Here is a 56,723-nt window from a genome sequence, read left to right as displayed (position 1 = left end):
GGGGCTCCGCTTGCCGCAGCAAAGGCTGGGTCCGACAATTCCTACCACGCAAGTGGAGTTCTTTATGCGCTCGCTTCTTCCGTATGCTTCGGTGTTGGCTTTTGGATACAAGGAAAGTTTGCGGTTCCTGAGCTTGGTGCAGCATTGTCATTGTGGCTGTTTTTTGCGATCGGTGTTCCTGTCTTGCTGCTAATAATGACCGTTAAACGGGAGAATATTCTGCCTCCACGTGCAGCATTGCCTATTCTGAGCTGCCGGAGCTTTTGCACTCTTATTGGATATGGGGGCTTTGCTATAGGCGTGTCATACGGTTCCGTTGCTGTAGTCACGGTTTTGAGTACATTTGCGGCGGCTGTCGCTGCGGTGCTTGGATTGACATTCGGAAAAGAGCGCCTGAATTCCATCCAATGGATTGGCCTTATATCCATCATTCTCGGCGTGGTATTGCTGAGAATTCCATAGGGGAATTTTTGGACTGCACGTTCATGAATAATTTTTTTATGAAAGCACTCTGAATCGGATACGCTGAAGCATATTTTATGGTCTTGGGAACATTGTTGATAATTCCGCACTTGCAAAGTCCACAAAGACGCGAAGTTTTGGCGATAAATGCCGACTTGTTGGCCACATGATACTGACCTTGGTTCGAGTTTGAAGATAAGATTCCAGTACGCTGATGAGAGAGCCTGTTTCTAATTGTCGGGCTACTGCAACGTCTGGAACGCAAGCGATTCCAATGCCGTTCTCTGCAAGGCAGATTTGGGGTTCGAGCGTATTCATCAGTACACTGTTGGTCAGTTCGAGATGAATCGGCGTGCCATTGCGGGACAAGGGCCAACGGTCGAGCTTACCCGTTGTGGCGAAGCGATAGATTAGGCAGGGATGCCCGACAAGATCTTCGGGGCTGACTGGGATTCCAACACCTGTAAAGAAATCCGGCGAGCCCACGATGGCTCTGCGATAGTAGCCGAGTGATCGTGTCATCAACCGGGAATCCGCATGATCGCCAGTGCGGATGACGGCATCGAAGCCCTCATCAATCACGTCGACCAGTCGATCGCTGATATCCAACTCCAGTTCGATCTGTGGATGGAGACGCATAAATGCCGCGATCTTTGGCATGAACAGTGTCCCTATCGATGGCATGCTGACGCGTAGCTTGCCCTGAGGGGCAGCCTGCGTCTGCGACAGTTCAGTTTCGGCTGCTTCGAATTCGCACAGTATGCGTCTGCACCGCTCAAGAAACATCGCCCCTTCAGGAGTTAGCGTGATGCTGCGCGTGGAGCGGTGAAACAGCCGGGTGCCGAGGCGGTCTTCAAGCCGCTGTACTGCCTTGCTGACCGCAGAAGCCGAGACTCCGAGCTTGCGACTCGCTTCGGTGAAACCATTGGCATCTGCTGCCTGAACGAAGGCGTGGAGCGATCCGAGACTGTCCATATTGGGGGTTCCTTATGCACGACATAAATGTCCAAAGTGTTATGAACTATAGCCTATTTTTCGCCCATGTGGAAACGGATACCTTCACCGTCGATTTGGTTGCCGTATCGTCACGTCCTTTTCTGGAAGTGGCAGTCCCTTGGCTGCCGCATATCCGAACGACCTAAGGAGGCACTACCCCGATGACTATATTTAACAATGCGACGTCGGATATGCCGGCCAAGGAGAAGCTACCTCTTGGTGGGCTACTGGCACTGGCATTGGCGGGCTTTGTCACGCTCATGACAGAAGTGATGCCTGCGGGGCTGCTGCCGCAAATCAGTATGAGCCTCAGCATCGCCGAAAGCATGGCGGGGCAGCTTGTCACGGCTTACGCGGCAGGTTCGCTCATTACCGCTATCCCCTTGATGACCCTTACACAGACGATGCAGCGGCGCGGCCTTTTGCTGATTGCTCTGGGTGGTTTTGCAATCGTCAACACGGTGACGGCGGTTTCCGATTACTATTGGCTTACACTGACGGCGCGTTTCTTTGCGGGGATGTTCGGCGGAATCGTCTGGGCATTGATCGTTGGGTACGCTGCGCGCATGGTGCCGCCCCATCTTGCTGGCCGCGCCATTGCTATCACAGGGATCGGTGGACCACTCGCTTTCACGATTGGCGTCCCGGCAGGCACTTGGCTTGGCGTCCTGCTCGGTTGGCGGGTATCATTCGGACTAATGAGCGCGCTTGCTCTGATCCTGATCGCATGGAGCCTTCTAAGGTTGCCTGATTTTGCAGGTCAACTGCGCGGACAGCAATATTTGATCCGTCGGGTTCTGACCTTGCCGGGATTGATGCCCATTCTGTTCGTCATGCTTGCCTTCGTTGTCGCACACAACATTCTCTACACGTACATCGCGCCATTCCTCGCTCCATCTGGCCTCGCGGATCGGGTCGATCTTGTGCTTCTGATCTTTGGTGCCGCTGGTGTCCTGGGTCTTTGGATCGTTGGTACGCTGATCGACAGACACCTCCGTCGTCTGGTGCTGGTGAGCTTATTGGCTTTCGGCTGCATCGCACTTGCTTTTGGTTTTGCGAGTACATCACCGGCTATCGTCTTGGTTAGTGTGGTGGTCTGGGGCGTCGTCATGGGGGGCGCACCAACGCTGTTTCAAACAGCGGAAGCAAAGGCCGCTGGCGATGCAACTGATGTTGCTCAGGCTATGTTCGTTACGGTCTGGAATACAGGGGTTGCGGGTGGCGGGCTTCTTGGCGGAATACTTTTGGATGGCTTTGGTGTTACGTCGTTCCCTTGGACACTTTTCGCGCTGACAATCCCGGCACTGCTCGTCTCTTGGCTTGCATCAGGACACGGGTTTCCGCCCGTAACCAATGTCCGACGAATGGCACCTTAAGCGGATTACATCAGATGCGTAGGCGGCCATCTCAGCATTTGCATCCCATAACGCCTACTTCATTGCTGTGCCGTCGCATTCCGATGGCCGCACTAATCCAGACGCTAACGGTTGCCGAATATCTCAGCTTTTCCCACGCGGCACAGGCACTTCGCACCAGTCAGTCGAGTGTAAGCACCCGTATCAAAGCATTGGAGACCGATCTTGGGGTCGTCCTCTTTGACCGTAATACGCGTGGTGTTCGTCTGACGGAAGCCGGGCGCAGGTTCATCGAACAGGTCAATAATGCAATGGGCATTCTCGATCATGCGGTCAAGACGGCCGGGATGCGGGCACGCGGCGAGGACGGTGAGCTTTGGATCGGCGTTCATGGCCTTGTCGCGGGTGGATTTCTTGATCGGTTACTGGAACGCTTCCACGGGAGATATCCTAATGTCCGCCTGCATATCACTGAAGGCACAGCACGAGACGCTCAACTCATGCTGCGCGAGGGTAAGCTCGACCTGATCTTCATTGCCGGGATGCACGACATCTGCGATCTCAATTCCCGGATCATCTGGCATGACCGGCTGATGGTGGCGCTGTCGATCAAGCATCCGTTGGCAGCTCAATCGGACGTGGAGTGGCGTCAGCTTGCAGAGGAAACTTTTCTTGTCCGATATGGTGGCACGGGTCCGCAGGTTCATGATCTGATTATCATGCGTGCAGCAGGTCGCTGGCCTGTTCCTGCTATTCAACGTTATGATGTTGGCCGGGATACGCTTCTGTCGATGATAGCTGCCGGACAGGGCATTTCGCTTTTCGCCAAGGAAAATCTATCGCTTGCACCATCGGGCATCGTTGTTCGTGAAATCACAGATGAGCCGGAAGCCGTGGCCTTCTCTGCGGTCTGGTCACCGAACAATCGCAGTCAGATATTGCGTAATTTTCTTGGTCTTGCGGAAAGGATGCAAAAGGAACTGGATCGGTAATCAGTGCCTTGGCTTTTCTGCTTGAACGATGAGGCCGGAGCGGCGCCATTCCGTCAAGGCCAAGCCGCTTCGCGGTGGCGCTATCACGCCAGCCTTGACCGAATGGCACCGCCCCCGACAGAGGCTGGGGAAGCAGATAAGGCGAGGGGTGAGCGCGAGCACTCCCCTTTTGACGGCAACGCCGGAGACGACAATGAATTGCAAACTATCCGATTTGCCGCCGATCCTTCGCTATAGCCGCATGGCGTTCGAAATCGTTTCAGATTTCACGCCGGGTGTTGCTTCATACCTGTTCGGTTCCAATAGAAAACAGGTTGAAGTATGGAAGACGAAACAAAACCGTCACCGGATGAAGGCTGGAAGCCGACCAATGACAATCATCCGCCCAAACAGCAAGGTGACGACAGCGATATTGCACCATGGCAGAAGCTGGACAAGGTTGTGCTGTCCATTGCCCGCCTGATTGGCAGGCAGATGGCACGAGACGATTTTGAGCGGCTTCACGCTGCCACCGCCAACGATAATGACGAGCCTCGCAGCATCAAAAACGACGAGGGCGAGGCAGACGAGGATTGATCGAACGGAGAACCGCCCTATGACCCGTGCAGCCCTTTATGCCCGCTATTCATCCGACAACCAGCGGGAGGCATCGATTGAAGACCAGTTCCGGCTTTGCGAGGAATATGCAGCACGCGAACGCTGGCAGGTGACGGGTAGCTATCAGGACGCGGCCATATCCGGTTCCAGCACTATTCTCCGTTCCGGCATCCAACATCTTGTGCGGGATGCGCAGCGCGGTATGTTCACGGTTGTTCTGGCCGAGGCGCTGGACCGTATCAGCCGCGATCAGGCAGACGTTGCCACGCTCTATAAGCATTTGAAGTTTGCGGGCGTTACTATCGTCACCTTGGCTGAGGGGGAAATCTCCGAGCTTCATGTCGGCCTGAAGGGCACGATGAATGCGCTATTCCTGAAAGACCTTGCCATGAAGACGCATCGTGGCCTTCGGGGCAGGGTGGAGAAGGGCAAGGCGGGTGGTGGTTTGTGCTATGGATATAAGGTGGTCAAGAAATTCGATGCCAACGGCGAGCCGATCCGGGGCGACCGGGAGATCATTCCCGACGAAGCCGACACTATCCACCGCATCTTCAAGGAGTTCGCTTCCGGTAAAAGCCCGAAGGCGATTGCAGTTGACCTGAACCGGGAAGGCGTTCCCGGTCCGCTTGGTCGCGCATGGGGTGACACCAGTATTCGCGGGCATGTCAGCCGGGGAACCGGTATCATTAATAACGAGCTATATGCAGGCGTTCTTGTCTGGAACCGCCTGCGGTACATCAAAGACCCGTCCACCGGCAGGCGCGTATCGCGCATCAACCCGGAAAGCCAATGGATCAGGACCGATGTTCCGCATCTGCGTATCGTGGACGATGAGCTTTGGAACGCCACCCGTGCACGCCAGAAGCAGATATCGGAAATCTTCGGGCCAAACCCAGCAAACACGCTCGAAGGTCGAATGAAACGCGTCCATCTGGCAAACAGGCCGGTTCATCTGCTTTCCGGCCTTCTGACCTGCGGATGCTGCGGTGGTAAGATCGGCATCATCACGCCGAACCGTTATGCTTGCCTCAACCACCATCGGCGCGGCACGTGCGACAATCGCCGCTCCATCACCCGCCAGAACATAGAAGCCCGTGTCCTGACAGGCTTGAAAGAGCGGCTTGTTTCCAGCGAAACAGTTGCGGAAGCCGTAAAGGCCTATGCAGAGGAAATGAACCGCCTCAACCGCGACCGTCGTGTACAGGTGCAGACCGACCAGAAAGCACTTGCGAGGATCGAGAAGGCAATTGCCGGGATTATCGCGGCTATTGAGGACGGCATGTATCAGCCGAGCATGAAGGCCCGCATGGACGAGCTTGAGCGGCAGAAGGCCGAGATTACCGCCCGTATGGCGCAATCCCCGGCTGACATTCCGGACATCCATCCGAATGTCGCCAATCTCTACCGCCTTCGTGTGGAACGCCTGACCGAAGCCCTCAGCGACCCGGACGGCGGCAGGCAAGCAGCGGAAGCCCTTCGCTCCCTTATCGGGGAAATCATTCTCATGCCCGGCGACAAGCGCGGCGAGGTTCATGCCGAGCTACGCGGCGAGTTGTTCGGCATTCTCGACTTTATCAAGGCGGAAGACAGCGGTAGGCTGGCCGGTTTTATGTCCACAGCCAATGCCTGCCCCCGCAACCAAAAAAAACCCGCCGTAAGGCGGTTTTTTTGTTGCCAGCGAGGCCTAAATCTCATGATAATTAAAAAAGCCCCAGCTTATAAGCTGGGGCTTTTGCCGTTCCAGGACAAGAAAACATCGCGAGTGGCAATTACTTGGAAAAATATATCCCAACATCGTGATTGCAAGAAATATTGTCGCAGCTCCAGAAACTGATAGAAGCGCTGTGAAACACGTCCCACGGAGATGGCAATGAAGCTCTATTATAAACCCGGCGCATGTTCTTTGGCCCCGCATATTGTTCTTAGCGAAGCTGGGTTTGCCTATGATCTGGAAGTCGTTGATCTGAAGGAAAAGAAGACGGCAAGCGGTGCTGACTATCTGAAGATCAATCCGCGTGGTGCCGTGCCAGCAATAGAAATTGAATCGGGTGTGGTGATTACCCAGAACGCGGCTATTTTGCAGTACATTGGCGATCATTCGGATGTAGTAGCATTCAAGCCAGCTTATGGCACGATTGAACGCGCACGTTTGCAAGAAGCACTGGGCTTTTGTGGTGACCTGCACGTCGCGTTTGGTGGCCTATTTGCGCCTAATCCAACGGAAGAAGCCAGGGCTACGGTGATCGCTTCGGTTAATCGCCGTATGGGGCAACTTGAGGCTATACTGGAAGACGGTCGCGCATACTGGCTCGGTGCAGAATTTACACAGGCGGATGCCTATGCCTCAGTTATTCTGGGATGGGGGCTGGTTATGAAGGTGGATCTCACGGCTTATCCAAAAGCTCTCGCCTTACGTGAGCGCGTGATGTCGCGGCCTGCTGTGCAGAAGGCACTCAAAGAAGAAGGCCTTATCTGAACTTATAAGCCGAAGGCGGAAATGCCTTCGGCTTATATGATTGCGGGTTGAGCGTCTTAACGTTGCTGCGGAGATGAGCATCGCCAGCCATTCAAGCATCGCTTTAGCTATTCTCCGGCACATGTGGCGGATTAGGCGTCATCGCATTGGATGAGGGTGCGGCTTCTGCCGTCTGTGAAGTTGCGGCGGCAGTGCCTTCCAGTTCGAATTTATCGACGCGCATTGATTGATTTTTGCGCCAGCCGCCGCGAAGATATAGCGCTCCCGCCATGAGCATTGTGGACAGCATAGCCACCGGAAAGCTGAGCCAAAGCGCGTCCGGGCCGAGCCAGTCTCGCATGCCTACCGCAACGCCCAGGCGAACCGGATACATCGACACAAAAAGGATGATGAGCGGCCAGATGACCTGCCCGTTTGCCCGAACGGTTCCAAACAGAACCATCGAAACGCCAAAGGCGATAAAGCCCCAGGTGGCGATCTTTCCAATATGTTGACCGATTGCAATAGCAGGACTTTCAGCGCCCAGGAAAATCTGCATGGCCTGTCTGTCCGCGATGAGCAGCACAACAACGAGAACGCCGGTCATCAGGATTGCATAGAGAACTCCGATGCGGGTGATACTGTTCACGCGATCCCACTTACCCGCGCCAATATTCTGCGCGGCCATGGCGCTGACGGCGGCACCCAAAGCCATCGCCGGCATTTGCACATAGGTCCATAATTGTTGCGTTGCGCCAAAGGCTGCAGTCGTGTTGACGCCTTCCTGATTGACCAGACGCATCATGGTGAGCATGGCGCTGGATACCACGATCATCTGGATACCCATAGGAAGCCCTTTGCTGAAAATCAGCTTCAAGACCTTGAGATCGGGCACCAAAAGCCAAAGCTCTTGTCCTTTGAGGCGCAGTGGCAGGTCCTTGCGGTAAACATAGATCAGCATCGCCGCGAGGCTGATGTAATTTGCAATGGCCGTAGCCAATGCAGAACCGGATATGCCTAAAGCGGGTATCGGACCGATGCCCAGAATGAATAGCGGATTAAGTGCGATATCGAGAACGACGGCCAGCCCCATGAATATGAGCGGCGTTATGGAATCACCGCTACCGCGAAGCGCCATCATCAAAATGGTCTGCATAAGAATGGCAGGCATGGCGACGAACGTTACCTGAAGAAATGCACGCGCCAATGGCTCGATAGTTTCTGGCGTCCCCAGTAGCCCCAGCACGGTGGGTGCAAGAAACCAGCCAATTATTGCGATGATAATGCTGACCGGAATGAAAGCGCCCAGCGTTGTGCCTGCTATCGCGCGCGCTGTTTCTATATCGCGCCGTCCGAAAGACTGACCAATGAGAATTGTAGAGGCCATGCCGAAGCCAAAGACGAATGCCGTTAGCAGAAACATCACCAGATTGCCGTTGGTGGTTGCGGCTAACGCATCTGTACCGAGTAACTGTCCGATCCAGATTGTGTCGATGGAGCCATTTGCGGATTGCAGGATCGAAGATCCGAGTGTGGGCAGGGCAAAGAGCAACAACGCTTGATTGATGGGTGCGGTTGTCAGATCAATGGTTTTCTTCATCCTGCCTCAATGTTGTTCACCTGTGTTGCCAATCATCGATCTTGGATAATGCTTCCAAGTCTCAAATAATTCAAATCGCTACCTCGAACGATCGAGTTGAATTGTAATCAAGAGAAAATAAAAACAATGTTTTGGCTTTAATATAGACGTTTGACTGCTATCTTGTCCCGGAATCAGGCCGGGCCTCTTTGTTCAGATGATCAGCTTTGCCTGCAAGAACGTCGATTTTGGAATGGTTTGGTATGATCTCTCGTCTTCTCACGGCTGGCATGACATTGGCATTCGCAACCTCTGCGAATGCTCAGGCACACACTGCCCCATCAGTTCAACTGGATAAGTTCATCCCTGTTTCGCAGGTCAGTGGGGTCGATATTGTGCGCCTTACAGAACTGCCGAAAGCTCCGAAAAAGAATGAAGAGACGGAATCCTGTGTTAACCGGGCCAGCAAGACGCCAAGTGCCGAGGCGCGTGCAGTTGAAGAGCATGGCTGGACGTTAACCGGTGAAGCGAAACTTGGTTCTCTGCAGGTCGTCAGTTTCGTTGCCGACACCGAAGAAGGTACGAGCGGATCATGCCTGCTGAAAGATGGTAACATTGCCTTTTATGACGACGGTAAACTCGTCGCACTCGCCTATGCATCCAAAAAGACCGCTTTGAGCCTGGGCCGTGTTGAAGAACACGGTGACGTTCTGCGCCTTTGGGATGGTGATCTGGTTCAGCAGCCGGTTGCCGATGTGAAGCTTGTCGGAGGGAAGGGTATCGTCATTACCGCGTTGCCAAATGAAGAGAAGTTCTGCGCAGGGCAGGTAACAGTTCCCAATGTTCGTCATGTACCGATCATTCTGGCACGCATGATGCTCAAGGAATATGGCTGGCAGCCAGAGCAGAGCAAGCAGGAACCCGATAGCACGTCGCAGGACCTGCTGGATATGGGGATCAACGAGGTCGATGGCTGTGCGGGAACGGGCTTTGGCTTCTGTGGCTTTGAGTACAAGAATGCTGGCAACAGTCTTTCCGTTGCAACGGTGGGGGACTCACCTGATACACCATCCGTCATTTCTTATGACGTGAAGTGCTCGAATTAAAGGATAGCCCGAAAAGTGTGAAATGGCTTTCGTAGGTTAAGCCGTCACAATTTTTGCTTTAACGAAGACGTCGTAGCGGGTGCTTTTGCCCAGTATTTGATGGGAGGGCTTGCGTAGCCCAGCCATCGGTTCTGCACGCAATGGCCATTTGAGCACGACACGATTTTGCGCATGCTCCAGTGCGACCAGCATCAGCTTTTCGGAATCCGGGTCGGTGCCGACGATTTCCCGGATCTGGCGCATTTCCTTTTTGACCAGTGCTGAATTGCCTCGTGGTGGATGCATGGGATCAACCAGAACCACTTGTGGCTTGAGGTCGGGGAGTAGCTGGCAGGAATCGCCATGCAGCAAGGTCATTCGTGATACAGTCTCGGCATATTGTCCGCCCTCAGCCGCCGCACGTGCCAATCCTTCAGCGAGCAGATCATGCATTTTTTGCGAGCGCTCTATGAGTGTCACCCTGGCACCCAGTGAAGCGAGCAGGAAGGCATCCCGCCCAAGTCCCGCTGTCGCGTCCACTATGTCGGGCGTGACACCGCCGGTTAATCCCGCAGCCTTGGCGAGTGCTTGCCCCCGGCCTTCACCTGAGCGGAACCTGTGACCAACTGCGCCACCGACAAAATCAACAATAAGCTCGGATGCTTCTGCTTTTTGCGACATGGTTGCTCTTAGAACGGACAGGGGACGGTGAATTTAACATCGCGTCCATCCGGATGACGAAAAGCGACTTCTTCTGCATGCAATAGCAAGCGGTCTGCGGCTGTGAGTGCAGCTCCTTCCGCGTAAAACTCATCCCCAAGGATGACATGACCTATTGCTTTCATATGGACGCGTAACTGATGAGTGCGTCCGGTCAACGGAAACAGGCGGAGCCGCGTCGTGTCTTCGCCACGCTCCAGAACCGTCCAATGCGTCTGAGCGGACTTGCCGTTTTCACGGTCTACCCGATGGCGAGGTTTGTTATCCTGATCGATCGCTAAGGGCAGATCAATCATCCCCTCATCATTTTCCACGCGTCCCCATACTTCTGCTACATAGGATTTCTGGGTTGTACGCGCCTCAAATTGCGCGGCAATTGCGGCATGCGCTTTGCGATTGAGCGACATCAACACCAGACCAGACGTATCCTTGTCGAGACGGTTGATCATCAGTGCATTTGGAAACTGTTTTTGTACACGTGTCGCAAGACTATCCGACAAGGCAGGATGACGCCCCGGCACAGACAATAACCCGCTTGGCTTGTCCAGCACCAGAATGTCCGCATCACGATGAATGATCGAAATATATGGCTCCAGCGGTGGAGTATAAATGGGAAACTCAGAAGATAGCACACTCATATTGGTGATCTAGCATGGTTTGGCTCTCTTCGAGAAGTGCGGAGACAGTGTAATTGAATATGCTTGGCTGGTGCAGTTATGCCGTAAGTGAGCTATTCTGAAACTTATAAGTGCCCGATAGCCGATAGGATAATGACGGAGAGGGTGGAGTTTCCGGGTCGTTGAGCATGACGTGCATATAGGTTATCTTAATAAGCAGTAGCTTAATAAGAAAATCCTTTGGGATATGAAGGTGTGACTGTCATTGTTGCTGCAACAGTAGAGAGTGTTAATGCCCATCAAAGATGACGCCGTGCTGAGCCAGTTGCGAGATGAGCTGAAGTGTCTGCGACTTGAATTAGAAAGCAAAGAAAAACTCATCAATGAGCAGGCACAAACGCTTTCACATTTCAAAAAAATATACGGGCAATCTTCTATTGTCGCTCAAATCGGTATCTGGGAGTGCACGTTACCCGAAGAGGAGTTAACCTGGTCGGACTATGTGTATGATATTTTTGAGCTTCCACGGGGTGCACCGCTTAATCGGTCTGAGACACTGGCTTGCTATACTGAGAATTCCCGGCAGGAACTACAAAAGCGCAGATCGGGTGCTATTGCAGAGTGTAGCGGCTTCACCCTGGAGGCCGAAATAAGGACATTCCGCGGTAACAAGCGCTGGATACGCATCACGGCTTCTATCGAATGTCAGGATGATATACCGGTTCGAATTTTTGGTATGAAGCAGGATATTACTGATCAGAAAGCTTTATTTGATCGGATAGTTTATCTTGCTGAATATGATCAAATGACGGGACTGGCTAATAAAAGCCAGTTCCATTTAAAGCTGACTTCGGCGCTGGAATATGCCGACATTGACAGCAAATCAGGGTTTCTTCTGCTCATTGATCTGGATGGGTTCAAAAGTATAAATGACGATTATGGTCACCTCGCCGGTGATGAGTGTATTAAGGTGATGGGAGAGCGTCTCAATACAATAAATCAAATAGGAAATAGTATTTTCAGAATAGGTGGAGACGAGTTCGCCGTTATTACATCGAACTATTATGATAAAGAAACAACCGAGAAACTTGCGCAAAACATAATTGACCGTCTCTGTGAAGATGTGATTTTTGATAATCAGAAATTAAGGCTCGGAGCATCTGTGGGAATAGCGCAGATATCCGGAAACTCTGCATCGAGTGTATTTATCAATGCGGATGCGGCACTTTATTCTGCCAAGGCTGATGGGAAGACGACATTTCGTTGCTATCGGCCAGGTATGGAAAGCCGCCCATCCAGAATTGAGTTTTGATCAGATTTGAGTTTTTGCTTCCAATTGTTGCGTGCTGTCTTAGCTTATAGGGTGTGGGGGTTCGGAAACGGCTCGTGTTGCTGCAACAAAGGAGATAGCGGATGTCACAGTTGAATGTAGCTGTTCTGGTTGGAAGCCTGAGAAAAGATTCGTTTAATCGCAAGGTGGCTGTGGGGCTGAGCGCTGTTGTGCCCGATGGTATGACTTTAACGACAATCGAGATCGGCGATTTGCCGCTTTATAATCCGGATCTGGATACGGACGTACCACCGGCAGCATGGACGCGGTTTCGATCGGAAGTGAGCAAGACAAATGCCGTTCTGTTTGTGACGCCCGAATATAACCGATCCGTGCCAGCTGCTTTGAAGAACGCACTTGATGTGGGTTCGCGCCCATATGGTCAAAGCGTGTGGAGTGGAAAACCAGCTGCTATCATAAGCGGTTCACCGGGCAATATCTCTGGCTTTGGTGCCAATCATCATCTGCGGCAATCGCTGGTATTCCTCGATATGCCGACCTTGCAACAGCCCGAGGCTTATCTCGCATATGTTGATAGGCTCGTCGACGAAAGCGGCAAGCTGGTGCCTGACACCGCCAAGTTCCTTGGCGATTTCCTCACGGCATTTGACAGATTTGCTCAGAAGAACCTTTAAAACTTCATGCTGCTTGCAAACATTGGCGCGCTTTCGGAATGAGAGCCGCCTCTGAGCTTCCGGATCGCAGTCAATAAATAGCCGAGCGATACGCGCGAAGCCGGTTTGGTGTCTGTTGACAGGGGGGATGGGCAGCCCTACTTTATATGCGAATATTCTAAAATACTTTTTAGTTTCATGGTGATAGGATGATGACACGCCGTCAAACCTTGTTGGGTGCTGCCGCCGCTGCCGTCGGTCTGTCGATGCACGCGCGCCGAGGGCAAGCGGAAGGTCAATCGGCTCGTTCTGCCGGTTTTTGGTATCCGGAAGAAACAGAGCCGCATGAACGCACTTTCATGCAATGGCCGGTGAATCCGGCTGTGTATGACGATCCTGATTTTCTTGATGATATTCAGAAAACGATCGCGAAAATAGCCAATACTATCGCGGAATTCGAGCCGGTTGTGATGCTGGCTGCAGCAAAACACCATCCTGCTGTTCGCAAGCTGGTGTCGCGCAATGTGGAATTATGGGACATTCCAACCGACGATTTGTGGTGTCGCGATTCCGGTCCCTCCTTTGTTGTTGATGGCAAGGGTGGTCTCGCCATCACGCAGTTCAATTTCAACGGTTGGGGCAACAAGCAGACCCACCGCGCAGACGGGAAGATCGCGGCGCGGATAGCCGAACGGATGGGATTGCAGGTTTTCGACGCAGGTCTTGTGGGTGAGGCGGGAGGAGTTGAAACCGACGGCCAGGGCACGCTGATCGCTCATGAAAGCACCTTCATCAATGTCAACCGAAACCGGGGCAGCAAAGCTGAAATTGAGAAGATGCTGCTGGACACGATGGGTGCACGCAAGATGATCTGGGCGCCCGGGATCATCGGTGCCGATATCACCGATTATCATATCGACGCGCTTGCCCGTTTTGTTAAGCCCGGACAGTTGCTGATCCAGATGGGAGATAAGATCGATCCCGACGACCCCTGGTCGGCTGCCGCCTTCGAAACACATGACATACTGGCTGCAGCCACCGATGCGGAGGGACGCAAGCTGGATATGGTCATTTTGCCGGAACCTTATGACATACGTTCGAGCAACAGCGATTTCGTGTCTTCCTATGTCAATTACTATGTTTGTAACGGCGCGGTGATAGCCGCCGAGTTCGGGGATCGTAAAGCCGATGAACGGGCTGCGGCTATTCTTGGCAAACTCTATCCCGGTCGGGAGATTGTTACATTGAATATCGATCCGGTGGGTGAGGTTGGCGGCGGTATCCATTGTGCCACCCATGAGCAACCCAAGGTCTGAACATGTGGAACTGGTTACGGCGCAATACTGAACAATTGGCCGCTCTGGGCGGGATAGCGACGGCCTTTGCCGCGCTCTCGGCGCTGATTATCATTCCTTATCAAGTCAGTCAGGCCGATCTCATTCAGCGCGACCAGACTGCGCGCGAAATATATCGCGAGTTCCTCAATTTGACGGTGCAAAAACCCGAACTGGCGCAGGCCGATTATTGCTCGCTAAGAGGCACGACCGAGCTCACCGCCTATGGGGCATATGTCGAGTATCTGCTTTATACGTCTGAACAGATGATCGAAACCTCACCGGACTGGCGTGCGCCGATGGCTGGATACTTGAGTGATCACATGGAATATCTGTGCGATGCCGAGGGGTTGGGCGCGCGTGACGGTGTGGCAGATCTGCTGGCACAGACCGGACTGGTCTGCAAGCCCGAAAATACTTGTCAGGAAAACACGCGACCTTGAAGTGATATGGCGGAGAGGGTGGGATTCGAACCCACGGTGGAGTTACCCCCACGCCGCATTTCGAGTGCGGTACTTTCGACCACTCAGCCACCTCTCCGCATTGTGCACTACGGTAAAACGATCTAGGAAAATCGCGCCGTCGGTAAGCATCTAAAGCGAATGCTAAGTGTGTAGCGGCTCAATAACGGGCCAAACACAATTAGACAAGACCTAATTTGCATTCTAGGAGGAAAATTCTTGACTTTTCCGCTACCTCATATCTATAAGCACCTGACTTTATGTGTGGGGTAGCCCGCGCTTATTGTTTTGATTGGAGATTTCCGGTTTTCGGGGCTCTGGTCAGGAGGCTGAAAAGCTTCCAAAATCAATCGACTGATAAAAAGACGGCCCGTGCCTGAGGCGCTTGCGTTGCAGGGATGAGAGCTGGACCGAACGACCCGAAAGGAAAACAAATGTTCGCAGTCATTAAGACTGGTGGCAAGCAGTACCGCGTTGCCGCAAACGACCTGATCAAGGTTGAAAAGGTTGCTGGCGAAGCTGGTGACATCGTAGAATTTGCAGAAGTTCTGATGGTCGGCACGACCATTGGCGCGCCAGTTGTTGAAGGCGCTCTGGTAACGGCCGAAGTCGTTGAACAGGGCCGCGCTCGCAAGGTTATCGCGTTCAAGAAGCGTCGCCGTCAGAATTCCAAGCGTACCCGCGGTCATCGTCAGGAACTGACGACCATCCGTATCTCGGAGATCCTCACCGATGGTGCGAAGCCTTCCAAGAAGGCAGAAGCCAAGAAGGCAGCTCCGAAGGCAGACGCCGCTGAAGGCGAAGCCGCAAAGCCAAAGAAGGCAGCGCCTAAGAAGGCTGCAGCCAAGGCTGAGTCGGCTGAGTAAGTAGAAGAGATTAAAGGAGAAATCCAATGGCACACAAAAAAGCTGGTGGTTCGTCGCGTAACGGTCGCGATTCAGAGTCGAAGCGCCTTGGCGTAAAGAAGTTCGGTGGCGAAGCTGTCGTTTCTGGCAACATCATCGTGCGCCAGCGCGGCACGAAGTGGCATCCGGGCGCCAATGTTGGCCTCGGTAAAGACCATACTATTTTTGCTACCACCAACGGTTCCGTTGCTTTCCGCACGAAAGCCAACGGCCGTACCTACGTATCGGTTAACCCGATCGCGGAAGCAGCAGAGTAAGCCGGACCTCTATAAAGTACCGGCGTCCCATGGACCCGGTACATATGGCGACCTGCCAGAAGATCGAAGGGAAGATGGGACAACCATCTTCCCTTTTTTCATCTGGAGGACAGAACAATGGTCGTCGAAGTTTTAGAAGAAGATTATTACGAGAGCTGTAGTGAGCGGGAGGCCAGCTATGCTGATCTCTCGCCGGGTTTAGAGCACGCACTGGATTGCCCCGTTCTCGTTACTGACAGGCTGGTTCTTCGCCCGCCACACACCGAAGACGTGGATGCAATTTCCTATCTTGCCAATAACGCCCGCGTCTCCGCTATGCTCGCCCGTATGCCTCATCCATACACCCGCGAAAATGCTGTCGATTTTGTCGAGCGCGTCCGAAAAGGCGAGATGGGCAATTGCATTTACGCGATTACCCAAGCTGAAACCGGCATATTTATGGGTTGTTGTGGCATCCACGCGCATAAACATGGCGAGGGGCTGGAGATTGGTTATTGGCTCGGCGAACCCTATTGGGGTCATGGCTTTGCCACGGAAGCTGCCCATGCATTGATCGATCTGGCTTTCCGGGCCACGCCGATCGAGCGGCTGCATGTTTCATGTCGCGCCAGCAATGGTAGCTCTCGCCGTGTGATCCATAAGTGCGGCTTCCAGTTCAGCAACATGGGCATGTCGGATTCGCTCGCTGCCGGGAATGTTCCTGTCGAGCGTTATGTTCTTGACCGGCGGACCTGGATCGGCCTGAGAAGCTGGCAGTCATAATCAAAAAAGACGGTCCTGCGCGATAACCGCAGGACCGATAAAGATCGGGGAATATAATGAACGATACTTATGCTGTCGCCTGTGAAAGGGTTGTTGTTCGCGCACTGGACAAGGGAGACCTGCACCGGTTCCGCGCGATACGGCTTTCGGCTCTGCAGCTCGCGCCACAAGCCTTCGGCTCGACCTTTGAAGAAGAAAATGCCTATTCCGACAATGTGTTTGCGCGTCGTCTGGAACAGGTGAACGGCAATGTCATTTTCGGTGCATTTGATGGCGAAAACCTGATGGGCATTGCCGGGATGTTCCGGCATGAACGCAAGTCGGAGAGGCACCGTGGCACTCTGGTCAGCGTCTATGTCGCTCCCGAAGCACGTGGGTTGGCTCTGGGCAAGGCGCTCGTTGGACGGATTATCGAACATGCGGCGCAGCATGTCGTGATACTGGATGCAAAGGTCGTGGCAACCAACGAGCCTGCGAAGCGCATCTATTACGGGCTCGGCTTCAAATCCTACGGCGTTGAGCGCAAGTCGCTTTATGTGCAGGGTCAGTATCTGGATCAGGAGCTGCTCTATATCGATTTCAGTGATCCTGCGTGGAAACTGAACTTAGGCTGAAACCCTTATGTTTGAGTGAATTGAATTTGACGTTTGTTGCTTGTAGCGGCGTGATGCAAATGTCGAAATCAGACCACTAGCTGTTTGCAGGACAAGGGTTTTGCTGTAATTGCAAATCGGATTGCGCAAGATTGCGTGCGGTCCCAAGTTTAAGACGCGCTACGATACAAGTTTCGAATGCGTCACAAGAGGTAAGTTCAATGAAATTTCTCGATCAGGCCAAGATTTACATTCGCTCCGGCGCGGGCGGTGCAGGCGCTGTTTCGTTCCGGCGCGAGAAATTTCTTGAATTCGGCGGTCCTGACGGTGGCGATGGCGGGCGCGGCGGTGATGTCTGGGTTGAAGCTGTCGATGGTCTCAATACGCTGATTGATTATCGCTATCAGCAGCATTTCAAAGCCAAGACCGGCATGCATGGCATGGGTCGCAACATGACTGGCGGCAAGGGCGACGATGTCGTACTCAGAGTGCCGGTTGGCACGCAGATTTTTGAAGAAGATAATGAAACGCTGATTTGCGACATTACTCAGCTCGGTCAGCGTTATCGCCTTGCCAAGGGCGGGAATGGCGGCTTTGGCAATCTGCATTTCACCACATCCACAAACCGTGCGCCGCGCCGTGCCAATCCCGGCCTCGACGGTATTGAGCGCACGATCTGGTTGCGTCTGAAGCTGATTGCCGATGCTGGTCTGGTTGGTTTGCCGAATGCGGGTAAATCCACATTCCTCGCAAGTGTGACAGCGGCCAAGCCAAAGATTGCTGACTATCCTTTCACCACGCTGCATCCCAATCTTGGCGTGTCGCGTGTCGATGGTCGCGAGTTTGTGATCGCCGACATTCCTGGTCTTATCGAAGGTGCAAGCGAAGGCGTGGGCCTTGGCGACCGCTTCCTTGGCCATGTCGAGCGCACGCGCGTGCTGTTGCATCTGGTGTCGGCGCAGGAAGAAGATGTGGCAAAGGCTTACACCGTCATTCGTGGCGAGCTTGAAGCCTATGAGCATGGTCTTTCTGACAAGACTGAAATTGTAGCGCTGTCGCAAATCGATACGCTTGATCCGGATGCGCGCAAGGAAAAGATCAAGGCACTGAAGAAGGCCTGCGGGCGCGATCCGCTGCTGCTTTCAGCCGTTAGCCACGAAGGCTTGAATGATGTCTTGCGCCAGCTTGCAAGCGTGATCGATAAGAGCCGTGCAGCGGAAGCTGGAACAGCCGAAGAAGAATAACAGTTGAGGACGCGGCGCAGGAACTGAATGCATGTTGAAACAACTCAAAGATTATCGCCGCATCGTTATCAAAATCGGATCTGCGCTTCTCGTAGATCGTTCAACGGGTCTCAAGCAGAACTGGCTTGAAAGCCTGGGCCAGGACATTGCCAGCCTTTCGCGGGCAGGTGTGGAAGTCCTGGTCGTTTCTTCGGGGGCCATTGCGCTTGGCCGTACGGTTCTTGGCCTGCCGAAAAAGTCGTTGAAGCTTGAGGAAAGTCAGGCTGCCGCTGCTGCCGGTCAGATCGCACTCGCCAAGGCCTATGCCGATGTGCTCGGTAGCCACGGCATCAAGTCTGGTCAGATTCTGCTCACACTGGCCGATACCGAGGAGCGTCGCCGTTATCTCAATGCGCGCGCGACCATCGAAACATTGCTGAAACTTGGCGCCGTCCCGATCATCAACGAGAATGACACAGTCGCAACCACCGAAATTCGTTATGGCGACAATGATCGTCTGGCGGCTCGTGTTGCAACCATGATGGGCGCAGATCTGCTCATTCTGCTTTCGGATATTGATGGGCTTTATACAGCTCCACCGCATAAGAATCCGGATGCGCAGTTCCTGCCTCTCGTGACGGCGATTACCCCGCAAATCGAGGCTATGGCGGGAGCAGCTGCGTCCGAGCTATCCCGCGGCGGCATGAAGACCAAGCTTGATGCGGGCAAGATTGCCAATGCCGCAGGCACGGCAATGATCATTACATCCGGCACGCGTATGGCACCGCTTTCAGCCATCGATCATGGCGAGCGTGCAACCTTGTTTGAGCCGTCGCGTGCGCCGGTCAATGCCTGGAAGACATGGATTTCTGGCAATCTGGAGCCCGCTGGAAAATTGCTGGTGGATGCCGGTGCGGCAAAGGCGCTGAAGTCTGGAAAATCGCTACTGCCCGCAGGTGTCAAAGAGATCGAAGGTCAGTTCGAGCGCGGCGATACGGTTGCAGTGCTGAATGAAGATCGTCGCGAAATTGCGCGCGGGCTGATCGCTTATGATGCTGACGATGCGCGCAAAATTGCCGGGCATAAAAGCGATGAGATTAGTAGCATTCTTGGTTATGATGCGCGTGCTGCGATGATACATCGCAATGATCTGGTTGTGCGCGGCGTGACTGCGGTTGAGACAGAAGAAGCATAAAGGGTGGAGCGGATGCTGAACAAAGTGGACGGGGGAGCCGACATTGCAGCCATCATGGCGGAAGTTGGTCGCAAGGCCAAAGCTGCTGCAGCACCACTCGCAATAGCAAGCGCCGAACAAAAGAACACTGCCCTGCTTGCCGCTGCCGATGCGGTCCTCGCAGGCAAGGATGCAATTCTTGCAGCCAATAAGCTTGATCTTGCCAATGCGGCAGAGAGCGGTATGGCTGCATCATTCGTTGACAGGCTGACGCTCGATGACAGCCGCATAGAAGCCATTGCCGATGGTATCCGTGCGATTGCTGCTCTGCCTGATCCTGTCGGTGAGGTGATTGCCGAATGGGACCGTCCCAATGGTCTTCACATCGAGCGCGTGCGCACGCCGCTCGGTGTGATTGGCGTCATCTATGAAAGCCGTCCCAATGTAACGGCGGATGCCGGCGCGCTCTGCCTCAAGGCCGGTAATGCGGTGATCCTGCGTGGCGGTTCAGATTCCGCTCACTCCTCGGCTGCGATTCACCAGGCACTGGTGACTGGTCTTGAAGCTGGCGGACTGCCTGCCGATGCTATCCAGATCGTGCCTGTGACGGACCGCGCTGCGGTTGGTGAAATGCTCAAAGGTTTGAACGGCGCGATTGATGTGATTGTGCCCCGTGGCGGCAAAAGCCTTGTTGCGCGTGTGCAATCAGAAGCGCGTGTTCCGGTCTTTGCGCATCTCGAAGGCATCTGCCATTTGTATGTCGATGCTTCTGCCGATCTTGATATGGCACGCGCCATTGCGGTCAATGCCAAGATGCGCCGTACCGGCATTTGCGGCTCAGCTGAAACGCTTCTTGTGGATCGCGCCGTTGCTGCAACGCATCTTGTACCAGTTCTGCAAGATCTGGCTGCAAAAGGCTGTGAAATTCGTGGAAGCGACGAGGTGATGGCGCTTTATCCCAATGTGAAGCCCGCAACGGAAGAGGACTGGTCGACCGAATATCTTGATGCGATCATTTCCGTAAAGCTCGTCGACGGTGTTTCGGGCGCGATCAAGCATATCAATCGTTACTCATCACATCACACCGAGGCGATTATCGCTGAGGATGCCGAAGCCGTTGCACGCTTCTTCAACGAGATCGATTCAGCCATTCTGCTGCACAACGCCTCGACGCAATTTGCTGATGGTGGCGAGTTCGGCATGGGCGCGGAAATCGGTATCGCAACCGGCAAGATGCACGCACGCGGGCCGGTGGGTGTCGAACAACTGACCTCGTTCAAATATCGTGTTCGCGGTAACGGACAAGTTCGTGGTTAGGCTTAGCATGATCTTTTTCGAAAACCGGTGCCCACTTTTTGGGATCATGCCCTGATGCGTTTCGGCTTCGGGCTTTCCGCACTGAAAGAGCAATATCCGGATGTTGATGCGCATTATCTGCGTATGCCGCATGTCGAAAAAGGCATGACGGTCGGTCTGTTTGGCGGCTCGTTTAACCCTCCGCATGGGGGGCATGCGCTGGTGGCAGAAATTGCAATCCGGCGACTTAAACTTGATCAGCTCTGGTGGATGGTGACACCCGGTAATCCGCTGAAAGACAGCCGCGAGCTGGCGCCGCTCGCTGACCGACTGAAGCTGAGCGAAGATGTGGCAAGCGATCCGCGTATCAAAGTGACTGCTCTGGAGGCTGCCTTCAACGTGCGTTATACGGCTGATACCCTGGCGCTCATCCGCAAAGCCAATCCCGGTGTGCATTTTGTCTGGGTGATGGGGGCTGATAATCTTGCATCGTTCCATCGCTGGCAGCGTTGGCGCGAGATTGCGCAGAATTTTCCAATCGCAGTGATTGATCGGCCGGGTTCGACACTGGCTTATTTGTCGTCGCGCATGGCGCAGACATTTTCCGATAGCCGACTTGATGAACATTATGCGCCTGTTCTTGCGCGCCGCACGCCGCCTGCCTGGACATTCATTCATGGGCCGCGTTCTTCGCTCTCGTCGACCGCACTCCGTAAACAGAAATTGAAAAAGTGAACGGGCTTTTAAGCGCATCCTGAAAGGTATGAAACGGTTTTCGGGTGAGATGTGCGTCAAAAAAAGCTAAGACTCTTGAAAGAATACAGGGACTCTGCCTATCTTAGGTATGTGCGGTGCTTATGAATGCCGTACTGCGTTGTTCTTGTCGGAAAGGAACTACACTGAGAACAGCAATTGAGAAGAAGGCTCACCACGCGCCTTCACCGGTCGGGATGAACGAAACAGCTTTCGTGTCCCAGACCTTCGACGCGGCTTTGGCCAGTCTCGAAAACTCCAAAGCAGAATCCATCATCCCCATCGACATTCGCGGAAGATCTTCGATCGGCGATTATATGATCGTCGCGTCTGGTCGTTCGCATCGTCATGTAACGGCTGTCGCTGATCATCTTATGCAAGCTCTTCGTGAAATGGGCTGCAAAGATATGCGGGTCGAAGGACTCGAGGGCGGTGATTGGGTTCTCATCGATACAGGCGATATTGTCGTCCATATTTTCCGTCCGGAAATCCGTGATTTCTACAATCTGGAAAAGATCTGGATCAACGACGATCTCGAAGATCAGCGCGCATCGGGAACGGTGCACTGATCAAGTCGTAAAGAGGACGTGATGCGTGTGAGTGTTATGGCCGTGGGCCGGATGAAAGCCGGCCCCGAGCGGGAGTTGGTCGAGCGTTATTTCGACCGTTTTTCCAAGGCGGGACCGCCGCTTGGGCTCGAATTTGCCGGTGTGAGCGAAATCCCCGAAAGCCGCGGCCAAACGGCTGATCTGCGCAAAGCCGAAGAAGCACAGCGCATCAATGAAGCACTCGGCAATGCCGGTTCAGGGGGCGCTGCCCTTATCCTGCTCGACGAGCGCGGCAAAGCGCTCGGCTCGGAAGCTTTTGCTGAACGCATTGGCCGTATGCGTGATGATGGCAAGCGCCAGCTGATTGTCGCCATTGGCGGCCCGGACGGGCACGATCCTGCTTTGCGTTCGCGCGCAGATCTGGTTCTGGCGCTGGGCGAACTCACATGGCCACATCAGATCGCGCGTATATTGATAGCTGAGCAATTATATCGGGCTGCAACAATTCTTGCGGGTCATCCCTATCATCGGTCCTAGTTCTTTCATGTTTTTCCAATAGGTGACGAATAGGTCCTATTTTGGCCTGATTTCGCAACTGCCTCCTGTATCACCTATAGAAATTCATGACGTACACAAAACCTACCGTGAACGTACCCCAGATCGCTTTCGTGACAGATGGCGGCTTTCTCAAGCCTACCCTTGTGGCGATGTGGGGCGTGCTTCGCCACTTATCTGTACCGGGCATCATACATTTCTGGGGTGATGGCCTCAGCGACCAGGACTGGGAAGCGGTAAGGCGCGTTGCGGCGATAAATCCGGCTGTTACGCTGAATTGTCTCGCTCTGTCTGCCGATGATCTGGATGGGGCCAAAAGGCTGACAGCTTATATCTCTGCGGCAGCGATGGGACGGCTACATATTCCATCCCGTATTTCTGGCCGGGTACTTTACATCGACGGTGATACACAGGTTGTCGGTGATGTAGCACCGCTTTTCTCACTCAATCTAAATGGCTGCCCAATAGGTGCCGTACGTGATTGCGTTGTGGCAAAATGGTCGTCACGCAGCCTTAAGGTGCGTGAAAAATGCGAGCCGCGTGTCCGTGAATTGCAGGGATTGATGGGGCAGAGCGATATTTCGCGTTATTTCAATTCGGGTGTGCTGTTGCTTGATACGGATGCTATCCGCGCTGAGCCGGAATTGCATCAGTCTATGCACGATCTTGTTCGGGCTTCTGCCTGCCCGCTCGGTGATCAGGACCATCTCAACAACGTGTTTCGTGGTCGTGTGCATCTTCTTAACCCGGCTTATAATTCCTCGTGGCGCGATGCTCCCCGACAGCGCCGGCATATAGCCCGACTTGGTGGCGATGCTGAGGAAAGCAAGACGGCTCCGGATATTATCGTTCACTTCCACGGTCCCGAAAAGCCCTGGAAACGCCCGCGCCGCGATCTTTGGAAAAGTCGCGCGCGTGCCGTCTGGCGCTATCGTCGTGAGATGCAGGAATATGCGCAGAGTTATCCCGATCTTGCGCTGTGAGCGATCTTTTTGCTTAATGCTGCCGCGAACAACGGTTGGATAAGCACAGATGCGTATCATTCAGCTTGATCACATACAGCTGGCAATGCCAAAGGGTGAAGAAGAAAAAGCCCGAGCTTTTTATGCGGGGCTGCTGGAACTTCCGGAAGTGTCCAAGCCGCAAAATCTGGCGGTAAGAGGTGGCTGCTGGTTCGAACGGGGGTCGTTGAAAATTCACCTTGGAATCGATCCTGATTTTATTCCGGCACGCAAGGCGCACCCAGCCTTCATTGTTGAGGAACTGGCAGAACTGACCGAAACACTGATCAAAGCAGGTGTCTCTGTTGTCGAAGATGAACCGCTGGTTGGTTATGCAAGACGCTATGTCTCTGATCCGTTCGGGAATCGTATCGAATTGATGGAGAAATTCGCATCATGACGGCTATAAACCACGCCAGCGCTTATGGTTGATGGTTCGTTAACGGTATGCGGCTAGTTTTGGCCTTGTTTGTTCCTGATATAGCGCGCCATGAGTCTTTTTCGCCTTCCCAAAAAGCCTAACCTGTCTGCCGTGTTGCGGACTGGTTTTGTTGCGACTGCTCTTATGGCAGGCGTGCCACAGGTTTTTGCACAACAGGCTCTTCAGCAGCAGCGCGATCAGGCAGCGAGTGAATATGAGCAACTCAGCACCGAATTGTCGGTGACGGGCGATAAGCTGAAACAGCTTGAAGACGAGGTGGCAAACCTCAAAAAGGATCAGGCAACGATTACGGCAGCACTGATCCAGTCGGCCAAGACTGACAAGAAATTGCAGCAGGATATTGCCGATAGCGCTGACAAGCTCGTATCTCTGCGCGAGCAGGAAGACGGCATTCGCAATTCCTTGCGAGCGCGACGCAGCATTCTGGCTGAAGTGCTGGCAGCCCTTCAGCGGATGGGTTTGAACCCGCCGCCCGCAATTCTCGTGCGACCCGACGATGCTCTGGCATCGGTACGCAGTGCTGTGCTGCTTGGTGCGGTTGTACCGGAAATGCGTGAGCAGGTGGAAGAGCTCACCAGCGATCTCAAGGATATGCAGCGCGTTACCGCTTCTATTACCCAGGAACAGGACAAGCTCAAGGAAACGCGGTCGGCGCAGGCTGAAGAGCAGAAGCGTCAATCACTTCTTCTTGATGAAAAGAAGAAGTTGCAGGCGCAATCCGAGCAGGAAATCGAGGCGCAACGCAAGCGTTCGGAAGAACTTGCGGCCAAGGCGGGCAGTCTCAAAGAACTGATCGACGGGCTTGATGAGCAGATGGCAGGTGTGCGTGATGCGGCAGATGCTGCGCGCAACGCGGAAGCCGAACGTCTTGCAAAAGCGCAGGAAAAGGCCGGAGAAGCAACGCCAGACGAGAACCGCCTGCATGCGCAGCTCGATTTTGCATCACTGCATGGAAAGCTGGCATTGCCTGCTGCGGGCAAGACAATCCGGCATTTTGCTGAAAAGGACGGTGTTGGTGGCAACATGATGGGGCAGGTTGTCGAAACCTTGCCCGCTGCCACGATTACGTCACCTTCCGATGGCGTTGTGCTTTATGCAGGTACATTCAGATCTTATGGGCAGCTCTTGATCCTGGATGCTGGCGGCGGATATCATATCGTGATGGCTGGCATGGGCCGAATCGATGTGGCGCAAGGTCAGTTCATGCTGGCGGGTGAGCCTGTCGGTGCAATGGGTGAAAAACTTCTCGCAAGTGTTGCACCAATTGAGGTGGGCAATGGCGCGCCATTGCTTTACATTGAGTTTCGAAAAGATGGAAAACCCGTTGATCCGGCCCCGTGGTGGTCCGAGCGGCTTTCTGGAAGGACACAAAATGATACGTAAACTGTCGCTGCTGTTCGCCGGAGCCCTGATGGGCGCGTCAGCCATGGTGATGGTTCAGGGCGCGCCTGCCTCCACTGCTTTTGCCGCAGCGGGGAAAGACAGCGATGTCTACAAGGACCTGGCTCTCTTCGGTGATATTTTCGAGCGCGTGCGCCAGCAATATGTGACGCCGCCAGATGACAAGAAGCTGACCGAAAGTGCCATTAACGGCATGTTGACGTCGCTCGATCCGCATTCGTCTTATCTCAACCCGGAGGCAGCGCAGGACATGCGTGTGCAGACCAAGGGTGAGTTTGGTGGCCTCGGTATCGAAGTGACAATGGACAACGATCTCGTAAAGGTCATCGCGCCGATTGATGATACGCCGGCTTCCAAGGCCGGTGTTCTCGCAGGCGATCTGATCAGCAAGATCGACGGTCAGGAAGTCCGCGGTCTGAGCCTGAGCGATGCCGTTGAAAAGATGCGTGGTGAAGTTGGCTCGCCAATAGAGCTGACACTTATTCGTCAGGGTGCCGACAAGCCGATCACGCTCAAGATCGACCGCGCGGTCATCAAGGTCAAGGCAGTTCGCTCGCGGATTGAGAATGACGTCGGTTATCTGCGCGTGATTTCCTTCACAGAGCAGACTTCGGAAGATCTCAAGAAGGCGATCAAGGATATTCAGGAAAAGGTTCCGGCCGACAAACTGAAGGGCTATGTGCTCGACCTCCGCCTTAATCCGGGAGGTCTGCTTGATCAGGCTGTTGCTGTCTCAGACACGTTCCTCGACAAGGGTGAAATTGTTTCGACCCGCGGTCGCGATCCGCAGGATGTAACCCGCTTCGACGCACGCAAGGGAGACCTTGTCGACGGCAAGCCGGTGATCGTGCTGATCAATGGTGGCTCGGCCAGTGCTTCGGAAATTGTCGCCGGTGCTCTTCAAGATCATCGCCGTGCGACCGTGCTCGGCACACAATCTTTCGGCAAGGGTTCTGTACAGACGATTATCCCGCTTGGTGAAAATGGCTCGCTACGTCTGACGACCGCGCTCTATTATACGCCGTCGGGCAAGTCGATCCAGGGCAAGGGCATCACGCCGGACATCAAGGTTGAACAGCCGTTGCCGCCAGAACTGCGCGGCGAGGATGTTGTTCGTGGTGAGTCCGAACTTAAAGGCCACATCAAGGGTAACGCTGAAGACGATCAGGGATCGGGTTCGGCAGCTTATGTTCCGCTTGAGCCGAAGGATGACGTTCAGCTCAACGAAGCGCTGAAGCTTCTGCGTGGCGAAGAAGCCAATGCTGCTTTCCCACCAGACCCTAAAAAGGGTGTTCTGAACTGATCTGCCTTAGTGCGCCGTGTGTGTCCTTTCGGACGCACAAAGGTCGCTCTAAGCTATTGAATCTACGCATCGTGCTTTCCAAAAATCAATTCCGGTTTTGGGGCTGATGCTGTTGAAGGCGAATGAAACAACAAGCGCGGGAGTTCAGGCTCCCGCGTTTTCTTTTGTCGCAGTTTACAGCGGCTCCAGATAAGATTGAATAGTTGTAACCGCTTTATAACACTCGTTCAAACGCGCGCATACGGAGATACCATGTCGAAGCATAAAGGTCCTGTCGATCCTGAAAGCCTGCCTTATCGCCCTTGTGTGGGGCTGATGGTGCTCAACAGGGAAGGCCTCGTCTGGGCCGGTCGTCGCATCGTTATTCCGGGTGACGAGATGGATGGGGCTACGCAGCTTTGGCAGATGCCGCAGGGCGGTATCGATAAGGGCGAAGACCCCGAAGTTGCGTCGCTACGCGAGCTGTATGAGGAAACCGGCATGAAGTCGGTTTCACTGCTTGCAGAAGCACCAAACTGGATCAACTACGATCTGCCGCCACGTTTGGTCGGGCAAGCCCTCAAGGGTAAATATCGCGGCCAGACCCAAAAGTGGTTTGCTTATCGCTTTGAAGGCGACGAGAGCGAGATTGCAATCAATCCCCCTCCCGGTGGGCATACAGCCGAGTTCGAAGAATGGGCGTGGAAGCCGATGCAGGAGCTGCCGGATTTGATCGTGCCTTTCAAGCGCAAAGTCTATGAAGAGGTCGTGAGCGCTTTCCGGCATCTTGCACCATAATTCATCAGCCCTCTTGTCTGACAGGCCAACATATTGTCAACTCATCGCAGATGCGTCGGGGACGCGTTCTGAGAGGGAGAATTGCTTATGGACGGTATGAGTCTTCTTGTATTCCTTTTCGTTGGTCTGATTGCTGGCTGGCTTGCCGGCAAAGTGGTGCAGGGCGGTGGTTTTGGCCTCATCGGCAATATTATTGTTGGTGTAATCGGTGCTTTCTTCGCGGGCTGGCTCTTGCCACGATTGGGCTTCTCGGTTGGCGGCGGTATTCTCGCTTCCATCATCAACGCCTTTATCGGTGCTGCAATCCTTCTTGTTATTCTGCGTATCGTTAAACGCGTCTGACGACGTGTTCCAACCCTGAATAAAGGCCCGGGTTTTTTCAAAAGCCGGGCCGCTCTTTTTTCGAAGTTCAATCCAATGACACCGAATTCACGACTGTCTCTCGGTCTGGCTCTGACCGCATCGGCAGGCTTCATTGATGGAATTGCTTTTCTGGAATTGGGCGGCTTCTTTGCCTCCTTCATGAGCGGCAACACCACCCAGCTGGGGCTCGCCATTTCCGCGCAACCGGATGCTATGGGGCGGGTAATTATCTGGCTTCCCGCCGCTCTTATCGCGTTATTTTTCGCAGGCGCATTTATGGGGACACTTACCGTTCGCGCCCATGGCAAGAATGGTAGCCTTGCGGTCATGGCAAGCGTGGCGGCGATACTTCTTCTGGTCAGCGCCTTGCGTCATGTGGGGCTCGATCTGATCCATCCGGTGCTGCTTCTGGCAGCCGCTATGGGTGCGCAGAATGCCGCCGTACAGCCTATAGGCTCTGCGCGTCTCGGTGTGACTTATGTGACCGGAACTTTGTTTAATTCAGCGGCTGATCTTGCCGGTTCATTGCGTGGTGAAGTGCCACGATGGCGCTGGTTGCAACATTTCGCTGTTTGGCTGTCATTGATGATCGGTGCCGTTATGGGCGGCTTTGCGCATTATTTCATTGGCCTCGATGCGCTGTTTATTCCTGCAGCTATGATCATCGGTGTGATGGCATTCTATTGGAAAGCAAATTAGAGCGCATTTCGATCTCATCATTTTTTACGCGCATCTTATCCGAAACCGTTTCACACTTTTCGGGATGGGCTCTAACTAAACAGCGATTTCTCACTCTCCACGAGCTCGGAAATCAAAGCTGAAACAGCCGTGACACGCCGCAGAGTGCGCGCAGATTCATGATAGGTCAGCCAATAGGCCCGGCGGATGATGCGATCGGGCAATACAGGCACAAGATTAGGATCTGCGCGTGCGATGAATGCGTGCAAAATGCCGATGCCTGCACCCGCACGAACTGCCTCCATCTGTCCCAATGCGCTTGAAACCTCAAAAGCAGGCTTCCAGTCGCGGCTGATTTCCGGCGCATAGGCCAGAGACGGATTGATCACCAGATCTTCCACATAGCCAATTGTTCGATGGTGGTTCAGATCTTCGACGCTTTCAGGCATGCCGTTCGCTTCGAGATAGGAGCGATGGGCAAAAAGGCCCAGCGTATAATCGACCAGCCTGCGGGCGACCAGCCGTCCCTGTTCAGGGCGCTCGACCGTGATGGCGATGTCTGCTTCTCGCCGCGACAACGAGAAGGAGCGCGGCACAGGCACAAGCTGGATGGTAAGATCGGGATATTGCTGTGTCAGCCGCGCCAGTCTTGGAGCCAGAAAAGTAACGCCAAAACCATCAGGCGCACCAATCCGCACCGTACCCGATACAGCGATATCGGCATTACCGACTTGCGAACGCGCAGAAAGCATTTCTGCTTCCATGCGTTCGGCTGCAAGCAGAAATTCTTCGCCCGCCTGCGTGAGTGTCGAGCCGTTGGTTCGGCGCGTCAGCAGCGTTGTGGAAAGCGCCGTCTCAAGTGCAGTCAGTCTGCGGGCAACTGTTGTGTGGTTGAGGCCGAGCCTTTTGGCCGCGCCCAGAATCTGCCCAGAGCGCGCGACAGCAAGGAATATGCGAATATCATCCCAGTTCATGGTGTTCTTTGTCTGAGCGTGAGTTTGCCCGAAAATTGCTACGCGCTTTTCGGGGTTTATCTTATTGGTACTATAAAAAATGCACAACGGATACGCTTTTCAGCGCCTTGCAATTGTGAATTTGCAGAGTCAGGATAGCTGTCAAGATGGCAGGTTTTGGATCTGCCAGACGGAACCAGAATTCAGGGAGGTCTTCCAATGCGCACTGTAGGGCATTTCATCGGCGGCAAGCATGTAGCTGGCAAAAGCGGCCGTACGTCGGATATTTTTCAGCCGCTCGATGGCACGGTGCAGGGCACAGTTGCTCTCGCCACAAAAGACGAAGTCCGTGCTGCAGTGGAAAACGCCAAGGCTGCACAGCCAGCATGGGGCGCAACCAACCCGCAGCGTCGCGTTCGCATTCTGCGCAAGTTCCTTGAGCTGGTTGAAGCTGAATACGACAGCCTTGCCGAACTGCTTGCACGCGAACACGGCAAGACTATTGCTGACGCCAAGGGCGATATTCAGCGCGGTCTTGAAGTGGTCGAAGTCTGCCTTGGTTCTGCGCATATGCTGAAGGGCGAATTCACCGACAATGCAGGAACGGGCATCGACACCTATTCCATGCGCCAGCCGCTGGGTGTTGTGGCGGGTATCACGCCGTTCAACTTCCCGGCAATGATTCCGCTCTGGAAAGCCGGTCCTGCAATTGCATGCGGCAATGCCTTTATCCTGAAGCCGTCGGAGCGTGATCCAGGCGTACCGATGCGCCTTGCCGAACTGTTCATGGAAGCCGGTCTTCCAGCTGGCATTTTCAACGTCGTCAATGGCGACAAGGATGCTGTTGATGCGCTGCTTGACGATCCTGATGTTCAGGCCATTGGCTTCGTCGGTTCTACGCCGATTGCGCAGTATATTTATGGACGTGGTTGCTCGAACGGCAAGCGTGTGCAGTGCTTTGGCGGTGCAAAGAACCATATGCTGATCATGCCGGATGCAGATATGGATCAGACCGTTGATGCGCTGATCGGCGCAGGTTACGGTTCGGCTGGCGAACGCTGCATGGCGATCTCGGTTGCCGTTCCTGTTGGTGAAGACACTGCAAACCGTCTGATGGAAAAGCTGATCCCACGCGTTGAATCGCTGAAGATTGGTCCTTCGACCGACAATTCAGCCGATTACGGCCCGGTTGTTACTAAGGCTGCACTCGATCGCATTCGCGGTTATGTCGATCTCGGTGTCGAAGAAGGCGCAAACCTCGTCGTCGATGGTCGTAACTTCAAGATGCAGGGCTATGAAAATGGCTTCTACATGGGTGGTTGCCTGTTCGACAATGTCACGTCGGACATGCGCATCTATAAGGAAGAAATCTTCGGTCCGGTTCTTTCGGTCGTTCGCGCCAAGACCTATGAGGAAGCCCTGGCTCTGCCGAATGAACATGAATTCGGCAATGGCGTTGCCATCTTCACCCGCGACGGTGATGCAGCGCGCGATTTTGCAAGCCGCGTTCAGGTTGGCATGGTCGGTATCAACGTGCCGATCCCGGTTCCGATTGCTTATTACACCTTCGGTGGCTGGAAGGCTTCGGGCTTCGGTGATCTCAACCAGCACGGCCCTGATGCATTCCGCTTCTACACCAAGACCAAGACAGTCACCTCGCGCTGGCCGTCTGGCGTCAAAGACGGAGCTGAATTCGTCATCCCGACGATGAAGTAACGCCAGACGTTTCTTTGCTTGCGCGTCCTCGCTTTGCTGCGGGCGCGCGGCATGGCGTCAGGGATAGTGCGGAGTTTGTCATTCCGACGATGAAGTAATTTCGGACCCTTTCTTACAGAGTATCGACCCCGCCCATTGTGGCGGGGTTTTCTTTTCTAACGATGTGATGGGGAGGGAACGGAGTTTCTTTCCAGTCGTTTAAAACAGGCACGAAGATTTCCGCGGGGTCGTTTCGCAGTCGAAGCGATTCACTTACGTTCAGATGAAGAGTGAGAGGCAGAGTGCCTTATTGATCAGCCAGAATGTGCAGGAGTTTCCCATGACCGCGAAAGTCAATCAACGTATCGTCCTCGCTTCACGTCCCGATGGGCGTCCGGTGGCTCAGAACTTCCGGCTTGAGGAAGTGGCAATCCCAAGCCCGGGCGAAGGTGAACTGCTTCTGAAACTCCGTTACCTTTCGCTTGATCCCTATATGCGTGGGCGCATGAGTGCCGCCAAATCCTATGCTGCGCCTGTCGAGATCGGCGGCGTCATGGATGGTGGGACCGTGGGCGAGGTGGTTGAGAGCCGCAGCGCAGGTTTTGCGCCAGGCGATTTGGTACTTTCGCATTCAGGTTGGCAGAGTTATGCGCTCGTAAAAGCCACAGATGTTCGCAAGCTTGATCCGAAGGCAGCACCCGTGACGACTGCGCTCGGTATTCTCGGCATGCCAGGTTTTACCGCCTATTCAGGTCTTCTCACAATTGGTCAGCCGAAAGAAGGTGAGACCGTAGTGGTTGCCGCAGCGACTGGACCCGTGGGGTCTGCCGTGGGGCAGATTGCGAAGCTGAAAGGCGCACGCGCCGTTGGTATTGCGGGCGGCGCGGACAAATGTCGTGCGCTGATTGAAGAGTTCGGCTTTGACGCAGCAATTGATCATCGCAGTGAAAACTTTGCAGAAGAGCTGGCTGCGGCCTGTCCGAAAGGCATTGACGTCTATTTCGAGAATGTAGGCGGCAAAGTCTTTGCGGCAGTTTTCCCGCTGCTCAACCAGTTTGCCCGTGTGCCTGTGTGCGGTCTGATTGCCCAATATAACCAAAGCGGTGCATTCGATGGACCGGATCGTCTGCCGGTTTTCATGCGGGACGTTTTGTCGAAAAGCCTCACCATTCGTGGTTTTATCCAGCGTGATTTCGTGGAGCAGCGCCCGGCCTTCTATCATGATATGGCGAAGTGGATTGCCGATGGTCATGTTCGCTATCGCGAGGACATTGTCGACGGGCTTGAAAATGCACCAAAAGCCTTCTTTTCGCTATTTGAAGGCGGTAATTTTGGCAAGCTGATCGTGAAAATCGCGTGAGTGCATTTCGAAAAATGCCAATCTGTTTTCAGACGCGTTACGTTTGATCAAACATTCTGCTTGCAGAACGGCGCTTCGGGCGTGATGCTGTAGTTCTTCTTTGGGACGCGAGTCTTTTTTTGAGGGCAGGCAGGTCATGGGCGAACGCCAGCAGGCGGGTATAGGCGAGGGCGGTGGTCCGGGACGCGAGCGTCAGGACGAGGCGCAGCGTATTCTCGATCGGCTTGAGCGCGAACAGATCGGTGCAGAAGGCATTGTGCGGCGCGGGTTGTCGCGCACCGCCGAACATCTGTCAGCCAGCGACGCGCCGGAGAATGATCCGATCGAACTCTGGGCTACGCGTGTTGGGCGCGGACTTGGGCTCATCATCACGCTGGCGATAATCGGCTGGCTCCTTTTCTATCTCATGCAAAGCTAGGTTCAATATGACGCTTTCTGCGCCGTCGGATGCGACAACCGTTATTGTCATTTCAAGTCATGTCGTGCGCGGTTCTGTGGGTAACCGTGCTGCAGTTTTCGCATTGGAAACGCTGGGCTTTCCTGTCTGGGCTGTGCCGACTGTGGTGTTGCCATGGCATCCCGGTCATGGGCCTGCCGGGCGTATCGTGCCGCCGTCGCAGGAATTCGCAACATTGATGAAGGATCTGGAACGCGCGCCATGGCTTGGTGAAGTGGGGGCAATCCTGACCGGTTATCTCGGTCATCCCGAACAGGCGGACGCTGTCGCCGGGCTTATCAAAGCGGTGAAAGCGCGCAATCCAAATGCGCTTTATCTGTGTGACCCGGTGATCGGGGATCAGAAGGGGCTTTATGTTCCTGAAGCAACGGCCATTGGTATCCGTGACAAGCTTCTGCCTCTTGCTGATATTGCCACGCCCAACCGGTTCGAGTTGTCGTGGCTGACGGGGGTTCCGCTGGAAGACAACAAGGCGCTGATGGAAGCAGCACTTGATGCAGGTCCTGCGACAATGCTGGTAACGTCTGCTTTCCCGCTTATGACAGGCAGTATCGGCAATATCCTGCTGACGCCGACGGTTGCGCTGATGGCGGAGCATCGCTGCGTCGAAGGACCGACCAATGGTCTTGGCGATCTGACTTCAGCGGTATTTCTGGCGCGCAAGCTATCCGGTCTTTCCGACGAGAAGATGCTGCAAAGCACGACAGCTGCGGTGTTTGAGATAATGGCTCGCTCCGCCAAGCGCGGCGCTGATGAACTGATGCTGGAAGCAGATGCTTCCAGTCTCGCGACACCAATGGCAATGGTGCAGACGCGGCGACTGGTGCATCCGACCAAGGGATTGCGGGCGTAGGGCTGTGGTTTCAGCAGTATTCTGCACCATGCTTATGCGGTTTATGGTGGCTGCGAGAGATCGCAAATGCTTGAACCTGAACGCCAACGTTTTTTATTGCTCTCGGTTTTCGATAGGGATATTGGAAAGTCATGGCTGATCTACCAGATTCACTACTCGCCGGTTATCGTACCTTTATGAGCGAGCACTTCGCGCAGGAAACAGCGCGTTATCGGGAACTCGCGGAAAAAGGCCAGTCTCCTCAGACTTTGGTCATCGCGTGTTGCGATTCGCGCGCCGCTCCTGAAACCATCTTCAATACAGCGCCGGGCGAAATCTTTGTCCTGCGCAATGTTGCAAACCTTATTCCACCCTATGAGCCGGATGGCGAATTCCATGCAGCATCGGCTGCACTCGAATTTGCAGTGCAGAGTCTCAAGGTGAAGAATATCGTCGTCATGGGCCACGGCCGCTGCGGCGGGATCAAGGCTGCGCTCGATACGGAGAGCGCTCCGCTTTCTCCCGGTGATTTCATCGGCAAGTGGATGAGCCTGATTGCACCAGCGGCAGAAACAGTCAGCGGCAATCAGCTGATGACCCCGACGGAGCGTCAGACGGCCCTTGAGCGTATTTCAATCCGCTATTCTCTCAATAATCTGCGCACTTTTCCTTGTGTCGATATTCTGGAAAAGAAGGGTAAGCTCACCTTGCATGGCGCGTGGTTCGATATTTCGACCGGTGAACTTTGGGTGATGGATCACCAGACCGGTGATTTCAAGCGACCGGATGCCGGGCCATTGCAGCCCGCATCGGATATATCTGAGTAATAAAAAAAGCCCGGTTTCCCGGGCTTTTCTTTTATGATTTTGACTGGATTAGAGCGCCGATCTGATTGAATCAAATCGGCGCTCTAATCATTTATTTTTACGCGCATCTTTTCCGAAAACCGTTTCACACTTTTCGGGATGCGCTCTAGTTCCCGTCGATTGCCTTGCCCATTTCGGCAATGGCGCGCTGGTAAACGCTTGCAGCGTTCCAGCCCTGAATTGCACCGTAGTTCGGTTCGCCAGGCTGATAGCCAGCGCCGCGCTTCCAGCCGTGACCGACCAGGAAGTTTGCAGTCGAATAAAGTGCATCCGCCTTCGAGCGAGCCATGTCGATATGACCGCTACCATCACCGTCCACGCCATATTTCAGCACGTTAACCGGCAGGAACTGTGTCTGGCCGATTTCGCCATGCATGGCGCCGACAGCATTTGGATCGAGATCCTGATTGTCGATCAGCTTGAGCGCTGCATAAAGCTGCTGGGTGAAATAGTCGCTGCGGCGGCAATCATAGGCGAGCGTTGCAACTGCCGAAAGCGTGTGCTGCTTGCCGAGATAGGCACCAAAGCCGGTTTCCATGCCCCAGATAGCGAGCAGCGGACCGGCTGGAACGCCATAACGCTTTTCGATTGCAGCAAAGAGCGCCGCATTCTGCTTCTTCATCGAACGTCCGCGCTGGATGATCGTGTTTGCGCCGCGCTTCTGCATGAACTGCTCGAAGGAAAGCTTGAAGCTCTTCTGATTGCGGTCAGCATTGATCGTGGCCTGCGCATATTTGGTGTTGGACAGAGCACCGATTGCACGCTTGCCAATGCCACGTCCCTGCGCTTCCTTGATCGTCTGCTGGAGCCAGGCATTATAGCCAGCGCCGTTGTTTCCGCACTGGGCTGCCTCAGCGAGGCCGGTTCCGGCCATCATGCCCACTGCAAGAACTGCTGCTGCGGTCCAAGACCGGCCCTTGGCAAACAATGCCATTCGTTTCTCCTTTGGAGTTGATTCTACCTCGGCGCGAATTTGCCATTCTTTACATCAAATGTCATGCCGGAACCGGACACCAAGTCCCGCCATTTCAAGTATTTTATCGCCATAATAAGGGAGTTTGACAAGTTTGAGGCTTGAGAACGAACATTTTCGCCCCTGTTGACAAAGTGCTTCATACCTATGGACTATAGAAGTGCTGGTAAAAACTATTTACCACTATGACCACAATTTGCTCTTTGAGGCCACGACATTGACGAGGGAGGACGCCACGTGTCGAATGGATTTCTTGCATTATTTGCATTTTTGCCGATTTTCGTAGCCGGTGTAATGCTGGTTGGATTTCGTATCCAAGCCCGGACCGCTATGCCGGTCACTTACATAATCACCGTGATTATTGCGATGGCTCTATGGGGTATGAGCGGCAATCGCATCATCGCTTCCACCATCCAGGGGTTGATACAGACTGCCGGATTGCTCTGGATTATCTTCGGGGCGATTTTGCTGCTCAATACGCTCAAGCATTCGGGCGGCATTTCTGCCATCCGCTCTGGTTTCGCACAAATCAGTCCTGATCGGCGTGTTCAGGTGTTCCTGATTGCGTGGCTTTTCGGCTCCTTCATCGAAGGGGCGTCTGGCTTTGGAACGCCTGCGGCTGTTGTCGCTCCGTTGATGGTTGCGGTTGGTTTTCCAGCGCTTGCAGCCGTCACGTTCGGTCTCATTATTCAATCAACGCCCGTTTCTTTTGGCGCAGTTGGAACGCCGCTCATCGTGGGTGTGCAGTCGGGTCTCAATCGCGAGGCATTGACGGGGCAACTTCAGGGCGCCGGTTCAAGCTGGGAATACTTCTTTCACATCATCACGTCGGAAGTAGCCATTCTGCATGCCATTTGCGGTACTTTCATTCCGCTCTTCCTTGTTCTTATCATGACGCGCTTCTTCGGGCGTAACAAGTCATGGACGGAGGGGCTGGCGATTCTGCCTTTCGCGCTCTTCGCAGCCTTTTCATTCACAATACCCTACGTTCTAAGTGCTGTATTTCTGGGTGCGGAATTCCCGTCAATGATCGGCGGTCTGGTTGGTCTGGCTCTCGCCACACTTGCAGCCCGTGCCGGTTTCCTGATGCCGAAAGACACCTGGGATTTTGCGCCAGCGTCAGAATGGCCGGAAGGCTGGATGGGTAGCGTCGAGATGAAGCTCGACGAACTGACATCGCGAAAAATATCGTTGGGACTTGCCTGGACGCCGTACATACTTCTGGCTGTGTTCCTTGTGGTCAGCCGTACATTCCCAGCCGTTGGCAGTGCGTTGAAGTCGGTGACTTTTGCTGCAACCAACATTATGGGGGAAACAGGAATAAGCGGTGACTTTGCGCCCTTGTTCTTGCCTGGCGGACTGCTTGTCATTGTCTGCCTGATCACCTTCTTCCTTCATCGCATGTCAGCGGTGCAATTTTCGAAGGCGTTTGGTGAAAGCACAAAGACCTTGCTCGGTGCGGGCTTTGTGTTGCTCTTCACTGTCCCGATGGTTCGCGTGATGATCAATTCCGGTGTCAATTCAAAGGAGTTGGTCAGCATGCCGCTGATGGTTGCAGATTGGGTGGCTGTCGAGGTTGGAAATATCTATCCATTCTTTGCTCCATCCGTCGGTGCGCTCGGCGCGTTTCTTGCGGGCTCCAATACTGTTTCCAATCTCATGCTCAGTCAGTTCCAGTATGGTGTTGCAGAAGGGCTTGGAATTTCTGGGGCATTGATGGTTGCCGGGCAATCGGTGGGTGCTGCTGCGGGCAATATGATCGCTATTCATAATGTCGTTGCTGCTTCTGCAACGGTCGGATTGTTGGGCCGCGAAGGCTTGACGATGCGCATGACCATCATTCCGACGATCTATTATGTGACACTGGCAGGCACATTGTTGCTGATCGGCTTCTACGTGCTGGGCATCGGCGATCCGCTTGTCGGAGCCGTTCCACAATAAGGCTCGAGTAGGCGGCCCTGTGTAATATGGTTTTGCAGGGCCGCTTCCTGCCTTTTGCTTGACATTGCTGGCTTATCACCTTAAAGCCTGCCTCAATCTACCCGCGATCTTCAGAACGCGAGCCACCGACCGGGACCCATTGTGGTATAAAACGATCCCGGAGGTCCACATCCGACAGCGCGATGCGCCCTCGGGTGCTGTATCTCTTTGGTTGCTTCTTGAACTGACCAGTTCGCGGGACGATCTATCCCTGAGAACGCATTAAGCCTCCTCTCGGATTAAAAGGAAACTCGATGTTTGAATCACTTCAGGAGCGTCTTGGCTCCATTCTGAACGGCCTGACCGGACGCGGCGCTCTCTCTGAAGGCGACGTGGCGGCTGCGCTGCGCGAAGTGCGTCGTGCGCTGATTGAAGCCGACGTTTCGCTGGAAGTGGTTCGTTCTTTCACCGACCGCGTTCGTGAGAAGGCCGTTGGTGCCGAAATTCTGAAAAGCATCAAACCCGGCCAGATGGTCGTTAAGATCGTTCATGACGAGCTTATCGAAATGCTGGGCACCGAAGGTGTCACGGTCGATCTGAACGCGCCTGCACCTGTCGTCATCATGATGGTTGGTTTGCAGGGGTCGGGTAAGACGACAACCACCGGCAAGCTTTCCAAGCGTCTGACCGAGCGTCAGCGCAAGAAGGTGCTGATGGCCTCGCTCGATACGCGTCGTCCGGCAGCACAGGAACAGCTTCGTCAACTCGGTATTCAGACCTCGGTTGACACATTGCCAATCATCGCTGGCCAGTCGCCGGTTGAAATCGCCAAGCGCGCCGTTCAGGCTGCAAAGCTCGGCGGTCATGATGTGGTTATCCTCGATACCGCTGGTCGTACGCATATCGATGAGCCGCTGATGGTGGAAATGGCGGATATCCGCAAGGCCGCCAATCCGCATGAAATTCTGCTTGTGGCCGACAGTCTGACTGGTCAGGACGCGGTAAACCTCGCGCGCAACTTCGATGAGCGCGTCGGCATTACCGGTATTGTTCTCACTCGTATGGATGGCGATGGCCGTGGCGGTGCCGCACTTTCGATGCGCGCCATCACCGGCAAGCCGATCAAGCTGATCGCCACCGGCGAAAAGATGGATGCGCTTGAGGAGTTCTATCCTAAGCGTATTGCCGACCGTATTCTCGGCATGGGCGACATTGTTTCGCTCGTCGAAAAGGCTGCTGAAAACATCGACGCGGAAAAAGCCGCTGCGATGGCTAAGAAGATGCAGTCGGGCAAGTTCGATCTCAACGATCTTGCCGACCAGCTGGGCCAGATGAAAAAGCTCGGTGGCATGGGCAGCATCATGGGCATGATGCCCGGCATGGGCGGGATGAAGGACAAGGCAGCAGCAGCTGGTCTTGATGACAAGGTTTTTGATCGTCAGATCGCCATCATCGGTTCTATGACCAAGGCCGAGCGTGCCAATCCCGATCTGCTCAAGCATAGCCGTAAGCAGCGTATTGCCAAGGGTTCCGGCACCAATGCTGCCGACATCAACAAGCTTCTCAAGATGCACCGCCAGATGGCCGACATGATGAAAGTCATGGGCAAGGGCAAGGGCGGAATGATGAAGCAGATGATGGGCGGTCTTGCTGGCAAGATGGGTCTTGGTGGTCTCGGTGGTGGCATGGGAATGCCTGATCTGTCCAAGATGGACCCGAAGCAGCTTGAAGCACTTGCCAAGCAGGCCGAAGCTGCCGGTCTAACCAAGGTTGGTGGTCTGCCAGGGTTGCCGGGCTTAGGTGGGCCTAAGCTTCCGGGTCTTGGTGGCGGTCTTCCCGGCCTGCCGAAGAAGAAGTGAGTAAGATGGCTGACGAACAGAACACTGTACCCGCTGAGCTTCTGTCCTTGCGCGCTTCCATCGATAATATCGATGCAGCGCTGATCCATATGCTTGCGGAGCGTTTTCGCTGCACGAAAGCTGTGGGCGTTTTGAAAGCCGAGCGTGGCCTTGCTGCTGCTGACCCGGCGCGTGAAAAGCGTCAGGTCGAGCGTCTGCGTGCGCTGGCTGTTGATGCCCATCTCGATCCAGATTTTGCTGAAAAATTCCTGAATTTCATCGTGAAGGAAGTCATTCGGCACCATGAGCATGCCGCTGCAAATCACAGCGGAAACTGAACACCGTAAAAGCGGTTCAACCGATTGCCCGTCTGGGCAGAACTATTGTCTAAAGGAAAGAAAAAATGGCTCTCAAGATCCGTCTCGCCCGCGCTGGCTCCAAGAAGCGTCCTTACTACCACATCGTTGTTGCTGACGCTCGTAGCCCACGCGATGGCCGTTTCATCGAAACCGTTGGTGCATGGAACCCAATGCTTGCCAAGGACGCTGAACGCGTAAAGCTCGATGGCGACCGCATCCAGCATTGGATTTCGCAGGGCGCACAGCCTACTGATCGCGTTCTTCGCTTCCTCGACCAGGCTGGCCTTGCAAAGCGTGAAGCACGCAGCAACCTGACCAAGGGTGAGCCAGGCAAGAAGGCTCAGGAGCGTCTCGCTCTGGCCAAGCAGGCTGAAGAAGAAGCAGCTGCAAAGGCTGCTGAAGCTGCAGCCGCCGCTGCTGCTCCTGCTGAAGAAGCTGCAAGCGAATAATTTTTCGCAACTTGCGAATGGAAAAGCGGCGGAGCAATCCGCCGCTTTTTTTGTTGGCGGCTTTGTGGGGAATAGGGGATGCAAGTGGGGATTGTCGTGAAACTTACCACAGTGTTGTCGGCGTTTATTCTCGTCACGCTGGCCGTTCCGGCGCGCGCGATAGATGCGCAGGAACTGGCCGCGGCAGCTGCCTCTTATGAGGACGGGGCTGCAGCGCAACAATTGGAAGACCGGATTGCCGACCTCATTGAGGCGGGGGACAAGGTTGGTCTGAAGGCACTCGCCACGCAAATCGAGAGAGAGGACGGCCCCTTTCTTGAAGCTTTGGCCGCATTTCAGGAACAGAGCGAACCGGGAGCGGAAGAAGTAGAACCCGCTGCCAGCGATGAATTTGCACGGCTGGCAATGGCCATGGGATCTTGCCATCAGGCAAACATTGCCCTCAGAACCATCGTTCTTCTCGTTTCCGCAGGCGAAGCCGAACCGATCGTCAGGAGTGGTCTTGTCATGATCGACGGGAGTGAAATCGACAGTACCTATGCAAGTCTGATCCACATATGCGAGAAGGTAAAAAAGCTTCCCGCCCATAGGCCGAGGATCGGTTCCAGATGCGTATTCACGGGTGTCTGTGGCGATGATCCGGATATGACTGGAGAAGTCGGGCGGAGCTCAGGAACGTCTGGCCATGACTAGGCGGATGGAAGAAGATGCCGCTGAAGCTGTCGCTTTTCTTATGGGCTGGCTGACTATAATGTTGCCGGTCGAGCCTTACCTCAGGTCCAGCTCCCATGTCTGACCGATGAGATCTGCACCGAATGAATGGTGCGGGGCTTCGTCAATAAGCTTGAAACCGGCTCTTTCGTAAAGACGTCGGGCCGCTGTCAGAACGCTGTTTGTCCAAAGTGTAAGTTGATCGTCACCGACGGCGCGCGCGCTTTCGATGCAGGCATTCACAAGTCTGGCTCCTACGCCTGTGCCGCGCGCTTCCTGTTCGACATAGAGCAAACGTAGCTTGCCGAGTTTTGGCCGATCTCCATGTACCAGAAAGACCGATCCGACGATGCGGCCATTCATTTCCGCTATCCAGGCCCCATCATGTGCGGGATCGAAGGCTTCGATGAAATCTGCAAGAATCCGCGCAACGAGCGCCTCATATTCGTGATTCCAGCCATATTCTTTGGTGTAAAGCACGGCCTGCCTGTGGATGATCCAGCCAAGGTCGCCAGCTTGTAGGCCACGTATCTGCACGTCCCGCAGGTCCGGTTCATCAAATATGCGCGTGATTGTTGCAGCCGATGCAAGTAAGTCCTTGCGTTGGTCTGGCCTCAATCCGTCGAGAAGCTCACCGACTGCCCCACACGTATTCCGTTCCAGAGCGGAGTAAACCTCACGGCCGGCTTTGGTAAGCTCGATGGGACGGCTGCGGCCGCCTTCCGGGTGCTGTGATGTTTCAATCAATCCACGTTCGGCAAATCGTTTGAGCATCCTGCTGAGCTGGCCGCGATCGAGATCAAGAGCCCGCATAATTGTTGCAGCCGTCGGGTTGGTGCGATGTGCGATTTCGTAAAGGATACGCGCTTCGGACAAAGAGAACGGGCTCTTGTCGAGATGTGTGTTCAGAAGGCCGAGGCGGCGCGTATAGGTGCGGTTGAAAGCGCGCAATTCGCTGATGTCTTTTTGGCTTTCGCTCAATGTCATGGCTGTATACGCCGTTGCGCGGCGCCTCCTATATTGACTTTATCAATATGCAATATGTTGATAGAGTCAACATAGTTTTCAGGCGATCGTTTCGTCCCAAAGAAAACTCATCAATGATGGTGTAAGAAAGGTTTGTGGGTCGCGCGTCTATGGACTCAAGTCAAACAGACTGGACGACACATGAAATTCGTCTATCCTATTGATTTGACGGCTCGCATTTTTGTGAATGCTCGTATGCGAGTACCAAATTTGTTCGGCGCAGCAAACGCGCCTTTTTCAGGAGAACACCATGTCGGCCGTGACCGCTATCCGTTCTTTTTCTTTTCGTCGTATCATCGTAGCTCTCGGGCTTGCGGTCCTTGTGCCGCTGCTTTCGGCTTGTGGCTTTAATACCATTCCGACAAATGAAGAAAAGGCCAAGGCTGCATGGAGCGAAGTGCAGAACCAGTATCAGCGCCGCGCTGACCTCGTGCCCAATCTGGTCGAAACGGTGAAGGGCTATGCTGCGCACGAAAAGGAAACCCTTCAGGCGGTGATTGATGCGCGTGCCAAGGCGACACAGGTGCAGATTACGCCCGAGACCCTCAATAATCCGGAGCTCTTCAAGCAGTTTCAGGATAATCAGGCCAATCTCACCAGCGCACTGTCGCGCCTGATGGTGGTGGTCGAGCGCTATCCTGACCTGAAAGCCAACCAGAACTTCCTTGCATTGCAGTCGCAGCTTGAAGGTACTGAAAACCGTATCGCAGTTGCACGCCGCGACTATATCGAGGCGGTTCGCGTTTATAATACGGCGATCCGCACGATGCCGACGATGATCTGGACATGGATCTGGTATCGCGATGCTGTTCCGATGCAGACATTCAGCGCGGATGCAGGAAGCCAGACAGCACCTCAGGTCAACTTTAACAATTGATCGGGTTTTCCGTGGCAGCTTTGCTTCCCATGCGTGCGGCGTTTCGCGGCCTGAACTGGCTGCGAAACCTGTTTGTTTTTGTCGCGCTTCTGCTTACCGTCTTTGCCGTAGCAGTTGCGAATGCGCAGGACGTGGCAACGCCTGCACAGGCTTTGACCGGGCGTGTGGTCGATGCTGCCGGTATCATAGATCCGACAGCAAGGCAGCAGCTCACGCAGAAGCTCGCCGATTTTGAAGCGAAGTCATCGGATCAGGTGGTGGTGGTGACGGTTCCGAGCCTGAATGGCGAAGATATCGAAACCTATTCCAATCGCCTGTTCCGGGCCTGGGCGCTGGGGCAGAAACAGGAAAATAACGGTATATTGCTGGTCGTCGCGCCCAATGATCGCAAGGTGCGTATCGAGGTCGGCTACGGCCTTGAAGGTACGATGACCGATGCGCTTTCGAGCGTGATTATCAACGGCACGATCATCCCGGCGTTTCGCACAGGCGATTATTCCGGTGGTGTGGTGCAGGGCGTCGATGGCATTCTTTCGGTGCTTTCCGGTGATGCCGCCGAACTTGAAGCGCGCGCTAAACGCAATGTGCAGAGCAGTTCTGACGACATCGACTGGGTGTTCGTTGTTTTCATCACCTTCTGGTGCCTGATCTTCTTCGGGGGCTTTGGCATGGCGATCCTGACGCCGATCTTTGGTCGCAAGATCGGTCCCGGTAAATATCGCTGGCTGGGCATGGTGGTCGATTTTAACTCGCGCGGTGGGTCCGGCGGTGGTGGAGGTTTCTCTGGCGGTGGTGGTGGATGGTCATCGGGTGGCGGTGGCTTTTCTGGCGGTGGCGGTTCGTCAGGTGGCGGCGGCGCTTCGGGTAGCTGGTAGGGGAGAAGTCTGTGACGGTTAAAAACCTAATCGGCGAGCAAGATCATAAGCGTATTGCTCATGCGATCCGCGATGCCGAGGCCAATACAAGCGGCGAAATCTACGCCGTTCTGGCGCGTTCCAGCGATGATTATTTCTTTGCTGCGGGCTTCGTTGCGACCTGTGGAATTCTCATAACCTCGGTCATTCTGGCATTTCTCGCGCATTGGTACTGGTTCGATATCCGGCTACCGATGTTTGGCCTCGCCATTCTGGCGGCCTTCATTTCGGTCATGCTGGTTCTTTGGTTCCTGCCTTCGATCCGCATATTGCTGGTGCCGCGCCGCATTCGCTACAAACGCGCCCATCTCAATGCATTGCAGCAGTTTTTGGCGCGCAACGTGCACATCACAGAACACCGCACCGGCATCCTGCTGTTTGTGTCTATGGCCGAGCATTACGCCGAGGTTATCGCCGATGCAGGCATTCACGCACGGGTCGAGCAGGAAGAATGGAACGAGATTGTTGCAACCCTGATCCATCACGCTTCACGCAAACAAGTAGCTGAAGGTTTTGTATTGGCCATTGGTCAGGCAGGCATATTACTGGAGATGCATTTCCCCGCAGGTGACAATGATATCAACGAGCTGGACGATCATTTGATCGAGCTTTGATCCGGGTTATCGATTGCCAGATTCGCCGCCGATTTGTGGCGAAATTTAGCTTTTATGACGCTTACGTAAGCCTGTTGTGTCGCCTGCAGTGTGATTGACGTGAAGCCAAACGGCATATTTCGAAATTTCCCGGAGAGTTTTCGAAGTTTTGTTCCAAATTAAATGGATTAGATGCAAGTTTTCTGACTTTCACGGAATTTTTTGGTTGTTTTCAACGATTTGTCATCGAAACGGATGCCCAATCTGCTAGTTTGGCGCGCATTGCCATCATGACAGGAGTATCCGACGTGACTGCAAAGCAGGATCGGTCGAGCAAAATTAAAGGTTCCAAGGCAAGCAAGGAGGAGAAGAAGGGAGGAAAGTCGAAGGCGCTTATCGCCTTTTCGCAGCTTCTCTTCGAATGGGCTCCACCCGAAGATCTTGCAGCCTACGATGCTGCAGCGCTCGATAAATCTGCCCGGTATGGCTACGAGGCGCTTGAATCCTATCGTAAGGGCAAGAGCATCATCAGCGTCGATAACAGCATCGAACGCCATGGCCGCCCCGTCAGCGTCATCACCATCGTCAATGACAATATGCCGTTCCTGCTCGACTCGATCATGGGTGAGCTGAACGATCACGTCAGCCAGATTTTTATGGTTGTGCACCCGGTTCTCGATATCCAGCGGGAAAAAGACGACCTCACAATTCTAGGCGAAGCCTCGCAGCTCGCACCCGCCAAGGGCGTTGAGCGCGTAAGCCTTGTGCAGATTCATCTGCCAGCACTCGACAAGCAGGTAAAAGCCAATCTGACCGCTGCAATCAAGCGCGTGCTCGGACAAGTCCGTTCTGCAGTCAGCGACTGGAAGCCGATGATGAAGCGCCTTGATGGTGCAATCGCCGATTACAAGCGCGTTCAGGAGTTGACGCTCGATCCGGCAATGCCGGAGGCCATCGCGTTTTTGGAATGGCTGCGCGATGATCGTTTCATCTTTCTCGGTATGCGTGAGCTTACCTTCAAGGGCAAGGGTGGCAACCGCGAGCTGGTTCCTGTCAAGGAAACGCTTGGTATCCTAAACGACAGTGAAGTGCGTGTTCTCCGCAAGGATGACGACGACACGGTGACACCACGCGAAATCACCGACTTCCTCGACGGCAATGAACCGCTGATCGTCACCAAAGCGAATTCGCTTTCGTTGGTCCATCGCCGGTCTTACCTCGATTATGTCGGCGTGAAGATTTTTGGTGAGAAGGGCGAGGCCATTGGCGAGCTGCGTCTCGTTGGACTCTTCACCTCCGTTGCTTATACGAGCTCGGTTGCGGGCATTCCGTTCATTCGCTCGAAAGCTGATGCAGTTATCAAGCATCTCGGCTTCAATCGCGAAGACCATTCGGGCAAGGCACTCATTAACGTGCTGGAAGAATATCCGCGTGATGAGCTTTTCCAGATCGATACGGAAAGCCTGACGGCCAATGCAGAACTGATCCTTGCGCTCGGCGAACGCCCGCGTGTCCGTGCCGTTCCGCGTCTCGATCGCTTTGGCCGTTTCGCGACCGTGCTGGTCTATATCCCGCGTGACCGTTACGACTCGGTCGTGCGCGAGAAGATCGGGCATTATCTCGTCGATATTTATAGCGGTGACAGCTTCGAATTCCATCCGGTATTCCTGCAGAACGGCCTGACCCGTGTGCAGTTCGTTATCCGCCGTCATGAACGCTCGACGCCGCATGTGGATCGCGAAGAGCTGGAGGCGCAAGTGCGTGCCATCGTGCGTACGTGGGACGATGCTGTGCGTGAAAGCGCGGACAATGCGGATGCCAAGACCGTTGCTCTTGCTGCAAGCTTCCCGCCATCTTATCGCGAAATCTTCACTGCACCCGAAGCCCTGGTCGATGCAGAACGTATCGCCGGCCTCAGCGCGGAGGCTCCGCTTTTCGTGGACTTCTATCGCTATCGCACGGATGGCCCGGATGCGGTTTCTCTGAAGCTCTATCATCATGGTGCGCCGGTTGTTCTGTCGCAGCGCGTGCCGCTTCTGGAAAACATGGGCTTCCGCGTCGTCAGCGAACAGACCATTGATCTGCCGCAAGCTGGCAAAGATGGTGCTCCGGTCTATGTCCATGACATGCAGCTTGTGAATGCCTACGGCGCACCGGTCGATCTGTCTGACGATGGCGAGATGCTGGAAGATGTATTCCGCAATGTCTGGGATGGGTTGGCGGACAATGACGGCTATAATGCGCTGGTGCAGACCGCACGTTTAACCGCACGCCAGATCATGATCCTGCGCTCTTATGGCCGTTATCTGCAACAGGCAGGTATTGCTTATTCGCAGGGCTTTATTGCAGCCGCACTGAACCGTTATCCTGAAATCGCCAGCGATCTTTATTCGTTATTTGATCTGCGCTTCAATCCATCGGCCAAGCGCCGTGATGCGGCTGAAAAGAAGCTGGTCGATGCCATCGAGACCGCATTGCTTGGCGTGCCGAGCATCGATGACGATCAGATTTTGCGCCGTTTCCGCAATCTGATCGAAGCCACATTGCGTACCAATGCGTATCAGCCGGATGCCGATGGCAGACCGCGCGTGACCTTTGCGTTCAAGCTCAATCCACGGCTTGTGGAAGGGCTGCCTGATCCGCGTCCATATCGTGAGATCTTCGTCTATGGCCCGGAAGTGGAAGGCGTGCATCTGCGCTTCGGCGCTGTCGCGCGTGGTGGGCTGCGCTGGTCGGACCGCGCGCAGGATTATCGCACCGAAGTGCTGGGCCTCGTGAAGGCACAGCAGGTGAAGAATGCAGTGATCGTGCCGGTTGGTGCCAAGGGCGGCTTCTATCCGAAGCGTCTGCCGGTCGGCGGTGATCGCAATGCAGTGTTCGAAGCCGGTCGCGATGCCTACAAAGTGTTCATCTCGACGCTTCTGTCCGTCACCGATAACATTCATGACAATGATGTCGTGCCGCCTGCGGAAGTTGTTCGTCACGACAAGGACGATCCGTATTTCGTTGTGGCTGCCGATAAGGGCACGGCCACCTTCTCCGATACGGCCAATGCGATCAGTCAGGCGCATGATTTCTGGCTCGACGATGCATTCGCATCGGGCGGTTCCGCCGGTTACGATCACAAGGGCATGGCGATTACCGCACGTGGTGCATGGGAAGCCGTGAAACGGCATTTCCGTGAGTTCGACAAGGATATCCAAACCGAGCCGTTCACGGTTGCCGGTGTGGGTGACATGTCGGGCGACGTGTTCGGTAACGGTATGTTGTTGTCGGAGCAGATCAGACTGGTTGCAGCGTTTGATCACCGCGACATCTTCATCGATCCGAACCCGGTTCCGGCTGACGGCTTTGCAGAGCGCAAGCGTCTGTTCGAGCTGCCGCGTTCGAGCTGGCAGGATTATGATCGTTCGAAGCTTTCGGCTGGTGGTGGCGTCTATAGCCGCAGCCAGAAGACGATCACGCTGTCGGCAGAAGCTGCAAAGGCCATCGGCCTTGGCAAAACCACGGCTTCGCCGCAGGAAATCATGACGACGATCCTGAAGGCGCAGGTCGACCTTCTGTGGTTCGGCGGCATTGGCACCTATATCCGTTCGACGGCGGAAACGGATGCGCAGGTTGGTGATCGCGCCAATGATGCAATTCGTATCACGGGTTCTGAAGTGCGGGCGCGAGTGATCGGCGAAGGCGCTAATCTCGGTGTCACGCAGCGTGGACGCATCGAATATGCTCTGACTGGCGGCCGCAGCAACACGGACGCTATCGACAATTCGGCAGGCGTTAACTGCTCGGACGTCGAGGTCAACATCAAGATCGCACTGGCTGCTGCCATGCGCTCGGGTAAGCTCAAGCGTCCAGCACGCGACAAGCTGCTGGTGAGCATGACCGATGATGTTTCGGAACTGGTGCTGCGCAACAACTATCTTCAGCCGCTGGCACTTTCGCTCAGCGAACGTCAGGGCCTTACAGAGCTGCCTTATCAGGCACGCTTCATGGCTGAACTTGAAACCCGCAAGCTGCTTGACCGCAAGGTTGAATATCTGCCTTCGGATGCGCTTCTGAATGAGCGCCAGAAGTCGGGACAACCGCTGACCCGTCCGGAACTTGCTGTTTTGCTTGCTTATGCCAAGCTGTCGTTGTCGGATGAGCTGGTTGCGAGCAGGCTTCCGGATGAGCCTTATTTCGAGCAGTTGTTGTTCGGATATTTCCCGAAGCGCATGGTCAAAAACTATGCCGAGGAAATTTCCAATCACCGATTGAAGCGGGAAATCGTCGCTACTTTGCTGGCTAATGACGTCATCAATCGCGGCGGTATCACGTTCATTAGTCGTTTGGCCGATACGACAGGCAAGTCGCCTGCTGATATCGTGCGGGCTTATGTTGCAGTGCGTGATGGTTTCGAGATCAATGCGATCTATGACGCCATTGATGCGCTTGATAACAAGGTGACAGGTGATGTGCAGAACCAGTTCTATCATCTGGTTGGCGAGATGTTGCTTGCGACAACCGCCTGGGTGCTGCGCAACGACACGACGCGTGCAAACCTGACGGAACTGGTGAACACCATCACCACGGCACGCTCTGCTCTTGAACCACGCTTCGATGGTCTGATGCCAGACTACCTCATTGAGGCCGTACAGGCGGACAAGGCAGCCTTCGTCGAGAAGGGCGCGCCTGAGAAGCTTGCACAGCGTCTGGCCAATCTGCAGCTTGCAGGCATCATGCCGGATATCGCGCTGATCGCGCATCTGGCTTCTGCTGATCTGGTGGCAACCGCCAAAACCTATTTCGGTGTGTCGGAAGCCTTCCGCATCGGTCGCATCGAAGAGGCGGCACGGAGCATTCCTGTCACGGATTATTATGACGGTCTGGCACTGTCGCGTGCGAGCGATACGATCACGCAGGCGGCACGTGGCATTACGATTGCAGCGCTCAAAAAGTATGGCAAGGACAAGGATCCGGCAGTGACATGGTTCGCCGAAGATGCCGCACGCATTGATCAGGTCAAGAACCGTATGGTGGCGCTGACCGAGGGTGGTGATCTGACTGTGTCGCGTCTGGCTGTTGCTGCAGGACTTATGTCTGATTTGACGCAGTAAGGTAAGGCAACTCTAAGTTAAAGGGGCGGCTTCGGTCGCCCTTTTTTGTTTATTGTAGGTGGGGAAAGCGCAGTATAAGGTCCAGCTTAATTACTGAAGAGAAGCTTCAAGCATCGGGGGCAAGGAGCAATTCATTGGGCGATCAATCTGTGAGCGCGAGGGGCTATGCTTCTCGACGCGGCGTATGGGGCTGGATATTTTTCGACTGGGCGGCACAGCCGTTTTTCACGGTTGTCATAACTTTTATTTTTGGGCCTTACTTCATTTCACGCATGGCCGAAACGCCAGAAGCCGGGCAGATTGCATGGGGTTATGGCTTTGCGGCTGCGGGCTTCGCAATCGCCATTCTATCGCCTGTTCTTGGGTCGATTGCCGACCAGACGGGTGCGCGCAAGCCATGGATTGGCTTTTTTGCCGTTCTCAAGATCGTCAGTCTGATGACGCTGTGGTTTGCTGTGCCGGGAGCCAATCTGTTCTGGGTATTGCTTGCCTTTAGCATAGCGATGGTTTCTGCAGAATTTTCTATTGTTTTCAACGATTCCATGATGCCGCGTCTCGTGCCGCGAGAAGATATAGGGAGAGTTTCCAATCTCGCCTGGGGGCTTGGCTATCTGGGCGGCATGATCGTTCTGATCTTTGTCGTCTTTTGTCTCTCGGCTTCACCTGAAACCGGCAAAACGATCCTTGGCATGAAGCCCTTGTTTGGGTTGGACCCAGTACAGGGAGAGGATGCCCGTATCACGGGCCCGATCGCCGCTATCTGGTATCTGATTTTTGTTCTGCCGATGTTTTTGTTCACACCCGATCAGGCGCGCGGAAAGCCTTTGCGACAGGCACTTGGCAAAGGTTTGTCGGAGTTGAAGGCAACGTTGGGCGAAGTACGCAAGCGTCCAGGCGTTGCACGATTTCTGATTGCTCGAATGATTTATCAGGATGGCGTCAATGCCATCATCGCCTTGGGTGCAGGCTATGCCGCATCGATGTTTCATTGGTCGATCACAGGGATCGGACTTTTCGGCATGATCACCAATGTCATGGCAATTTTCAGTTGCCTTGTTGCGAGCCGCATGGATGCGCGCTTTGGCTCCAAAGTGATCGTGATGATTTCGCTGGTATTGCTGTTTTTCGCTTCCATAGGGATGGTATCTACGGGGCGGGACTATCTGCTGTTTGGTATGGTGGCGCTCGACTATTCGCCAGCTCAAGGCTTGTTTGCGACGTCTGCGGAACATGCCTTCCTGATTTACGGGATCATGATGGGTGCTGCCTTCGGTCCCGTGCAGGCCTCGTCTCGCTCCTGGTTCGCGCGCAGCATCAAGCCAGAAGAATCGGGTCGATATTTTGGCATCTATGCATTGGCCGGAAGAGCAACCAGCTTCCTCGGACCGTTCCTGGTGGCAACCGTGACAGCGCTCACGCATTCGGCAGCATTGGGTATGTCAGTACTGGTATTGTTTTTTACTGTCGGTTTGGTGCTGGCTGCGAGAACTCCTTATCCAGCCGACAGATAGATAAGGAAATGCAGTAGGCAAAAGAGATACGCCGATCTGATTGGGTCAGATCGGCGTATCTCTAACGTTTACATCATGCCTGCGGCTTTGGCACAGGCAATGGCGATAAGACCACCGACCACAGGTGCTGCAACTGGCACCCATGCATAGGACCAATCTGATCCGCCTTTACCCGGAATGGGTAGCAGAGCATGCGCAATGCGTGGTCCAAGATCGCGTGCCGGATTGATTGCATAGCCGGTCGGTCCGCCGAGCGACACACCGAGTGCCCATACGAGAAGGCCAACCATCAGCGGGCCCAGAACGCCGACGGCACCAACGGCCTTTGCGCCAATGGCGATGACGACGAATACGAGTACGAAAGTGCCGATGATTTCCGTGATGAAATTGGCCGGAATGTTGCGGATCGCTGGGCCTGTACAGAAGACGGCAAGCTTGAGATCTTTGTCTTCGGTTGGCTTCCAATGAGGCAAGTAGGCCAGATAAACCAGAATAGCACCCGCGAATGCACCAAGCATTTGTGCCGCAATATAGGGTGCGACTTCAGCAGCAGGAAATGTGCCAGCCGCATAGAAGGCAAGGGTTACGGCCGGATTGAGATGGCCTGCAGCACCCGCTGAAACCGCAACCATGACACCACAAAGAACGGCAAAACCCCAACCCGCTGTTATGACGATCCAACCCGAGTTCTGACCTTTGGATTTGGCCAGGAGCACGTTGGCGACGACGCCGTCACCCAGTAGGATAAGCACCATTGTGCCGAGAAATTCTCCAATAAAACCATGACCCATTTTTTGCTCCGAGGATAATTGGGCGCTGAAAAACCGTCCGGTGGGCAAATGTGCTCACCGGCTGTCCAAAACTATTGTCCATTTCAGGCGATGGCCCGTTGATCGGGCCAGATTAAAACCCTTATTCGACCCAGTTGAGGGAACGCTGAACGGCTTTTTCCCATGAGGCGAACAGGCGGGTTCTTTCCTTTGATGTCATCTTAGGGTGCCAGCGCTGGCCGACTTGCCAGTTTTCGATAATGTCGTTCGTCGACTTCCAGTAGCCAACGGCGAGACCTGCCGCATAGGCGGCACCGAGGGCTGTGGTTTCGATGATTTTGGGACGTACGACCGGCACATCAAGGATGTCGGATTGGAACTGCATGAGAAGTTCGTTGATGGTCATGCCACCATCGGCCCGCAATTCGGTGATTTCAACACCGGAATCCTTGACCATCGCTTCCAGCACTTCGCGCACCTGATAGGCGCTTGCTTCGAGTGCTGCACGCGCGATGTGACCCTTATTGGCAAAACGCGTCAGACCGGCGACAACACCACGTGCCGAATCTTCCCAGTGGGGGGCGTAAAGACCAGAGAAGGCAGGAACGAAATAGACATCGCCATTGTCTTCGACCGTGCGAGCCAGTGTTTCAATGTCGCCGCTGGTTTTGATGATGCCGAGATTATCGCGCAGCCATTGCACCAAAGCACCGGTAATGGCAATCGAACCTTCCAGCGCATAGATCGGCTTTTTATCGCCAAGCTGATAGGCAACTGTGGTGAGTAGGCCGTAGGTTGATGGAACCAGCTTTTCACCGGTATTCATCAGCATAAAGCAGCCAGTGCCATAGGTGTTCTTGGCTTCGCCCGGCTCAAGACAGGCCTGACCGAAAAGGGCTGCCTGCTGATCGCCCAGAATGCCGGCGAGCTTGACACCTTCAAGTGAAGGCAGGGAGATATCGCCATAGACCTCGCTGGATGAACGAATTTCTGGCAGACAGGCGGCTGGAATATCGAAGAGGTGCAGAATTTCCTCGTCCCATTTCAGGGTCGCAAGATCCATAAGCTGCGTCCGGGAGGCATTGGTGACATCGGTAATGTGGATGCCGCCATCGGTGCCGCCTGTCAGGTTCCAGACAAGCCAGCTATCGATGGTGCCGAACAGAGCATCGCCTGCTTCAGCCTTTTCGCGTGCACCCGGAACATTATCAAGAATCCAGCGTAGCTTGAGGCCTGAAAAATAAGTCGAGATAGGCAAGCCAGTCTTGTCGCGCAGACGATCTGCACCGCCATCCTGCACGAAATGGTCGACCAGTTCGTCGGTCCGTGTATCCATCCAGACAATTGCATTATAAAGCGGTGTGCCTGTTGCCTTGTCCCATAGCAGTGTGGTTTCGCGCTGGTTGGTGATGCCGACCGATGCGATATCGGAAGCCTTGAGCTTAGCCTTCTTCAAGGTAGCTGTGATGACATGCTGCGTGTTGCGCCAGATTTCGTTGGCGCTGTGCTCAACCCAGCCAGCTTTTGGATAAATCTGCTCGTGTTCCCGCTGGTCCATGGCGATAATGTCGCCATGCTTGTCAAATATAATGAAGCGTGAACTCGTGGTTCCCTGATCGATGGAACCGATAAATTGAGTCATGTGCTTTTGCTCCTCCCATTCGGGTGTTTGTTACCGGCAGAGCCCAGAATCGTGCGAACTGCCTGCTTTCCAAATCAACTTAATACAGGATGACGCCTCAGGCATTCCCAATAGCTTCGTGCCATCCTCTGCACTTTCGTTATGCTCTCCAAAACGCATAATACGAAATAATATGAATATAAAACGAAAGCAATATGAATTCACTTTTTCGAGAGTGACGTAAAAGTGATGAAAATATGTCGCTATGAGTAAAGCCGCTTTCATTTTCCGAAGATCAATCATTCCTGCGTAATCCGCGAGGCGCAACTTCTTCAGAGCTCAACGATAGGCCCATGAAAAAAGGCTCCGGGAAGATGTCCCCGGAGCCCATTTCGTTAGCTAGAGCGCGTTTCGATCTGATTGGATCAGATCGACGCTCTAAATATTTGTTTTAACGCGCATCTTTGTCCGAAAACCGTTTCACACTTTTCGGGATGCGCTCTAAATGCCAGCTTATGAACGCAAAGTTTAGTGGCGGAAATGGCGCATGCCGGTCATCACCATGGCGATGCCATGTTCGTCTGCAGCAGCGATCACTTCATCATCACGCATGGAACCACCCGGCTGGATAACAGCCGTCGCGCCTGCCTGAACGGCAGAAAGCAGACCGTCGGCAAACGGGAAGAATGCGTCGGAAGCCACAACGCAGCCTTTGGTCAGCGGTTGAGCGAGACCGGCGGCTTCTGCAGCGTCTTCTGCCTTGCGGGCAGCAATACGGGCCGAATCCACGCGGCTCATCTGGCCTGCACCGATGCCGACTGTTGCACCGTCCTTGACATAGACAATGGCGTTTGACTTCACATGCTTGCCAACGCGGAAGGCGAATTTCATGTCGTTGAGTTCGGCTTCGCTTGGGCTCCGCTTGGTCACGACTTTCAGATCGAGATCGTCAACGACGCCATTGTCGCGGGACTGAACCAGCAGGCCGCCAGCAACTGTCTTGGCTGCGATACCTTTCGCACGTGGGTCAGGAAGACCGCCCGTTACCAGAAGACGCAGGTTCTTCTTGGCAGCAACGATGGCCTGTGCGCCTTCGGTTGCGTCCGGTGCGATGATGACTTCGGTGAAAATCTTGACGATTTCTTCAGCGGCTGCTTCATCAAGCGTTTTGTTGAGCGCAACAATGCCGCCGAATGCCGAAACCGGATCGCAAGCCAGTGCCTTGAGATAGGCTTCCGTGATTGTTGCAGCTTCTGCGACGCCGCAAGGATTGGCGTGCTTGATGATGGCAACGGCTGCGGTGCGGGCAGGATCAAACTCGGCGACGAGTTCAAACGCCGCATCGGTATCGTTGATATTGTTGTAGGAAAGTTGCTTGCCCTGAAGCTGGGTTGCGGTCGCAACGCCCGGACGCTGTTCGCCGGTCAGATAAAAGCCTGCGGTCTGATGCGGGTTTTCACCATAGCGCATCACTGAATGCAGCTTGCCAGCAACAGAACGGTAGGTCGGGGTTTCTTCGTTGATAGCTTCGGCAAACCAGTTGGAAATGGCTGCATCATAAGCGGCAGTGCGCGAGAATGCCTTGGCGGCTAACTTCTTGCGGAAAGAAAGCTGTAGCGAGCCTTCGTTCTTTTCGAGTTCTGCTACCACGTCTGCATAGTCAGCTGGATCGACAACGGTTGCGACATAGGCATGGTTCTTTGCCGAAGCGCGGATCATGGCCGGGCCACCAATGTCAATATTTTCGACAGTAGTGTCGTAGTCGCCGCCCTTGAAGCGAACTTCTTCAAACGGATAAAGGTTGATGACAGCCAGATCGATGCCACCAATACCGTGTGCTTCCATGGCTGCAACATGTTCAGGATCGTTGCGCACGGCGAGCAGGCCACCATGGACCGATGGATGCAGCGTTTTTACGCGTCCGTCCATGATTTCCGGGAAGCCGGTTACTTCGGACACGTCCTTTACAGGAATGCCTTCAGCGGCAATCGACTTGGCGGTACCGCCGGTCGAGAGGATTTCAACGCCATGCGCATGAAGCGCCTTGGCAAAATCGATGAGGCCGGTCTTGTCGGACACGGAAAGGAGGGCGCGGCGCACCCGATGAAGATCGGGAGCGGGAATATGCTTGGAGCTGACAGCCATAGGAAACGGTCTCTTCGTTGCTGAAGCGTTTTGCGTTCAGGAAGGGTGGGACGATGGCGAGTTAGCACAGGCGAGACGCGAATCATACCTTAAAACGCCGCAAGGCAGAGGCTTTGTGAATTAAGCGTAGCTGCCGATGGCGATGCGGCTGAATTGCCAGTTCACTTCCGGGAGGTCTGAGGCCGGAAACGACAGCACGATTTGCTTTGATGTCACAGGTCCGCGGAAGCCGGCGAAGAAGATGCTGTCTTCTAATTGCGGCGCCACTTCGAAGCAGGAGAAAGCCCATGTGTCATCATGAGGTGCGCTCAGGATAATCAGGCCATTTTCATCAAATGAGATATCGACCGACGGGTGAATATGAAAACGCACGGCAATATTGTCGCGCCCGTTGGCTTTCAAAGCTTTGGCATCGCCACGATAGAAACGGTCGGCACCCTGAATGACGCTGCCATTGTGCGACAGCACCACGCGACGCTCGTGGAAAATTCCGAAGAGCCGGACGTAACCGTCATGGCTTGCGACAAACCCTTGCCGACCCATGTCTTCCACACGGTCACGCTGCACTTTGGTTGGTCCGGCAATGATCGGTGTACCGATCATGTTGGAAAGCCCTGAATTCAGGCTGAAACGGCAGGATGATGTGTCATTGATGGTAGCCGTCGAGTGCGCGGCAGTCGAGCGTCCCAATGGACGAAATTCTGGTGGACCAAAGCGGTCGACGCCGGAATTGACAATATAGCGCTGACGTCCGGAGGACATTTCAAAGGCGAGGCAGCCCGCATGGGCATCGCGCGACGAGGTGACCGGAGGCGGCAGGCCGGTGTCAGCGATGATCGTGGTAGACCCCATGGACAGGCGTTCATAGCCTGAATAGGGGGCATGGGTCAGCGGCGAGCCCGCGGTTTCATCATGGCGCAGCACTGAAATGATGCGCTCTGACATGGTTGGCCCGACGCCGTTGAACAGCGCAAGGCTTCCGTCCTGATGGCGGAAGAAGCGGAGCGCTGGCAACATGCGTTCAACGGCTTCGATCAGCGCCTTGGGTGGTGCTTCCGTGCCATTGGCATAGGTTTGGCGCAGCGGCAGAAGGTCGGCCAGCAGTTCGAGAATAGTGACGGGATTG

At 54.4% G+C, this 56,723-nt stretch carries 54 protein-coding genes and 1 tRNA gene (2 of these 55 running past the window's edge); 43 read left to right on the top strand and 12 right to left on the bottom strand.

All coding sequences use genetic code 11. The annotated features are described in order from the left end of the window. On the top strand, nucleotides 1-462 hold the 3' portion of the coding sequence (locus ACSME1_RS05645) for an EamA family transporter (RefSeq protein WP_435654946.1). It extends 399 nt beyond the left edge of the window; only the last 462 of its 861 coding nucleotides appear in the window; the start codon falls outside the window, past its left edge; its stop codon occupies nucleotides 460-462. Nucleotides 463-537: 75 nt separating this feature from the next. Here the strand turns inward: ACSME1_RS05645 and ACSME1_RS05640 are convergent, their stop codons facing one another. Further along, entirely contained in the window at nucleotides 538-1,437 is a 900-nt protein-coding gene (locus tag ACSME1_RS05640; protein ID WP_024896908.1) for a LysR substrate-binding domain-containing protein, read from the bottom strand. A gap of 182 nt (nucleotides 1,438-1,619) precedes the next feature. On the opposite strand from ACSME1_RS05640, the gene ACSME1_RS05635 reads away from it, so the two are divergent. The 5 genes from ACSME1_RS05635 to gst all read left to right on the top strand — a co-directional run bounded on the left by ACSME1_RS05635 (nucleotide 1,620) and on the right by gst (nucleotide 6,878). Further along, entirely contained in the window at nucleotides 1,620-2,834 is a 1,215-nt protein-coding gene (locus ACSME1_RS05635) for an MFS transporter (RefSeq protein WP_435654945.1), read from the top strand. An 83-nt stretch (nucleotides 2,835-2,917) separates the two neighbouring features. Then, nucleotides 2,918-3,805, top strand: a complete 888-nt coding sequence (locus ACSME1_RS05630) for a LysR family transcriptional regulator (RefSeq protein WP_024896910.1) — start codon at nucleotides 2,918-2,920, stop codon at nucleotides 3,803-3,805. 321 nt (nucleotides 3,806-4,126) lie between these two features. After that, nucleotides 4,127-4,381, top strand: a complete 255-nt coding sequence (locus ACSME1_RS05625; RefSeq protein ID WP_024896912.1) for a hypothetical protein — start codon at nucleotides 4,127-4,129, stop codon at nucleotides 4,379-4,381. A 19-nt stretch (nucleotides 4,382-4,400) separates the two neighbouring features. Then, nucleotides 4,401-6,236 carry a recombinase family protein gene (locus tag ACSME1_RS05620; RefSeq protein ID WP_024896913.1) on the top strand — a complete coding sequence of 612 codons (1,836 nt, stop codon included), beginning with the start codon at nucleotides 4,401-4,403 and terminating at the stop codon, nucleotides 6,234-6,236. 36 nt (nucleotides 6,237-6,272) lie between these two features. Further along, nucleotides 6,273-6,878: a glutathione transferase gene (gene gst, locus ACSME1_RS05615; protein WP_024896914.1), complete on the top strand. Its 606-nt coding sequence runs from the start codon at nucleotides 6,273-6,275 to the stop codon at nucleotides 6,876-6,878. 103 nt (nucleotides 6,879-6,981) lie between these two features. On the opposite strand, the gene ACSME1_RS05610 is transcribed toward gst, so the two are convergent. Further along, on the bottom strand, nucleotides 6,982-8,457 hold the full coding sequence (locus ACSME1_RS05610) for an MATE family efflux transporter (protein WP_024896915.1): 1,476 nt from the start codon (nucleotides 8,455-8,457) through the stop codon (nucleotides 6,982-6,984). A gap of 242 nt (nucleotides 8,458-8,699) precedes the next feature. Here ACSME1_RS05610 and ACSME1_RS05605 point away from each other — a divergent pair, with 242 nt between their 5' ends. Further along, entirely contained in the window at nucleotides 8,700-9,542 is an 843-nt protein-coding gene (locus tag ACSME1_RS05605; RefSeq protein WP_024896916.1) for a hypothetical protein, read from the top strand. Nucleotides 9,543-9,578: 36 nt separating this feature from the next. Here the strand turns inward: ACSME1_RS05605 and ACSME1_RS05600 are convergent, their stop codons facing one another. After that, nucleotides 9,579-10,202, bottom strand: a complete 624-nt coding sequence (locus tag ACSME1_RS05600) for a class I SAM-dependent methyltransferase (protein ID WP_024896917.1) — start codon at nucleotides 10,200-10,202, stop codon at nucleotides 9,579-9,581. An 8-nt stretch (nucleotides 10,203-10,210) separates the two neighbouring features. After that, nucleotides 10,211-10,879, bottom strand: coding sequence for an RluA family pseudouridine synthase (locus tag ACSME1_RS05595; RefSeq protein ID WP_024896918.1), 669 nt, complete (start codon nucleotides 10,877-10,879; stop codon nucleotides 10,211-10,213). A gap of 271 nt (nucleotides 10,880-11,150) precedes the next feature. On the opposite strand from ACSME1_RS05595, the gene ACSME1_RS05590 reads away from it, so the two are divergent. From ACSME1_RS05590 to ACSME1_RS05575, 4 genes are all read left to right on the top strand, one after another. Beyond that, nucleotides 11,151-12,170, top strand: a complete 1,020-nt coding sequence (locus tag ACSME1_RS05590; RefSeq protein WP_024896919.1) for a GGDEF domain-containing protein — start codon at nucleotides 11,151-11,153, stop codon at nucleotides 12,168-12,170. 101 nt (nucleotides 12,171-12,271) lie between these two features. Continuing rightward, complete coding sequence (locus ACSME1_RS05585) at nucleotides 12,272-12,823, top strand: NADPH-dependent FMN reductase (RefSeq protein ID WP_024896920.1); 552 nt, start codon at nucleotides 12,272-12,274, stop codon at nucleotides 12,821-12,823. A 188-nt stretch (nucleotides 12,824-13,011) separates the two neighbouring features. Beyond that, the gene (locus tag ACSME1_RS05580) at nucleotides 13,012-14,118 is read left to right on the top strand and encodes an agmatine deiminase family protein (RefSeq protein ID WP_181151657.1); all 1,107 of its coding nucleotides are present in this window, start codon (nucleotides 13,012-13,014) and stop codon (nucleotides 14,116-14,118) included. 2 nt (nucleotides 14,119-14,120) lie between these two features. Then, nucleotides 14,121-14,579 (top strand): hypothetical protein, encoded by a 459-nt coding sequence (locus ACSME1_RS05575; protein ID WP_024896922.1) that lies wholly within the window; start codon nucleotides 14,121-14,123, stop codon nucleotides 14,577-14,579. 7 nt (nucleotides 14,580-14,586) lie between these two features. Here ACSME1_RS05575 and ACSME1_RS05570 read toward each other — a convergent pair. After that, nucleotides 14,587-14,676, bottom strand: a tRNA-Ser gene (locus ACSME1_RS05570). A gap of 355 nt (nucleotides 14,677-15,031) precedes the next feature. Here ACSME1_RS05570 and rplU point away from each other — a divergent pair. From rplU to ACSME1_RS05485, 17 genes are all read left to right on the top strand, one after another. Next, nucleotides 15,032-15,463, top strand: coding sequence for a 50S ribosomal protein L21 (gene rplU / locus ACSME1_RS05565; RefSeq protein WP_024895852.1), 432 nt, complete (start codon nucleotides 15,032-15,034; stop codon nucleotides 15,461-15,463). 26 nt (nucleotides 15,464-15,489) lie between these two features. Beyond that, nucleotides 15,490-15,759 carry a 50S ribosomal protein L27 gene (gene rpmA / locus ACSME1_RS05560; protein WP_007876947.1) on the top strand — a complete coding sequence of 90 codons (270 nt, stop codon included), beginning with the start codon at nucleotides 15,490-15,492 and terminating at the stop codon, nucleotides 15,757-15,759. Nucleotides 15,760-15,876: 117 nt separating this feature from the next. Further along, nucleotides 15,877-16,521, top strand: a complete 645-nt coding sequence (locus tag ACSME1_RS05555) for a GNAT family N-acetyltransferase (protein ID WP_024895851.1) — start codon at nucleotides 15,877-15,879, stop codon at nucleotides 16,519-16,521. Between the two features lie 56 nt (nucleotides 16,522-16,577). Then, a complete protein-coding gene (locus ACSME1_RS05550) occupies nucleotides 16,578-17,135 on the top strand; it encodes a GNAT family N-acetyltransferase (RefSeq protein WP_105706895.1) in 558 nt (185 codons plus the stop codon). 200 nt (nucleotides 17,136-17,335) lie between these two features. After that, nucleotides 17,336-18,358 carry a GTPase ObgE gene (obgE, locus tag ACSME1_RS05545; RefSeq protein ID WP_100558538.1) on the top strand — a complete coding sequence of 341 codons (1,023 nt, stop codon included), beginning with the start codon at nucleotides 17,336-17,338 and terminating at the stop codon, nucleotides 18,356-18,358. A gap of 31 nt (nucleotides 18,359-18,389) precedes the next feature. Next, complete coding sequence (gene proB / locus ACSME1_RS05540) at nucleotides 18,390-19,532, top strand: glutamate 5-kinase (protein ID WP_105706894.1); 1,143 nt, start codon at nucleotides 18,390-18,392, stop codon at nucleotides 19,530-19,532. Nucleotides 19,533-19,544: 12 nt separating this feature from the next. Then, nucleotides 19,545-20,828, top strand: a complete 1,284-nt coding sequence (locus ACSME1_RS05535) for a glutamate-5-semialdehyde dehydrogenase (protein WP_105706892.1) — start codon at nucleotides 19,545-19,547, stop codon at nucleotides 20,826-20,828. A 54-nt stretch (nucleotides 20,829-20,882) separates the two neighbouring features. After that, nucleotides 20,883-21,542, top strand: a complete 660-nt coding sequence (locus ACSME1_RS05530) for a nicotinate-nucleotide adenylyltransferase (protein WP_024895846.1) — start codon at nucleotides 20,883-20,885, stop codon at nucleotides 21,540-21,542. 215 nt (nucleotides 21,543-21,757) lie between these two features. Next, nucleotides 21,758-22,129, top strand: coding sequence for a ribosome silencing factor (gene rsfS / locus ACSME1_RS05525; protein ID WP_024895845.1), 372 nt, complete (start codon nucleotides 21,758-21,760; stop codon nucleotides 22,127-22,129). Between the two features lie 21 nt (nucleotides 22,130-22,150). After that, the gene (gene rlmH / locus ACSME1_RS05520) at nucleotides 22,151-22,645 is read left to right on the top strand and encodes a 23S rRNA (pseudouridine(1915)-N(3))-methyltransferase RlmH (protein WP_024895844.1); all 495 of its coding nucleotides are present in this window, start codon (nucleotides 22,151-22,153) and stop codon (nucleotides 22,643-22,645) included. An 86-nt stretch (nucleotides 22,646-22,731) separates the two neighbouring features. Further along, nucleotides 22,732-23,646 carry a glycosyltransferase family 8 protein gene (locus ACSME1_RS05515; RefSeq protein WP_435654944.1) on the top strand — a complete coding sequence of 305 codons (915 nt, stop codon included), beginning with the start codon at nucleotides 22,732-22,734 and terminating at the stop codon, nucleotides 23,644-23,646. 49 nt (nucleotides 23,647-23,695) lie between these two features. Next, on the top strand, nucleotides 23,696-24,064 hold the full coding sequence (locus ACSME1_RS05510) for a VOC family protein (protein ID WP_105706889.1): 369 nt from the start codon (nucleotides 23,696-23,698) through the stop codon (nucleotides 24,062-24,064). A gap of 165 nt (nucleotides 24,065-24,229) precedes the next feature. Then, nucleotides 24,230-25,489, top strand: a complete 1,260-nt coding sequence (locus ACSME1_RS05505; protein WP_435654951.1) for a murein hydrolase activator EnvC family protein — start codon at nucleotides 24,230-24,232, stop codon at nucleotides 25,487-25,489. Continuing rightward, nucleotides 25,479-26,810: a S41 family peptidase gene (locus ACSME1_RS05500; protein WP_100558545.1), complete on the top strand. Its 1,332-nt coding sequence runs from the start codon at nucleotides 25,479-25,481 to the stop codon at nucleotides 26,808-26,810. The genes ACSME1_RS05505 and ACSME1_RS05500 overlap by 11 nt, the downstream gene beginning before the upstream one ends. A 252-nt stretch (nucleotides 26,811-27,062) precedes the next feature. Then, the gene (locus tag ACSME1_RS05495; RefSeq protein ID WP_024895839.1) at nucleotides 27,063-27,587 is read left to right on the top strand and encodes an RNA pyrophosphohydrolase; all 525 of its coding nucleotides are present in this window, start codon (nucleotides 27,063-27,065) and stop codon (nucleotides 27,585-27,587) included. 87 nt (nucleotides 27,588-27,674) lie between these two features. Then, nucleotides 27,675-27,929, top strand: coding sequence for a GlsB/YeaQ/YmgE family stress response membrane protein (locus ACSME1_RS05490; protein ID WP_024895838.1), 255 nt, complete (start codon nucleotides 27,675-27,677; stop codon nucleotides 27,927-27,929). Between the two features lie 75 nt (nucleotides 27,930-28,004). Then, a complete protein-coding gene (locus ACSME1_RS05485; protein ID WP_105706886.1) occupies nucleotides 28,005-28,649 on the top strand; it encodes a YoaK family protein in 645 nt (214 codons plus the stop codon). A 71-nt stretch (nucleotides 28,650-28,720) separates the two neighbouring features. Here the strand turns inward: ACSME1_RS05485 and ACSME1_RS05480 are convergent, their stop codons facing one another. Then, complete coding sequence (locus ACSME1_RS05480; RefSeq protein WP_024895836.1) at nucleotides 28,721-29,602, bottom strand: LysR family transcriptional regulator; 882 nt, start codon at nucleotides 29,600-29,602, stop codon at nucleotides 28,721-28,723. A gap of 198 nt (nucleotides 29,603-29,800) precedes the next feature. Between ACSME1_RS05480 and ACSME1_RS05475 the strand changes: the two genes are divergently transcribed. The 5 genes from ACSME1_RS05475 (at nucleotide 29,801) to ACSME1_RS05455 (ending at nucleotide 34,752) form a co-directional block, all read left to right on the top strand. Continuing rightward, nucleotides 29,801-31,297 carry a CoA-acylating methylmalonate-semialdehyde dehydrogenase gene (locus tag ACSME1_RS05475; RefSeq protein WP_024895835.1) on the top strand — a complete coding sequence of 499 codons (1,497 nt, stop codon included), beginning with the start codon at nucleotides 29,801-29,803 and terminating at the stop codon, nucleotides 31,295-31,297. A gap of 319 nt (nucleotides 31,298-31,616) precedes the next feature. Beyond that, the gene (locus ACSME1_RS05470) at nucleotides 31,617-32,636 is read left to right on the top strand and encodes an NADP-dependent oxidoreductase (protein WP_105706885.1); all 1,020 of its coding nucleotides are present in this window, start codon (nucleotides 31,617-31,619) and stop codon (nucleotides 32,634-32,636) included. A gap of 136 nt (nucleotides 32,637-32,772) precedes the next feature. Then, nucleotides 32,773-33,054, top strand: coding sequence for a hypothetical protein (locus ACSME1_RS05465; protein ID WP_024895833.1), 282 nt, complete (start codon nucleotides 32,773-32,775; stop codon nucleotides 33,052-33,054). Between the two features lie 7 nt (nucleotides 33,055-33,061). Beyond that, nucleotides 33,062-33,946 carry a pyridoxal kinase PdxY gene (gene pdxY, locus ACSME1_RS05460; protein ID WP_100558549.1) on the top strand — a complete coding sequence of 295 codons (885 nt, stop codon included), beginning with the start codon at nucleotides 33,062-33,064 and terminating at the stop codon, nucleotides 33,944-33,946. 131 nt (nucleotides 33,947-34,077) lie between these two features. Further along, nucleotides 34,078-34,752 carry a carbonic anhydrase gene (locus ACSME1_RS05455; RefSeq protein ID WP_024895831.1) on the top strand — a complete coding sequence of 225 codons (675 nt, stop codon included), beginning with the start codon at nucleotides 34,078-34,080 and terminating at the stop codon, nucleotides 34,750-34,752. Between the two features lie 145 nt (nucleotides 34,753-34,897). Here ACSME1_RS05455 and ACSME1_RS05450 read toward each other — a convergent pair whose 3' ends face one another. Further along, a complete protein-coding gene (locus ACSME1_RS05450; protein WP_024895830.1) occupies nucleotides 34,898-35,725 on the bottom strand; it encodes a lytic murein transglycosylase in 828 nt (275 codons plus the stop codon). A 276-nt stretch (nucleotides 35,726-36,001) separates the two neighbouring features. Here ACSME1_RS05450 and ACSME1_RS05445 point away from each other — a divergent pair, with 276 nt between their 5' ends. From ACSME1_RS05445 to ACSME1_RS05425, 5 genes are all read left to right on the top strand, one after another. After that, nucleotides 36,002-37,705 carry an L-lactate permease gene (locus ACSME1_RS05445; RefSeq protein WP_024895829.1) on the top strand — a complete coding sequence of 568 codons (1,704 nt, stop codon included), beginning with the start codon at nucleotides 36,002-36,004 and terminating at the stop codon, nucleotides 37,703-37,705. A gap of 293 nt (nucleotides 37,706-37,998) precedes the next feature. Beyond that, entirely contained in the window at nucleotides 37,999-39,543 is a 1,545-nt protein-coding gene (gene ffh / locus ACSME1_RS05440) for a signal recognition particle protein (RefSeq protein WP_105706883.1), read from the top strand. Between the two features lie 5 nt (nucleotides 39,544-39,548). Beyond that, nucleotides 39,549-39,860 (top strand): chorismate mutase, encoded by a 312-nt coding sequence (locus ACSME1_RS05435; RefSeq protein WP_036566570.1) that lies wholly within the window; start codon nucleotides 39,549-39,551, stop codon nucleotides 39,858-39,860. Nucleotides 39,861-39,925: 65 nt separating this feature from the next. Next, nucleotides 39,926-40,330, top strand: a complete 405-nt coding sequence (gene rpsP, locus ACSME1_RS05430) for a 30S ribosomal protein S16 (protein ID WP_024895826.1) — start codon at nucleotides 39,926-39,928, stop codon at nucleotides 40,328-40,330. 96 nt (nucleotides 40,331-40,426) lie between these two features. Next, entirely contained in the window at nucleotides 40,427-41,023 is a 597-nt protein-coding gene (locus ACSME1_RS05425; RefSeq protein WP_235822349.1) for a hypothetical protein, read from the top strand. A 75-nt stretch (nucleotides 41,024-41,098) separates the two neighbouring features. Here the strand turns inward: ACSME1_RS05425 and ACSME1_RS05420 are convergent, their stop codons facing one another. Further along, on the bottom strand, nucleotides 41,099-42,028 hold the full coding sequence (locus tag ACSME1_RS05420) for a bifunctional helix-turn-helix transcriptional regulator/GNAT family N-acetyltransferase (protein WP_024895824.1): 930 nt from the start codon (nucleotides 42,026-42,028) through the stop codon (nucleotides 41,099-41,101). 289 nt (nucleotides 42,029-42,317) lie between these two features. Here ACSME1_RS05420 and ACSME1_RS05415 point away from each other — a divergent pair, with 289 nt between their 5' ends. The 5 genes from ACSME1_RS05415 (at nucleotide 42,318) to ACSME1_RS05395 (ending at nucleotide 51,061) form a co-directional block, all read left to right on the top strand. Then, entirely contained in the window at nucleotides 42,318-42,944 is a 627-nt protein-coding gene (locus ACSME1_RS05415; protein ID WP_100558552.1) for a LemA family protein, read from the top strand. 29 nt (nucleotides 42,945-42,973) lie between these two features. Further along, nucleotides 42,974-43,819: a TPM domain-containing protein gene (locus ACSME1_RS05410; RefSeq protein WP_051514706.1), complete on the top strand. Its 846-nt coding sequence runs from the start codon at nucleotides 42,974-42,976 to the stop codon at nucleotides 43,817-43,819. An 11-nt stretch (nucleotides 43,820-43,830) separates the two neighbouring features. Continuing rightward, complete coding sequence (locus ACSME1_RS05405; protein WP_024895821.1) at nucleotides 43,831-44,472, top strand: TPM domain-containing protein; 642 nt, start codon at nucleotides 43,831-43,833, stop codon at nucleotides 44,470-44,472. A 287-nt stretch (nucleotides 44,473-44,759) separates the two neighbouring features. Continuing rightward, nucleotides 44,760-49,550, top strand: coding sequence for an NAD-glutamate dehydrogenase (locus ACSME1_RS05400; RefSeq protein WP_024895820.1), 4,791 nt, complete (start codon nucleotides 44,760-44,762; stop codon nucleotides 49,548-49,550). A gap of 134 nt (nucleotides 49,551-49,684) precedes the next feature. Next, nucleotides 49,685-51,061, top strand: coding sequence for an MFS transporter (locus tag ACSME1_RS05395; RefSeq protein WP_024895819.1), 1,377 nt, complete (start codon nucleotides 49,685-49,687; stop codon nucleotides 51,059-51,061). 68 nt (nucleotides 51,062-51,129) lie between these two features. On the opposite strand, the gene ACSME1_RS05390 is transcribed toward ACSME1_RS05395, so the two are convergent. From ACSME1_RS05390 to ACSME1_RS05375, 4 genes are all read right to left on the bottom strand, one after another. Continuing rightward, nucleotides 51,130-51,852, bottom strand: coding sequence for an MIP/aquaporin family protein (locus ACSME1_RS05390; RefSeq protein WP_024895818.1), 723 nt, complete (start codon nucleotides 51,850-51,852; stop codon nucleotides 51,130-51,132). 121 nt (nucleotides 51,853-51,973) lie between these two features. Then, nucleotides 51,974-53,473 carry a glycerol kinase GlpK gene (gene glpK, locus ACSME1_RS05385; RefSeq protein WP_105706882.1) on the bottom strand — a complete coding sequence of 500 codons (1,500 nt, stop codon included), beginning with the start codon at nucleotides 53,471-53,473 and terminating at the stop codon, nucleotides 51,974-51,976. 507 nt (nucleotides 53,474-53,980) lie between these two features. Then, a complete protein-coding gene (purH, locus tag ACSME1_RS05380; RefSeq protein WP_024895815.1) occupies nucleotides 53,981-55,597 on the bottom strand; it encodes a bifunctional phosphoribosylaminoimidazolecarboxamide formyltransferase/IMP cyclohydrolase in 1,617 nt (538 codons plus the stop codon). Nucleotides 55,598-55,717: 120 nt separating this feature from the next. Further along, nucleotides 55,718-56,723, bottom strand: the 3' portion of a protein-coding gene (locus ACSME1_RS05375) for a heparinase II/III family protein (protein WP_024895814.1). It continues 710 nt past the right edge of the window; only the last 1,006 of its 1,716 coding nucleotides appear in the window; its start codon lies beyond the right edge, outside the window; it ends in the stop codon at nucleotides 55,718-55,720.

Source organism: Brucella pituitosa, assembly GCF_965577835.1.
Classification (GTDB): domain Bacteria; phylum Pseudomonadota; class Alphaproteobacteria; order Rhizobiales; family Rhizobiaceae; genus Brucella; species Brucella pituitosa.
Note: the sequence above shows the minus strand (reverse complement) of the source record. Positions and strands in the feature narration are given on the sequence as shown.

What these genes read in the sequence shown, in the direction of transcription:
- ACSME1_RS05640 (WP_024896908.1), bottom strand. Translation starts at nt 1,437, where the DNA reads ATGGACAGTCTCGGATCGCTCCACGCCTTCGTTCAGGCAGCAGATGCC.
- ACSME1_RS05635 (WP_435654945.1), top strand. Translation starts at nt 1,620, where the DNA reads ATGACTATATTTAACAATGCGACGTCGGATATGCCGGCCAAGGAGAAG.
- ACSME1_RS05630 (WP_024896910.1), top strand. Translation starts at nt 2,918, where the DNA reads ATGGCCGCACTAATCCAGACGCTAACGGTTGCCGAATATCTCAGCTTT.
- ACSME1_RS05625 (WP_024896912.1), top strand. Translation starts at nt 4,127, where the DNA reads ATGGAAGACGAAACAAAACCGTCACCGGATGAAGGCTGGAAGCCGACC.
- ACSME1_RS05620 (WP_024896913.1), top strand. Translation starts at nt 4,401, where the DNA reads ATGACCCGTGCAGCCCTTTATGCCCGCTATTCATCCGACAACCAGCGG.
- gst (WP_024896914.1), top strand. Translation starts at nt 6,273, where the DNA reads ATGAAGCTCTATTATAAACCCGGCGCATGTTCTTTGGCCCCGCATATT.
- ACSME1_RS05610 (WP_024896915.1), bottom strand. Translation starts at nt 8,457, where the DNA reads ATGAAGAAAACCATTGATCTGACAACCGCACCCATCAATCAAGCGTTG.
- ACSME1_RS05605 (WP_024896916.1), top strand. Translation starts at nt 8,700, where the DNA reads ATGATCTCTCGTCTTCTCACGGCTGGCATGACATTGGCATTCGCAACC.
- ACSME1_RS05600 (WP_024896917.1), bottom strand. Translation starts at nt 10,202, where the DNA reads ATGTCGCAAAAAGCAGAAGCATCCGAGCTTATTGTTGATTTTGTCGGT.
- ACSME1_RS05595 (WP_024896918.1), bottom strand. Translation starts at nt 10,879, where the DNA reads ATGAGTGTGCTATCTTCTGAGTTTCCCATTTATACTCCACCGCTGGAG.
- ACSME1_RS05590 (WP_024896919.1), top strand. Translation starts at nt 11,151, where the DNA reads ATGCCCATCAAAGATGACGCCGTGCTGAGCCAGTTGCGAGATGAGCTG.
- ACSME1_RS05585 (WP_024896920.1), top strand. Translation starts at nt 12,272, where the DNA reads ATGTCACAGTTGAATGTAGCTGTTCTGGTTGGAAGCCTGAGAAAAGAT.
- ACSME1_RS05580 (WP_181151657.1), top strand. Translation starts at nt 13,012, where the DNA reads ATGATGACACGCCGTCAAACCTTGTTGGGTGCTGCCGCCGCTGCCGTC.
- ACSME1_RS05575 (WP_024896922.1), top strand. Translation starts at nt 14,121, where the DNA reads ATGTGGAACTGGTTACGGCGCAATACTGAACAATTGGCCGCTCTGGGC.
- rplU (WP_024895852.1), top strand. Translation starts at nt 15,032, where the DNA reads ATGTTCGCAGTCATTAAGACTGGTGGCAAGCAGTACCGCGTTGCCGCA.
- rpmA (WP_007876947.1), top strand. Translation starts at nt 15,490, where the DNA reads ATGGCACACAAAAAAGCTGGTGGTTCGTCGCGTAACGGTCGCGATTCA.
- ACSME1_RS05555 (WP_024895851.1), top strand. Translation starts at nt 15,877, where the DNA reads ATGGTCGTCGAAGTTTTAGAAGAAGATTATTACGAGAGCTGTAGTGAG.
- ACSME1_RS05550 (WP_105706895.1), top strand. Translation starts at nt 16,578, where the DNA reads ATGAACGATACTTATGCTGTCGCCTGTGAAAGGGTTGTTGTTCGCGCA.
- obgE (WP_100558538.1), top strand. Translation starts at nt 17,336, where the DNA reads ATGAAATTTCTCGATCAGGCCAAGATTTACATTCGCTCCGGCGCGGGC.
- proB (WP_105706894.1), top strand. Translation starts at nt 18,390, where the DNA reads ATGTTGAAACAACTCAAAGATTATCGCCGCATCGTTATCAAAATCGGA.
- ACSME1_RS05535 (WP_105706892.1), top strand. Translation starts at nt 19,545, where the DNA reads ATGCTGAACAAAGTGGACGGGGGAGCCGACATTGCAGCCATCATGGCG.
- ACSME1_RS05530 (WP_024895846.1), top strand. Translation starts at nt 20,883, where the DNA reads ATGCGTTTCGGCTTCGGGCTTTCCGCACTGAAAGAGCAATATCCGGAT.
- rsfS (WP_024895845.1), top strand. Translation starts at nt 21,758, where the DNA reads ATGAACGAAACAGCTTTCGTGTCCCAGACCTTCGACGCGGCTTTGGCC.
- rlmH (WP_024895844.1), top strand. Translation starts at nt 22,151, where the DNA reads ATGCGTGTGAGTGTTATGGCCGTGGGCCGGATGAAAGCCGGCCCCGAG.
- ACSME1_RS05515 (WP_435654944.1), top strand. Translation starts at nt 22,732, where the DNA reads ATGACGTACACAAAACCTACCGTGAACGTACCCCAGATCGCTTTCGTG.
- ACSME1_RS05510 (WP_105706889.1), top strand. Translation starts at nt 23,696, where the DNA reads ATGCGTATCATTCAGCTTGATCACATACAGCTGGCAATGCCAAAGGGT.
- ACSME1_RS05505 (WP_435654951.1), top strand. Translation starts at nt 24,230, where the DNA reads ATGGCAGGCGTGCCACAGGTTTTTGCACAACAGGCTCTTCAGCAGCAG.
- ACSME1_RS05500 (WP_100558545.1), top strand. Translation starts at nt 25,479, where the DNA reads ATGATACGTAAACTGTCGCTGCTGTTCGCCGGAGCCCTGATGGGCGCG.
- ACSME1_RS05495 (WP_024895839.1), top strand. Translation starts at nt 27,063, where the DNA reads ATGTCGAAGCATAAAGGTCCTGTCGATCCTGAAAGCCTGCCTTATCGC.
- ACSME1_RS05490 (WP_024895838.1), top strand. Translation starts at nt 27,675, where the DNA reads ATGGACGGTATGAGTCTTCTTGTATTCCTTTTCGTTGGTCTGATTGCT.
- ACSME1_RS05485 (WP_105706886.1), top strand. Translation starts at nt 28,005, where the DNA reads ATGACACCGAATTCACGACTGTCTCTCGGTCTGGCTCTGACCGCATCG.
- ACSME1_RS05480 (WP_024895836.1), bottom strand. Translation starts at nt 29,602, where the DNA reads ATGAACTGGGATGATATTCGCATATTCCTTGCTGTCGCGCGCTCTGGG.
- ACSME1_RS05475 (WP_024895835.1), top strand. Translation starts at nt 29,801, where the DNA reads ATGCGCACTGTAGGGCATTTCATCGGCGGCAAGCATGTAGCTGGCAAA.
- ACSME1_RS05470 (WP_105706885.1), top strand. Translation starts at nt 31,617, where the DNA reads ATGACCGCGAAAGTCAATCAACGTATCGTCCTCGCTTCACGTCCCGAT.
- ACSME1_RS05465 (WP_024895833.1), top strand. Translation starts at nt 32,773, where the DNA reads ATGGGCGAACGCCAGCAGGCGGGTATAGGCGAGGGCGGTGGTCCGGGA.
- pdxY (WP_100558549.1), top strand. Translation starts at nt 33,062, where the DNA reads ATGACGCTTTCTGCGCCGTCGGATGCGACAACCGTTATTGTCATTTCA.
- ACSME1_RS05455 (WP_024895831.1), top strand. Translation starts at nt 34,078, where the DNA reads ATGGCTGATCTACCAGATTCACTACTCGCCGGTTATCGTACCTTTATG.
- ACSME1_RS05450 (WP_024895830.1), bottom strand. Translation starts at nt 35,725, where the DNA reads ATGGCATTGTTTGCCAAGGGCCGGTCTTGGACCGCAGCAGCAGTTCTT.
- ffh (WP_105706883.1), top strand. Translation starts at nt 37,999, where the DNA reads ATGTTTGAATCACTTCAGGAGCGTCTTGGCTCCATTCTGAACGGCCTG.
- ACSME1_RS05435 (WP_036566570.1), top strand. Translation starts at nt 39,549, where the DNA reads ATGGCTGACGAACAGAACACTGTACCCGCTGAGCTTCTGTCCTTGCGC.
- rpsP (WP_024895826.1), top strand. Translation starts at nt 39,926, where the DNA reads ATGGCTCTCAAGATCCGTCTCGCCCGCGCTGGCTCCAAGAAGCGTCCT.
- ACSME1_RS05420 (WP_024895824.1), bottom strand. Translation starts at nt 42,028, where the DNA reads ATGACATTGAGCGAAAGCCAAAAAGACATCAGCGAATTGCGCGCTTTC.
- ACSME1_RS05415 (WP_100558552.1), top strand. Translation starts at nt 42,318, where the DNA reads ATGTCGGCCGTGACCGCTATCCGTTCTTTTTCTTTTCGTCGTATCATC.
- ACSME1_RS05410 (WP_051514706.1), top strand. Translation starts at nt 42,974, where the DNA reads ATGCGTGCGGCGTTTCGCGGCCTGAACTGGCTGCGAAACCTGTTTGTT.
- ACSME1_RS05390 (WP_024895818.1), bottom strand. Translation starts at nt 51,852, where the DNA reads ATGGGTCATGGTTTTATTGGAGAATTTCTCGGCACAATGGTGCTTATC.
- glpK (WP_105706882.1), bottom strand. Translation starts at nt 53,473, where the DNA reads ATGACTCAATTTATCGGTTCCATCGATCAGGGAACCACGAGTTCACGC.
- purH (WP_024895815.1), bottom strand. Translation starts at nt 55,597, where the DNA reads ATGGCTGTCAGCTCCAAGCATATTCCCGCTCCCGATCTTCATCGGGTG.